The sequence below is a fragment of the Stakelama flava genome, assembly GCF_019351405.1.
In the GTDB taxonomy this organism is placed as follows: Bacteria; Pseudomonadota; Alphaproteobacteria; order Sphingomonadales; family Sphingomonadaceae; genus Sphingomonas; species Sphingomonas flava_A.
The window spans coordinates 1-57,671 of record NZ_JAHWZX010000015.1; the positions used below are offsets into that span (position 1 = coordinate 1).

Here is a 57,671-nt window from a genome sequence, read left to right on the forward strand (position 1 = left end):
TGGATCGGTGAGAACTGGCCGGCCATGGAAGCCGCGCGCCGCGAGTATGATGCGAGATCAGGACAGTGAGACGCTAGGCAGCTATCGTCCCGGTGTTTCCTAAAACCCGTCTGTCTCCAATCCACCCTAGTCGGACGTTCGGTGAGGTTGGCACTTGTCCACGCAGCCTAGGCGCGAGAGCGTAGCGCTGGATTGCTTCACCGCGTTCGCAATAACGGGGCATCAGCGCGCCCTGTCCCGTTCTGCCCGGACTGATCAGCCCTGCGTCAGCCGAAGCCGAGTGCGAGGAGCGCGAAAAAGAACAGCGCCATGACGATGGTGGTGCATATCAGCAGGATGACGGTGCGGATGACCGTGCCGACCGGGCCGAGGCGATAGGCGCCGCGCAGCTGGCGCGCGATGTGCCAGATGGCGACCGTGCCGCCGATCAGCGTCAGCGTGCCGCCGCCCACCCCCAGCGCGCCCGCAATGGTCAGCACGATGAACATCAGCGACATGAACGCGATCGAATAGGTCACGAACACGGCATGGTCGTAGATCGGAATATCGCGCCGCCAGAAGAACAGCAGCCACATGAAGGGCAGCGACAGCGGGATCAGCAGCCAGGAAAATTTATAGCCGCTCGATTGCAGCTTGTACGCCATAAGGCCGGGGTTTTTTTGCCATTTCTCGATCCCGTGATCAAGCCAGTGCGATCCCGTTTCCACCTTGTCGCCGGTAACCGCGCCCTGCAATGTTTCGGCATTGCCAAGCCCCGACAGTTCGGAATCCTGCTGCGCGATGCGGGCGTCCAGTTGCTGTGCGCGCTCGGTGCCGTCGGCGGTCCGCCCGCGTTCGACGCGAAGGTCGGCAAGCGAGCGTTCGAGCATGCCGCGCTGCTCCGTGATCCGAAGGTGCAGCCGGTTGTCGGTCAGCGCGGCCGGCGCGCCCAGATCGGCGGGCGGTTGCAGCCCGACGATCGAGAATACCGCGAACATCACGAATACCGAGAACAGGAACAATGCCATCGGCGACACGAACCGCGCGCGCTCGCCCGCAATATAGCGGCGGGTGAGGACGCCGGGACGCCAGGCGAGCAGCGGCAGGGTGCGCCAGAGCTTGCCTTCGAAATGAACGACCCCATGTAGTATCTCGTGACCGATAGCGCCGAGCGTACGATGGACATGGGCGTGCTGGCCGCAGCGATGGCAATGCGAACCGATCAGCGCGGTGCCGCAGTTGAGGCAAAGCCCGCTGCCCCCGTCCGCGCCGCCTTCGCCATGCGATGGTTCGAATACGCGCCCGATAAGCGCGCCGGTGGCGATATCGCCGGCTGCTTCCATTCCCCCGCTCATGGAGCGGATAAATATCACGCTTTGTCGCGTTGATCGAGCGAGCAGACAAAGCAGCACAATCAGCAGAGGAACCTTATGAACGCCACCGTGACGACCATGCCAATAACCGACGACCCCGAAGCGCTGATTGCCGATATGGGCAGGCGCGCCCGTGCCGCCGCCAAGACGCTGGTGACGATGTCGAGCGCGGAAAAGGCCAAGGGTCTGGCGGCGGCAGCCAATGCGATTCGCGCCGATGCCGACGCGATCAAGGCCGCCAATGCGAAGGACATGGAAAACGGCAAGGCGAAAGGGCTTTCTGCCGCCATGCTTGACCGGCTGAAGCTGGACGATGCGCGGATCGAAGGCACCGCCGCCGGGGTTGAGGCAGTGTCGAAATTGACCGATCCGGTTGGCGACGTCATCTCCGAACACACCCAGCCAAATGGATTGAAGATGCGCCGCGTGCGTATTCCGATCGGGGTGATCGGCATCATCTATGAAAGCCGTCCCAACGTCACCGCCGACGCCGGCGCTTTGTGCGTGATGAGCGGCAACGCGGCGATCCTGCGCGGTGGTTCGGAAGCGGTCGAAAGCAACCGCGCGGTGCATGCGGCGCTGGTCCGCGGCTTTCGCGAAGCAGGGCTTCCCGAAGATGCGGTTCAGCTAGTCCCCACCACCGATCGCGCGGCGGTGGGCGCGATGCTGAAAGCCGACGGGCTGATCGACATGATCGTGCCGCGCGGCGGCAAGAGCCTGGTCGCGCGCGTTCAGAACGAGGCGAAGGTGCCTGTTCTCGCGCATCTCGACGGCATGAATCACACCTATATCGATGCGAAGGCGGACCCGGCGATGGCGCGCGAAATCGCGGTCAATGCGAAGATGCGTCGCACCGGCGTGTGCGGTGCGATGGAAACACTGCTGATCGATCGTGGCTTTGCCGAGGCGAAGTCGGTGGTTCAGGGCCTTGCCGATGCGGGCTGCGAAATTCGCGGCGATGCCGATGCGGTGAAGCTGATCGACAATGCCAAACAGGCGAATGACGAGGATTGGGACACCGAATATCTGGAGCCCATCGTCGCGGTGAAATTCGTCGACGGCGTTGACGATGCACTGACTCATATCGAGGGCCATTCGTCGGGCCATACCGACGCGATCGTGACCGGCGACGAAGCGACCGCGCAGAAATTCATCAACCGCGTCGATTCGGCGATCGTAATGTGGAATGCCTCCAGCCAGTTCGCCGATGGCGGCGAATTCGGGCTGGGTGCCGAAATCGGCATTTCGACCGGCCGATTGCACGCACGCGGTCCCGTCGCGCTGGAAGGGCTGACCACGTATAAATGGGTGGTGCTGGGATCGGGGCAAACCCGCCCATAAGCACATCCCGCTCGGTTTTTCCGGCACGCGAACGACAGGCGGCAAGGGGCGATCCCTTGCCGCTTTCGTGTCCGGTCCCCATTTTGTGCGCGTGCGAGCAAGCCGCTTCGCCGCTTTCCCACGCCGTAATCCAAAGGAGCCATTCCATGCGCTACAACCAGCTCGGCCGTACCGGCCTTCTTGTTTCCGAGCTGTGCCTTGGCACCATGACCTTTGGCGGCAAGGGGTTCTTCAAGGCGGTGGGACAGGTCGGGCAGGACGATGCCGATGCGCTGATGCGCCGCGCGATCGATGCGGGCGTGAACTTCATCGACACCGCGAACGTCTATTCCGAAGGGCTGTCGGAGGAAATCACCGGCCAGTCGATCCGCAATCTCGGCCTGCGGCGCGAGGATGTGGTGCTCGCCACCAAGGTGCTGGGGCCGATGGGCGACGGCCCGAACGATCGCGGCGCATCGCGCGGGCACATCATGGATCAGGCCAAGGCGAGCCTGAAACGCCTGAACACCGATCATATCGACCTGTATCAGATTCACGGTTTCGATCCCCTGACCCCGATTGAGGAAACGCTGCGCGCGCTCGACGATCTCGTCCGGCAGGGGCATGTCCGCTATATCGGGGTATCGAACTGGGCGGCGTGGCAGATCATGAAGGCGCTGGGCATTTCCGATCGCGAAGGGCTGGCGCGCTTTGCCAGTGTGCAATCCTATTACACGCTTGTCGGCCGCGATCTGGAGCGTGAGGTTGTGCCGATGATGCGGTCCGAAAATGTCGGGCTGATGGTCTGGTCGCCACTCGCCGGGGGCTATCTGTCGGGCAAATATCGCGGCGATGCGAAGGACGGACGCCGCGCGCAATTCGATTTTCCGCCCGTCAATACGGCGCGCGGCGACAGCATTCTCGACGCGATGGAGCCGATCGCCAAGCGCCACGATGTTTCGATGGCGCGCGTCGCGCTTGGCTGGTTGCTCCACCAGCCGCATGTCAGCAGCGTGATCATGGGGGCCAAGCGGATCGACCAGCTTGAGGACAATCTTGCCGCCGCCGAGCTTCGCCTGTCGGACGACGAACTCGCAACGCTCGACAAGGTCAGCCGCCTGCCCGCCGAATATCCCGGCTGGATGATCGAACGGCAGGGCGGATATCGCAGCGGCGGACAGGCGGGTCAGCCGCCCGCCCCCGACGACGACTGAGGACCGGCGGCGCAATGGGGAGCAAAGCGCGAGGCGGACGGATCGGCCTGTTGGGCGGATCGTTCAACCCGGCGCATGACGCGCATCGGTCGATCTCGCTCGCCGCGATCGATTCGCTCGGCCTGGACGAGGTGTGGTGGCTGGTGTCACCCGGCAATCCGTTGAAGGACAGCGCGAACGATATGGCGCCCTTTGCCGCGCGCATGGCATCGGCGCGCGCGCTTGCCCGGCGCGCGCCAATCCGGGCAAGCGGAATCGAAAGGACGCTCGGCACCCGCTATACCGCCGATACGCTGGCCCGGCTGGTCCGCCGCTACCCCCGCTACCGGTTCGTATGGCTGATGGGGGGCGACAATCTCGACCAGTTCCATCGCTGGCGCGACTGGCGGAAAATTGCGCGCACGGTGCCGATTGCGGTTATCGCGCGTCCGGGGTATGATCGTTGTGCCCACGCAAATCCTGCGATGGGTTGGCTGCGGCGCTTCGTGCGGCCCGCAGGCCAGGCAAAGAACTGGACCAAGTGGAGATTGCCGGCCCTCGTGCGCTTGCGCTTTCGCCCCGATCCGACTTCGGCGACCGCCATTCGCGCCGCCAACCCTGCCTGGCACCGGCAATGTTCGCCGTCCCATGTCAAATGCACCGATTTAGCGAACCCCTAGGAGCAACCTTGGCCGCATCTCCCAATGTGACCCCGTCGCCCGGCACCGAGGATGCCGAGGCGCTGCACAAACTCGTTATCGATTCGCTCGACGCCGATCAGGCGGTGGAGACGGTTTCGATCCCGCTCGCGGGCAAAAGCAGCATCGCCGATCACATGGTGATCGCGTCAGGCCGGTCGAGCCGGCAAGTCGCATCGATGGCAAGCAAATTGTCCGAAAAGATCAAGGCCGAGTTCGGCCGCAGCCCGCGTGTCGAAGGGCTGCAGACCGCCGACTGGGTATTGATCGACGCGGGCGATGTCATCGTCCACCTGTTCCGCCCGGAAGTGCGCAGCTTCTATAATCTGGAACGGATGTGGTCGTTCGGTGAGGAATCGCCGACCGGTACCGCCTGACCCGCTCGCCGCGCGAACCGTCATGCGATTGCATATCGTCGCGCGCGGCAAGATCGGCCGCAGCCCGGAAAGCGATATCGTCCAGCGCTATGTAAAGCGCATCGCGTGGGACGTGCGGATCACCGAACTGCCCGATCAGGGGGGCAGGATACCGGCGATGGATACGCCCGGACGGCTGATCCTGCTCGACGAGACCGGGCGCGATATGCCTTCGATGGAATTTGCCGGAATATTGGGCCGCTGGCGCGACGATGGCATGCGCGAAGCGCGCTTCATGCTGGGCGCGGCCGATGGCTTCGATGACGAAGCGCGCAGCCGGGCCGACCTGCTGCTGTCGTTCGGCCGGCTGACCTGGCCGCATATGCTGGCGCGCGCGATGCTGGCCGAGCAATTGTGGCGCGCGACCAGCATCCTTGCCAACCACCCCTATCATCGCGAAGGCTGATGCGCATGAAGGGCGGCCGGATCATCATGGCGGCGGGCGCGGCGATTGCGCTGACCAGCGGCGCCGCGACGATGCTGCGCGCCCAGCCGAGCGCGCCCGACAATCAGCAGATGCGGCTGGCGACGGCCAAGCGCGATGCCGAGGCAGCGCGCAAACGCTCCACCGATCTTCAACGCGCGGCCGATGCCGAACGCGATCAGGCGGCCAGAGCGAAGGCCGAACAGGCCGCCGTCGCCGAGCGGATCAAGGCGGCCAAGCTCGACATCGCGGCGGCACGCGCACGAATCGCGATCATTCGCCAGCGGCTGGCGGCGCGGCGCGGCGAACTCGCCGAACGGCAGGGGCCGATCGCGCGACTGATCGCGGCGCTGCAAGCAATGGCGCGCCGCCCGCAATTCGTCGCGCTGGTGCAGCCCGGTTCGACGCGTGACATGGTGCATGTCCGCGCGATGCTGGGCACGATCATGCCGGTGGTGAAGGCGCGCACCGATGCCGTTCGACAGGAAATCGCCCATGTGCGCACGCTTCGCGGCCAGGCTGCGCTGGCGGTGGCCAGCCTGGACGAGAGCCGCGACGATCTGGAACAGCAACGGCTTGCCTTTACCAAGCTGGAGGCGCGGCACCGTGCGCGCTCGGCCGAGCTTGACCGCCGCGCGATGTTCGAATCGGACCATGCGATCGCGCTGGGCGAACGCGCGCGCGATCTGGTCGATCAGATGCAGATATCGCGCGACGAAGCCGATACGCGCGAAGCGCTGGCCGCGCTTCCCGGTCCACTGCCCCGGCCCGACGAAAGCGATGCCGGCCGCGACCCGCGTGAAGCGGACCGCTCGCCCTATCTGCTCGCGGTGGTCGGGCAGTTGAAGACCGGGTTGGGTGAGGTTTCGGCCAATGGCGTTCGGTCACGCGGCCTGACGCTGGCGACATGGCCGGGGGCAAAGGTGATCGCTCCCGCCGCGGGCACGGTGCGCTATGCCGGGCAATTCCGCTCGTTCGGAAATGTCGTCATCATCGATCATGGCAAGGGCTGGACGACGGCGATTACCGGGCTTGGAGCGATATCGGTGCATCGCGGCGACACCGTGCGGCAGGGCGCGGCCATCGGCGCCGCGCCGCAAACCGATGCGCCGCGCATCACCGTCGAACTGCGGCGCAAGGACGTGCCCGTCGACATGACCGGACTGATGGGATGAGTATTACGCAAACTGCGCTTTGATCCAGCCCGGGAAACAGGGTAACAGCCCATGATACAACCGTTCCGTTTCATTCTCGAAAGCGTATCCATGTACCGTCCGCTCCTGCAGGCTACCGCCATTGTCGGCGCGATGGCGCTGATTCCCGTTTCGACCAGCGCGATGGCCGAAGTGGACACCAACAGCTATCGCGACCTCGACTTGTTCATGGACGTCTTCAACCGGGTGAAGGCCGATTATGTCGATCCGGTCGACAACAAGACACTGGTTAAGGGCGCGATCGACGGGATGCTCGCCGCGCTCGATCCGCACAGCAGCTATGTCGACGAACTGGATTACGACAATCTGCAGATCCAGACGCAGGGCAATTACGGCGGGCTGGGCCTGACGGTGACTCAGGAAAACGGCGTGGTGAAGGTCATCGCGCCGACCGAGGACACCCCTGCCGATCGGGCGGGGATCAAGGCGGGCGATTACATCACCCATATCGACGGCAAGCTGATCTATGGCGACACGCTGGACGCGTCGATCGAGAAGATGCGCGGCGAACCGGGCACCGACATCACGCTGACCATCGTTCGCCCCGGCGCGGACAAGCCGCTGGAAAAGACGCTTACCCGCGAAATCATCACTCAGAAGCCGGTGAAGTGGGAAGTGAAGGACGGCGTCGGCGTCATAAACATCAATACCTTCTCCGCCACCACGGGCAAGGATACGCGCGCGGCGATCGTCGCGATCAACAAGTCGCTGGGCCATGCCCCGCTCGGCTATGTCGTGGACCTGCGCGAAAATGGCGGCGGGCTGCTGAGCCAGGCGATCGAGGTTTCGGACGTGTTCCTCGACCACGGAGAAATCGTATCGCAGCGCGGACGCGGCAACGATATCGAACGCTATTACGCCGAAAGCGCGGTTCCGGGCGATGTGACAAAGGGCGCGCCGGTCGTCGTGCTGGTCGATGCGGGCACCGCATCGGCTTCGGAAATCGTGGCGGGCGCGTTGCAGGATCATCACCGCGCGCTGGTGATGGGCGTGCGCAGCTTCGGCAAGGGATCGGTCCAGACGCTGTTGCCATTGGGGCCGAAGACCGCGCTCCGCCTGACCACCGCGCGCTATTACACCCCGTCCGGCCGGTCGGTGCAGGAAGGCGGGATCGAACCCGATCTGGCCGTGCCGCAGCTTTCGGACGATGATTATGACAGCCGCCCGGTCTTCCGCGAGGCGGACCTGCGCCGCCACCTGATCAACACGGCAAAGGCGGACAACGACCTTTTGGAAGATGACGAAAAGACCGATCCGGCGTTCGATACCGATGCCGAAGCGCTGAAGAAGAAGGGGATCGAGGACTTCCAGCTTCATTATGCGCTTCAGACGATCGCCCGGCTGGGCACGTCACGCGTGGCGAGCGCAAAGTAAGCCATGCGCGCAAGCGTCAATCGCTTCCGCGCGGCGCAGATACTGGCGCTGCTCCTCCCGCTCGCGCTGATGGCGGGGGCGTTGGGATCGCAATATATCGGCGGGCTGTATCCGTGCGAAATGTGCCACTGGCAGCGCTGGCCGCATTACGCCGCGATTATCTTCGCGGCGCTGTCGTTTCTCTTTGCCCCCCGGCGGCCGACGGCGGGCGTGCTGGTCCTGATCGCAGCGCTGTGCATCGCCGCGAGCGGCGCGATCGGCGTGTTTCACGCCGGGGTCGAATATGGCTGGTGGGACGGCATCACCGCATGCACCGCAACATTTGACGCGAGTGGCGATTTTCTGCGCGTCATCCATGCGCCGGTGGTCCGTTGCGACACGCCGCAATGGACGCTTTTCGGGATTTCGCTCGCTGGCTTCAACGCGATATTCTCGCTGGGCGGGGCGGCGGTGATCCTGATATTGCTGGGCCGAAGGAGAAGAGCATGAGTCGCTGGAAACCGGGCGACCGGCGTGAAGCCAGGGATGCGATGATCCGCGTCAATCAGGCGGGGGAGTTTGGCGCGACGCGAATCTATGGCGGTCAGCTTGCCATCATGGCCGACCGCGTGGGTCAGGCCCCCGCAATCGCCGGCATGGCGGAGCAGGAAGAGCGCCACCGCGAATTTTTCGATACGATGATCGCGCGTCGCGGCGTCCGCCCCACCGCGCTGCAACCCTTCTGGCATGTCGCCGGCTATGCGCTGGGCGCCGCGACGGCGGCGATGGGTCCCGAAGCGGCGATGGCGTGCACCGCGGCGGTCGAAACCGAAATCGACAAACATTATGCGCAGCAGCTGGAAACGCTGGGCGACGAGGACCCGGAGCTTTCCGAGGCGGTGGCCCGGTTTCGCGACGAAGAGCTGGAGCATCGCGACACCGCGCTGGACGCTGGCGCCGAAAACGCCCCCGCCTATCCGCTGCTGTCGGGGCTGATCCGCGCAGGGTGCCGGGTCGCAATCGGACTGTCCAAACGGATATGAGACAATTGGCCGCGCTCACGCGTTGATTGCGGATAAGGAGGTTTTGACATGGCAAAGTGGCTGATCCTGACGAGTCTGACCGCAGCTGTAGCCGCATTCGCGCCCCTGCCCGCCGGCGCCCAGTCGCAAAACGGCGTGCTGGTCATTTACGGGACCGATGTGTGCCCCACCGATGCCAACGGCAATGAAATCGTCGTGTGTACGCGGCGGCCGGAAAGCGAACGCTATCGCATTCCCAAGGAACTGCGCGACATCAAACCCGAAAACCAGAGCTGGGCGACGAAGGTCGACGATGTTCGCGATGCCGGGCGCACCGGTGTCGGCAGCTGTTCAGCGGTGGGCGCGGGCGGCTTTACCGGTTGCCTGGCCGATACGATCAACCGCGCCAAGGCGGAATCGCGCGCGCGGCGCGATGCGGACGATTCAGCCGGGCGCTGATCGCGCATCGCCAACGTCCGGCGTTGCATTGACAAGCCAGGGCGGCGCTGGGCTACGTACGATCTGCGTAATAGCCCAAAGCATTGCGAAGGCGCGTATCGCGGCCGCAACCGCAATTTCGCCATGGGTTGTGCTGGGACTGACGCCGTCCATCCCCGCGAACATCCAGAATTCCGCGAAATAGGCGGCAATATCGCTAAGCACGAAGAGGGCGAGCGGCGCCAGACGGGGGATGGTAAGCACCAATAGCGGGTAGAGCCAAAGGTCAAATTGCGGCGAATACACCTTGTTGGTGAGCAGGAACCACGCAAGCACTGCCGGAAACAGCGTCCACAAATGCTCGCGATGACGGCGCCAGCCAAGCGCGACAATGGTGGCGGCCCCCGCAAAGAAAATAAGCGCGGACCAGAAATTGCGCTCGGCCAGCGATGCGCTCCACAGATGATTGTCGCTCAATATCTGCCACACCGACGCGGCGGTCCCGACGCGCTCCCCCGAAAAGCGATAGAATTCGGACCAGTTTTCGAATGCGAAAAGCGCGACCGGCAGATTTACCGCCACCCAGGCTGCCACCGCCGCCAGCGTGACGATGGCCGCACGCGGAACCCCGCGCCGCAGCCATGCCCCTTTACCGAACAGCGCCTGCAACCCGATAAGCGGCAGCAGTAATAGAGGGTAGAGCTTCGCCGCAACGCCCAGTGCGGCGGCGGCCGCGGCGGCGACCAGCCGGTGCCGGCGCGCCAGCAACATCGCGGTGACGCTGAACGCCACGGCGAGCATGTCCCAATTATGCCCGACATACAGGATCAGCGGCGGCGCGAAGGCCCAGCACCATAATCGCGTCCTTGGCACGCCTTCGCGGATCATCAACCATAGGGTGAAAAAGGCGAGGCCGGCGTTGAACGCGGTGACGATGTGCAGAAAATCGCCCGCATTCGCGCTTCCCCCGAACAGCGCGCGGGTAAAGGTCCCGGCCAGCCAGATCAGTCCGCCGGTGAGCACGGGATATTCCATCCGCGCCTGAAAATAGGGTATTTGCCCGTCAGCTACCCCGCGTCCGCCCCAAAAGGGTACTGCATCGGAATAGCAGCCGCTGGTATATTGGATCGAATCGACCCAGCCGCCGCCAAGCACGCAATGCGCCTTGAACAGCCAGCCGAGCAGGCAGGTAAGCGCCAGTGCAAGGTAGAGCGGCAACGATCGTTGCCCCGCATTTTCGTTTCCCTGCATCCCCGCCCCTTTCAGCCTCACCGCCGATTCCCTGCACCTCGCACTCAGAGATTACAATTGTGTCTCGACAAGCGACGCGTCGGAACATAAAAAGAACATATGGCGCAACTCGATACCCGCGAAAAACTGGCTATTCTCGCCGACGCAGCGAAATATGACGCGTCATGCGCATCGTCGGGTACGTCGAAGCGCAATTCGGCGGGCGGCAAGGGGATCGGTTCGACCGAAGGGATGGGCATCTGTCATGCCTATGCGCCCGATGGCCGGTGCATCAGCCTGTTGAAGATATTGCTGACCAACAGCTGTATTTTCGACTGCCATTATTGCATCAACCGGAAAAGCTCGAATGTCCGGCGCGCGCGCTTCACCGCGCAGGAAGTGGTCACCCTCACCCTGTCCTTCTATCGGCGCAATTATATAGAGGGACTGTTTTTGTCGTCGGGGATCATCGGTTCGTCCGACTATACGATGGAGCAGATTGTAGAGGTCGCGCGCAGCCTGCGCGAAGACCATGATTTTCGCGGCTATATCCATCTGAAGACCATTCCGGACGCAGATTCCGATCTGGTTGAGGCGGCGGGCCGCCATGCCGACCGTGTGTCGATCAATGTCGAACTGCCCACCGAACAGGGGCTGAAACGCCTTGCGCCTGAAAAATCGCAGCGGCGGATCGAACGTGCGATGGGCGCGATGCATCGATCGATCGAGGATGGCGGCGATGCGGCGAAACGCTATCGCTCCGCCCCGCGCTTCGCCCCGGCGGGCCAGTCGACTCAGATGATCGTGGGCGCGGACGCGGCGACCGATGGCGATATAGTGCGCCGCGCGTCGCAGCTTTACGGCAGATTCGGGCTGCGCCGGGTTTATTATTCGGCGTTCAGCCCGATTCCGGAAGCAAGCACGGTGCTGCCGCTGCAACGCCCGCCATTGATGCGCGAACACCGGCTGTACCAGTCCGACTGGCTGATGCGGTTTTACGAGTATCGCCCCGATGAAGTGGCCGCCGCCGCCGATCCGGTGACGGGCATGCTGCCGCTCGATATCGATCCCAAGCTTGCCTGGGCGCTGCGCTTTCGCGACCGGTTTCCGGTCGATGTCAACCGCGCCCCGCGCGAAATGCTGCTTCGGGTGCCGGGGCTGGGGGTGAAGGCGGTGAACGCGATCCTCACCACCCGGCGCTGGCGGCAATTGCGGCTTGCCGATGTCGCTCGGCTCACCGTTTCGCTCACCAAATTACGCCCGTTTCTGATTACCGCCGACTGGCGCCCGGTCGCATTGACCGATCGCGCCGACCTGCGTTCGCTGGTGACAAAGCGCGCAAAGCAACTCGAACTGTTCGCGGCATAGGCGGCGACGCGTTGAACCTCTGACGCGTTCGCCGGTTGAAGCGCACGACGTGCAACAGGAGATAGTCGAATGGCCGAAGAACGCATTTTCCAGGATTTGAAAAACGATCATGACCGCCATCGCGATCTGCTCGCAAAAATCGCCGAAACCCATGGCGACAGCGAGGATCGCCGCGATCTGTTCGAAAAATTCCGGGTGGAGGTCTCGGCGCATGCCGCGGCGGAAGAGGAATCGCTCTACGCCACGATGCTCGCGAAACCCGACCTGCGCGACGATGCGCGCCATTCGGTGTCCGAACATAAGGAAGTCGACGATTTTCTGGGCGAACTTTCCGAAATGGATATGAGTTCGAGCGGGTGGCTGCCCAAGTTCAAGGAAATGCGCCACCGCTACGAACATCATATCGATGAGGAAGAAGAAGAAATGTTCCCCGCCGCCGCGAAGGATTTGTCGCAGGCCGAAGAGGATCGGCTGGCAAAGGTTTTCGAAACGCGCAAGCCACGCGAACTGGACCGCGCGAAAGACAGCGCTTCGGGCGACGAGCGCGAATAGCCGCGTCCCGGCGGACGCGATGCACACGGTCAGGCTGGCGGGCGAGGACGATTTCGAAGGGTGGCGCGATGCCGCCCGCTCACTCGCCGCCCTGGGTGCAGCGCCCGATACGGTTATCTGGCAGGTCGGCGGCGCGCGGGACGATTTGTTCGGTGAAGCCCCCCCGCCGCCCGCGTCGCCCAAAAGCGAAACCCGTGTGCCGCGCCGCTTCGTCGAACTGGTGCGCAGCGCCCTGCTCCACCGTGATCCAGAACGCTTCGCACTCGGTTATGCGCTGCTGGTCCGGCTTGCCGATCAACCGCGGCTGATCGACGATGCGGCCGATCCGCTGGTCCGCCGACTGGAGACGATGGCAAAAGCGGTGCGGCGCGACATTCACAAGATGCGGGCGTTTGTGCGCTTCCGTGCGATCGAGGATGAAGGCGGCGATCGCTATATCGCATGGTTCGAACCCGACCATCATATCGTTCACGCCAATGCCGCCTTTTTCGTCAATCGGTTTGCGTCGATGCGCTGGTCGATCCTGACGCCCGCGCTTTCGCTGCACTGGGACAGCGAAATGCTTCGCGAGGGACCGGGCGCGAGCAAGCGCGATGCGCCCGGCGACGACCCGGTCGAGGCGATCTGGAAAACCTATTACGCGTCGATCTTCAATCCCGCGCGGCTGAAAACCGGCGCGATGCTGAAGGAAATGCCGCGCAAATACTGGAAGAACATGCCCGAGACCGCGCTGGTCGGCGAACTGGTCGCGACGGCACGGCAACGGGAAAGCGCGATGATCGACACCGCACGCACCGCGACCGGCGGCAATATCGAAGCCGCGTGGCAGGCGTTGCGCGATGAGGCGGCGTCCTGCCGCCGCTGCTCGCTTTACAAAAATGCGACGCAGACCGTCTTTGGCGAGGGACCTCTCGACGCGGCGATGATGCTGATCGGCGAACAGCCGGGCGATCAGGAAGATTTGGCGGGCAGGCCCTTTGTGGGCCCGGCGGGACAGGTGCTCGACACCGCGCTGGGCGAGGCGGGGATCGACCGGGCGCGGCTGTACGTCACCAACGCCGTCAAGCATTTCAAATTCACGCCGCGGGGCAAACGGCGCATTCACGCAAAGCCCGACAGCGGTGAGATCGAAGCGTGCCGTTGGTGGGTCGAACAGGAAAAGATGCTGGTCAAACCGAAGGTCAGCGTCGCGCTGGGCGCGACGGCGGCCCGGTCGCTGCTCGGCAAAACGGTGACGATCGGGCGCGAACGCGGTCGGCCGATCGAGCTTGCGGGCGGCGGGGTGGGCTGGATCACGGTCCATCCCAGCTATCTGCTGCGCATCCCCGAAGCGGACCGCGCGGCGGAGGAAACCAACCGCTTCGTTGCGGATTTGAAAGCGGCCTATGCGCTCGCGGCGGGCTGATCGGCGGGGCGCTTCGCCGCGCGGAAGAACATCAGATGGACCAGCCGCGCGTTTTCGGGCCGGTCGCCAAAGCCGGGCGCGGAATTGTGGAACAGCCAGGGGCTGAACAGAATCAGCCGGTTGAAGCGCATCGGCACGCGCATGGTGCGCTCCCAGCAATCGGGCCGCAGCGTATCGGCGTTTACCACCTCTTCGATCAGGCGGTTCGCATCGGCATAGCCGCTGTCCGCCATCGCGCGCGGCGTACGCGGTACCGATTCCAGCCCCGTGCGACGGTGGCGGAAAAAGTCGGTACCGCCCTGGCAATGCTGCGGCAGCGACAGGTACAGGATGCCCGAATAGAAGCACGGATCGATATGCACGCCGCTTCGCCCCGCATCGTCGGCGCGCGTCATCCGGCAATGCTGGTGCATCGTGCCGGGCATGGCATCGACCCGAACGCCGATCCGCGCCGAAACCGCAGCGTCCAGATTGCCGATCGGCAGCGCGGTGCGCGACGGCAGGCCGGGATATTTCCCTTTTTTGAAAGCAGGGTCGTAATCGAGCGCGAGCGCGGCTTCCCGAAAGCCGTGCGGATCGGGAAGGAAGTCGTCGATGATCATCAGCGATGCGAGCATGGCGCAAAGGTGTGACAGATCACCGCACGCAAGGAAATATGGCACCGCGCGGAGGCGGTTCGCGTTGGTCCGCGATGGAAAACGATCTTAGCCGCTTCGTAGAGGCGCAGCAAAATGTCTGGCAGCAGGCGCTTGCCGAACTGAAAGCGGGCGACAAGCGCAGCCACTGGATGTGGTTTATCTTTCCCCAGATCGCCGGACTGGGCCAAAGCCCCACCGCGCGTTTCTATGCCATTGCCGGGCGGAGCGAGGCCGGGGCGTACATGGCGCACGCACTGCTCGGGCCACGCCTGATCGCGGCGAGCGAAGCGGTGCTCGACCATAAGGGCGAGCGAACAGCGTCGGCCATGCTGGGCGAAATCGACGCGATGAAGCTGAAATCGTCGATGACCCTGTTCGAAGCGGTCAGCGACGAACCGGTGTTCGGCGCGGTGCTCGACGCATTTTACGGGGGCGAACGCGATTCAGCCACGCTGAACCGGTTGTGACACCGCGCTGGCGGAGGTAACATTGCCGATATGGGTACAGGCGGAACGGTAAAGCTGGACGAAAGCTGGCGCGCGCCGCTCGCCGATGAATTCGAACAGCCTTATATGGCGGCGCTCAAACAGTTCCTGATCGACGAACGCGCCGCGGGCAAGCGTATCTTCCCGGCGGGCAGCGAATGGTTTCGCGCACTCGACCTTACCCCGCTCGAAGATGTGCGCGTCGTCATTCTGGGCCAGGACCCTTATCATGGGCCGGGACAGGCGCACGGCCTTTGCTTCTCGGTCCGTCCGGGCGTCCGCCCGCCGCCCAGCCTGGTCAATATCTACAAGGAGATGCGAAGCGACCTTGGCATCGAACCGCCGGGCCACGGGCATTTGGAACATTGGGCGCGGCAGGGGGTGCTGCTGCTCAATTCGGTGCTGACGGTGGAAATGGCGCGCGCCGCATCGCATCGCGGACGCGGATGGGAGCGCTTCACCGACGCCATCGTCCGGCTTGTGGCTGCACAGGAACGCCCGATCGTATTCATGCTCTGGGGCTCCTATGCCCAGAAAAAGGCGGGCTTCATCCCATCGGTCGAACGCGGCGGCCGGCATCTGATGTTGAAGGCGGCGCACCCTTCCCCGCTGTCGGCGCATTCGGGCTTTTTCGGCTGCGGCCATTTTTCGAAAGCCAATGCCTTTCTGGCCCAGCACGGGCGAACGCCGATCGACTGGACATTGCCCGAGGCCGCGGATGGATAGGCGACGGGGAAGCGGGCGGCGATGATCGCACAGCTCGCCATCGCCACCGCCATGGTGCTGCTGACCGTGGCGATCCACGGTGCCGGGATCATCGTGCTGGTGCGGCTGATGCGACTGGAAGCGGCGGAGGAACGCGCTGGCCATGTGGTTCACGCATCCTGGCGCGGCTTTGCCGTCACGCTGGCGCTGGTGCTTGGCCTGTTCCTGCTGCACGGGCTGGAAATCTGGCTCTACGCCGCGCTGTACGAACTTGGCGGCGCGCTGGGCGGGCTGGAACATGCCGTGTATTTCTCCACCATCACCTATGCCACGATCGGCTATGACGATCAGGGGCTGGACATAGCCTGGCGGTTGGTCGCAGCGATCGAGGGGATCAACGGAATCATCCTGCTGGGCTGGTCCACCGCGTTTTTCGTGACGGTGGTAAGTCGGCTGGGGCGGCGGTAGCGCTTCGGACCCGTCAGCGCTCCTCCAGCACCGCATCCACCCATGTCGGGACAAGCGCCCCCGCCGGACCCATGCGGCTTTCGTCGAACAGGAAGCTGCCCTCGCTAGGGTCGAGGTTGAGTTCCAGCGTGCGCGCATCGTAATGGCGCGCCGTGCGGACGAAGCCCGCCGCCGGGTACACCGCGCCCGATGTGCCGATCGACACGAACAGGTCGCACGCCGACAGCGCCGCCTCTATCCGTTCCATTTCGCGCGGGATTTCCCCGAAAAACACGATGTCGGGGCGCAGCATCGCCTGCCCGCACGCGCTGCATTCGGCCATCGGCGGCAGCGATTTGCGCCATATATGCTTTTTTCCGCATCCGGCGCACAGAGCGGAGAGCAACTCCCCATGCATGTGAAGCAGCCGGGTCGCGCCCGCACGTTCATGCAGGTCATCGACATTCTGTGTTACGATCAGCAACTCGCCCGGCCATTCATCGTCGAGCCGCGCAAGCGCGCGATGCGCTGCATTGGGCTCCACCCCGGCAAGCGCCGCGCGGCGCGCATCATAAAATCGATGGACGGTATCGGGATCGCGGGCCAGCGCCTCGGGCGTGCACACATCCTCGACCCGGTGCCCTTCCCACAGGCCGCCGGGGCCGCGAAAGGTGGCAACGCCGCTTTCCGCCGAAATTCCCGCGCCGGTAAGCACCAAGATATTTTCGATAGCCATGTCGGTGCAGCATAACGCGGGAAATCGGACGGGGAAGGCCTGTACGCCTTGCCTGATTTCTGTAACAGCCGCTGGCGAAGCACAAAGAGGCGACGGCATGACGAGCATCGGCATATTGGGCAACGAAGGGCGGATGGGCCGCGCGATCGCGGCGGCGATCAAAGAGGCGAAGGCGACCCATGCGGGCGGCATCGGTTCGGCGGGCGATCCGCGCGGGCTGGCCGAAAAATGCGATGTGCTGATCGATTTCACCGCACCCGCTGCGCTTCCCGCCAATCTCGCCGCAGCGCAGGACGCGGGCCGCGCCATCGTCATCGGCACCACCGGGCTGACGGCCGACGATCATGGGCGGATCGATGCTGCGGCGGAAAGAATCGCCGTGCTGCAAACCGGCAATACCTCGCTCGGCATCGTCATGCTGTGCGCGCTGGTCCGGCAGGCGGCGGCGTCGCTGGGTAGCGACTGGGATGTGGAGATCGCCGAAATGCACCACCGGATGAAGGTCGATGCGCCGTCGGGCACCGCACTGATGCTGGGCGAAGCGGCGGCGGCGGGGCATGGCGATACGCTCGATGCGGTGCGCACCCCGGCGCGTGAGGGGCATACCGGCGCGCGCAAAACGGGCACGATCGGTTTTTCGGCGCTGCGCGGCGGCACCGTGGCGGGCGATCATATGGTGGTGTTCGCGGGCGAGGGCGAACGGATCGAACTTGCCCACCGTGCCGAGGACCGCATGATCTTCGCGCGCGGGGCGGTGCGCGCCGCGCTTTGGCTAAGCCGACAGGCACCGGGCCGCTACACGATGAATCAGGTACTGGGGATGTGAAGAAAGCGGACATCATCGAATTTTATTCGCGGCTGGCCGAGGAAAATCCGCATCCTGAAACCGAGCTCGAATCGGTTAACGACTATACGCTGCTCGTCGCGGTGGTTCTGTCGGCACAGGCGACCGATGCGGGGGTGAACCGCGCAACCCGCGCGTTGTTCGCCGATGTCGATACGCCAGAAAAGATGGTCGCGCTGGGCGAAACCGGACTGAAAGAGCATATCAAGACGATCGGCCTGTTCAATTCGAAGGCGAAGAACGTCATCGCGCTATCGCAGGCGCTGATCGAAAATCATGGCAGCCGGGTTCCCGAAGATCACGAAGCGCTCAAGGCGCTGCCCGGCGTCGGACGCAAGACCGCGAATGTCGTAATGAACACCGCGTTTGGGCACGAAACCTTCGCGGTCGATACGCATATCTTTCGCGTCGGCAACCGCACCGGGCTTGCGCAGGGAAAAACGGTGCTGGCGGTGGAAAAGAAACTCGACAAGGCGACGCCGCAGCCGTTTCGCCTGCACGCGCATCACTGGCTGATCCTGCACGGCCGCTATGTCTGCAAGGCGCGCAAGCCCGAATGCTGGCGATGCATCGTGTCGGACCTGTGTGCGTACAAGCCCAAGACACCGCCGCCCGAAACGGCCAAGGTGGCGGCGCGGGCGCAATCAGCCGGGTAAAAGGGTCATGCGCACTCGCGCGAAAGCGCCTTTGGGGGGAATGGAATGCGAAAGCTGCTGGGCGTCCTGATCGGTGTCGGAATCGGGTTCGTCATCACCTTCATGCTCGAATCGCTGGGGCATCTGCTCTTCCCCATGCCGCCGGGAACCGACATTTCGGCCCCCGACCTGCTCGACCATATACCGCTGGGCGCGAAACTGATGGTGGTCGCCGCGTGGTTCACCGGCGCGCTGGCGGGCGCTTATGTGGGGCAGCGGGTCGGCGGCTGGCTCTGGTCCGGTTGGGTCGTGGTCGGCATTTTGATGCTTGCCGGTATCTCGACGCTGTTCATGATTCCGCATCCCTTGTGGATGCAGGCCGCTGCCCTCGTCGCGCCGATCCTGGGCGGGCTGGTCGCCGACCGCCTGCCCGGCGGGCGCGTGGCGCGCTGAAGCTTCAGGGCCGGACGGGCGTCCACAGATCGGGATCGCGCGGCTCGGCGGGTTCGCGCCTGGGCCGCAACGCTTCGATAAAGGCGCGGCCCACCGCCGCCAGTTTTTCACCGCGCGTCGTCGTCACGCGATGGTCCCAGGCATGCCCGCCCGCATCGGCGACCTTGCGCGCAATCCCGCCATAGATATGCGCGGCGGCCAGCACCGCCCATGCCTGACGAAAGGAAAGCGCCGCCGCGCCGATACGCGCGCTTTGTTCATATGCGCCCGCCATACGCGCCAGCCGCCCGGCGAGCACCGCCAGCCGCTGACGATACCAGGGACGGAAATGCTCGCCCGGCGCGATGTCCATTTCGACCAGCCATTCGACCGGCAGATAGCATCGCCCGACCCGGCCATCCTCCTCGATATCACGCGCGATATTGGCGAGCTGAAAGGCAAGGCCCAGATCGGTCGCGCGGGTCAGCGTCGCCTCGTCGGCGGGATCGACGCCCATGACCACCGCCATCATTTCGCCCACCACGCCCGCGACGTGATAGCAATAGGTCAGCAGATCAGCCTCGCTGCGCGGGCGCCAGTCGCGCGCGTCCATCGCGAACCCTTCGATCAGCGAATCGGTCATCCGACGGGGCAACCCGGTTTCGGCGGCGACAATGCGCAGCGCGTCGAAGGCGGGGTCGCCCACAACCTCGCCCGACAGCGCCTTGTCGGTTCGCGCGCGGATCAGCGCCAGCCGCGCCGCGCCGTCCTCCACCCGCGCCATGCCATGGCCCAGTTGCTGATCGTCGGCGATATCATCGCACGCGCGGCACCAGGCATAGAGCAGCCATGCCCGCTCACGCGTGCGCCGGTCGAACAGGCGGCTCGCCACGGCGAAGCTTTTCGATCCGCGCGCGATGGTCTCGCCCGCGGTGGCGACGATCGCCGCGCGCGATGGAAGGGCGCGATGCCCGGTCACAGATCGGCGCGCGTCATCCGAACGATCGGCGTCGCGGGTTCGTGCGCCGCCATCTCGGCCAGCAACCCGTCCAGCGTTTCATCGACGATCAGCAGCCCCTGATGCTGCGGACGCAGAAAGCCGACCTCCCCCATCTTCGCGACGAACGCGATCAGATGATCGTAATAGCCCGCCACGTTCAGCAGGCCGACCGGATCGGCGTGATAGCCAAGCTGCGCCCAGCTCATCGCTTCCCACAATTCATCCATCGTCCCGGTGCCGCCGGGAATCGTGACGAACCCGTCCGAAAGCTCGGTAAAGCGCGCCTTGCGCTCATGCATGGTTTCGACGACGTGGAGTTCGGTGAGCCCCTGATGCGCGACCTCTGCATCGACCAGCGCCTGCGGAATGATGCCGATCACCTCGCCCCCCGCTTCCAGCGCGGCATCGGCGACCGCCCCCATCAGGCCCAGCTTGCCGCCGCCGTACACGACGCCGATGCCCCGCTCGGCAAGTGTCGCGCCCACCTCGCGCGCGGTTTGGATATAGACGGGATCGGCGGGCGTGGCAGAGCCACAATAGACGGCAAGGCGCTTCATGCTCCGTTCGCTAGGCCAAACAGCCACATTGGGCAACGGCTTCGCCTACGAAACCCAATTTGTACGAGGTTTGCCGTCTTCAACCCAGACGCCGTCAGCATTCTTACGATAGCGAAACGTCAATCCCTGCCCACACAATCCTCGACATTCATACGTGACCGATATCGTCGCCAAGTTCGTTCCAGGCTTAATCTCGGGCGGAGCGATCTGGTACACGCCGATATGATCACCATCGAGCGATTGCGGCCCATGCTGCGAAGCCCTCGCCAGCGTTTCGGCATCGGCGATCTTCAACCCCTGGGGGAGGTTCTGGCGCAGGTCAGGACATCGATCGAACAGCGACGGGGTCGGGCGCTCGGGGTTCAGGAGAGCGGGGCCGTTCCCGCTGTCGGCCGGGATAGCGATATCGTGCAGCAGCGCCTTGCCAATGGCGCATACCGCATCGGCCCGCACCGGTGATGCAATGGCAGCCGGCGAAAACGTCACGATCGCGATGGCGGCGATCACTGTTGTTTCTCCAGCATCAACGCGGCGGTCGCCTTCGCGCTTCCCACTACGCCGGGAATCCCCGCACCGGGATGCGTGCCCGCCCCGACCAGATAGAAGTTCGGGATGTGGTCGTCGCGGTTATGCGCCCGGAAATAGGCGCTTTGCGTCAGGATCGGTTCCAGCGAGAAAGCGCTGCCCAGATGCGCGTTCAGATCAGCTGCGAAATCGGGCGGGGCATAGCTGAATTTGGTGACGATGCGGTCGTGAATGCCGGGGATCAGCCGGCGGCCGACCTCATCCAGGATGCGCTTTTCCAGGATCGGCGCGATCCGGTCCCAATCCGCGGGAAACTTGCCCATGTGCGGCACGGGGGCGAGCGCATAGAAGGTCGAACACCCCTCCGGCGCCATCGCCGGATCGGTCGCGGTGGGATGGTGCAGGTAGAGCGAGAAGTCCTCGGCCAGCACGCCATGATCGTAAATGTCGCTGAGCAGTCCCTTATACCGCGGACCGAACAGGATCATGTGATGCGGAATACCGGGCCAGCGCCCGCGTATCCCGAAATGCACAACGAACAGCGAAGGAGAAAATCGTTTCTTCTCAAGTCCTTTCAACGTCCGCTGCGCGCTGCGCGATCCGGTCAGCAGGTCGCGATAGCTGTGGACGATATCGGCATTCGACGCGACCGCGTCGACATCGATATGCAGCCCGCTTTTCGTCGTCACCCCCGTAACCCGGTCGCCCAGCGTGACGATATCGACCGCCGGGTCGTTCAGGCGCAGCGTGCCGCCCAGCCGTTCGAACAGCGCCACCATGCCCTTCACCAGCTGGTTGGTGCCGCCTTGCGCGAACCACACGCCGCCGTCGCGCTCCAGCTTGTGGATCAGCGCATAGATCGCGCTGGTCGTCATCGGGTTGCCGCCGACCAGCAGCGTGTGGAAACTGAGCGCCTGACGCAGTTTCTCGTTCTTCACGAATTTCGACACCATGGCATAGACCGAACGCCACGCCTGATATTTGGCCAGCGCGGGCGCCGCCTTCACCATGGAAGCGAAGTCGGGAAAGGCGACATGCCCCAGCTTTTCATAGCCTTCGCGATAAACCCCGGCCGAATAGTCGAGAAACTGGCGATATCCCTGAATATCGGCCGGATCCAGCGCGCCGATCTCCTTCATCAGAACGCTGTCGTCGTTGGTATAGTCGAAATTGGTGCCGTCGGGCCAGTTCAGCCGGTAAAAGGGATCGATCGGGAGCAGCGTGACATCGCGGTCCATGTCGTCGCCCGACAATTCCCACAATTCGCGCAGCGCCTCAGGCGCGGTGATGACGGTGGGTCCGGCATCGAAGGTGAAGCCTTCGCGCCGCCAGTGATAGGCGCGCCCGCCGGGCTGGTCGCGGCCTTCCAGCACGGTGGTGTCCACCCCCGCCGATTGCAGGCGGATGGCAAGTGCCAGACCACCGAACCCGGCCCCGATCACTGCTGCGCTGTTCATCGCCTGCTTCCCCTGATTGCATCGATCGCCTTGCCGATCGGCACCGGCGGCTTGCCCGTCAGCACCCGCGCCTGATCGAACAGCGTCGCCTGTCCGGCATAGAAGCGCGCGATGAGGTCCGCGTCCAGCCGGTAGAAGCGTTCGAGCACCCGATAGCGCTCGCCCGGCTCCGCCGCGCGGAACAGCATCCGCGCCAGGATGCGGTAAAAGCCGCGCGCTTTCCAGGTCCGTCTGGCAAGGCCGTACAGCGCATCGTGAAGCGCCCCCCCCGACAGGTCGGTCATCCCCGCCACCATCGCCGCCGCGCGAACCGCGTCGGGCAGCGAATAGCCGGTGAGCGGGTGGAACAGCCCCGCGCGCATCCCCGCCTTGGCCACCCGGTGCCCGCCGCTTTTCCAATATCCTTCGAAATCGCCGTCCATCGTCACTGGCAGCGCGCCCGCCTCTGTCCGGATCAGCTGCTGGTATGACCATCCCCGGCCCAGCGCATATTCGCCGATCCGCCTGCCGATCACGTTGCGATCGATATCTGGGGTGTCGGAATAATAGGTGTCTTCGATGAACATGCGTGTGGCGGCGAAGGGCAGGCAATATACGAAGCGGTATCCGTCATGCTGATCGACCGTCGCATCCATGATGACCGGGCGCGGCAGATCGTGCGCGTCCTCCAGCTCCAGTTCCAGCCCGACGAATTTCTGCCACCCGCAATCGAGCAGCGAAAGATCGCCCGCGCCGCGGCAATCGATCACGCCTTTCGCCTCGATTCGGTCGCCCTCGCCCAGCACCACGGTACGCGCGCTCGCCCCCAATACCTTGGCGTGGAACATGATTTCGTGCCGGTACAGCCGTTCGCGCACCACTTGGTCCAGCCGGTCGCTGTCGATCGAATAATATCCCTGTTTCAGGGTGCGCGAATGATTGGGGAAATGAACGTCATATCCTGTCCAGCCGTGACTGATCAGCGGCGCGACCAGCCAGCGATCGGCATCGCCGATATCGCTGGCGAAGAAGGACCACAAATGGTTGCCGCCGATGCGGCCGGTCGATTCGATCAGGCGAAGGTTGATGTCCGGCCGCTTCTTTTTCAGCGCAAGCGCGATCAGCGCGCCGGAAAGCCCCCCGCCGACGATCGCAACATCACAGGTATGGCGTTCGGGCATGGCGAAGCGCCTAGCCGATAGCGCGAGTCCCGGAAAGAGCGGAACGTCAACGGGTCAGCGCGCTTCTGACACGTGGCATCACGCGGCGGCTCACCGGCACGCTGTCGCCGTTTTCCAGCGCCAGCATTCCGGTGCCCGTTGCATCGCGCGTCAGCGACGACACCCGGCCGCTATGCACGATATGCGAACGGTGGACGCGCAGGAACGTCGCGGGAAGCGATCGTTCGAGCTGGTTCAGCGTGCCGCCGTGCAACAGCGTTGCCCCGCCGTCCAGCACCAGTTCGACATAATCCCCCGCCGCGCGGCAATGGACGATGCTTTCGGCGGGAACGAAATCGGCCCGCCCGGTCGCGATCACCGGGATACGCGTCGGCTCGGTTCGCTGGCACGCCTGGGCGAGCGCGGCTTCCAGCCGCTCGGCGCGCGCGGTCTGGCTGATCCGCAGATCTTCTTCGGCAACCAGCGCAAGCGCCTGGCGCACGAAAAGAAAGCCGAGCAGCGCGGCAACCGCGAAATAGAAATAGCGGTCGAGAAAGGCGAGCGGCCCCAATACGATCAGCGTCGCGAAAATCGCCAACGCCGCCAGATGTGCCGCAGCCCCCGGCCTGCGTTGCAACGTCCAGCGGGTCAGCGCGACGATTCCGGCCGCCACCGGCACCAGCACCGCCATGGCGGTCTTCCCGTCATATCCCGGCGTGATAATCGCGATGGCCAGCGTCGCCGCGATCGTGACCGCCACCGCAATTCGTGGCCTTGCGCCGTCGAACCGCCGCCACAGATAGGCGAAAAGCGCACCGCCGAACCCCAGCGAGCAAGCGAGGATGACGATCAGCCGGACATCGTGCAGCGGATAGGCATATCCGAAAAGGCCGCGCGACACCTCGGCCAGAAGCTGCCCGGCCGCGAAAACCGCCATCGCTGTCAGCAGCACCGAACCGCCTTTATCGCGGCCCCGCAGCGTCATCGCACCAAAATACAGCGCGGCGGCGACAAACGCGCCGAACGTGACGAGCGCGGGCCAGTATCCGGCCAGTGCCAGATGCCGGGGCGGTTCATACGGCGCGACGCCGATCCAGTGTACCGGCCGGTCGAGGTGCAGGAAACCGTGCATCCCGGACATGCGTATGGCGATCCGATTCTTCCCGGCATGCACGACCGATGGCGGCACGAAGAATACCGCATCCATCTGGCCCGCGCGCTCGGTCGTCGCGCTTACCCCCGGTTTGCCGTTATCGCCCAGCTTGCGACCATTCCACCACACGCTGCTCGCCATCTTGCCCGAAAGATACAGGCCGATCGGCCCGGAACGGGCTTCGCGCGGCAGGACAATGCTTCCCGTGATCCACAAGGCCCGCCCCTGCGGATCGATCGATTCGATGCGCGTGGCGCGGCACGTCTCTTGGTCGATGGCGGCTGGCGTTTCGGCTCGCGCATCGGCGCACAGGCGAAGCTGCGCTGCATCGACGGAAAAGGGCTGCGCCGCGGCGGGCGCGGCAAGACAGGCGAGCAACAGAATGATCAGCAGGCGCATCGGCATCGTGCATCGTCATAGCCGTTTCGCAGCGCAAATGCCCCGCCGTTCACGGAAGCGGCACGACCGTTCACCGGAAAGCGCGTGAATAGGTGGTGCGGGCGACACATCTCCGGCTGTCAGTCCCGGTTATGGAGATCGTTGAATGCCCCTTTTCCGTCGCTCGTTCCTTGTCGCGCTCGCGCTGATCCTCGCACCGGCCGGCGCGCGTGCGCAAGGGACGGACGAGCGTCCGATCACCTTCGAAACGATCGACCATCACAGCGTTGCGGCGTTTGAAGGCACATTCGCCGTTCCTGAAAATCGCGCCGATCCGGACAGCCGAACCCTCACGCTGCATTATGTCCGCTTTCCCGCGACCAGCGACAGGCCGGGCGCGCCCATCGTGTATCTGGCGGGCGGTCCCGGCGGATCGGGGATAAACACCGCAAAAGGCGACCGGTTCGCCCTGTTCATGGCGCTGCGCCGGTTCGGCGACGTCATCGCCCTTGATCAGCGCGGAACGGGCGCTTCGAACGATGTGCCCGAATGCGTGTCGCACATCGCCGTTCCCGACGACCATTCGGTGGGCGAGGCGGAACTGACCGGCTATTACCGCAAGGCAACGGCAGAGTGCGCCGCTTTCTGGCGAGACCGGGGTGTCGATCCGCTCGGCTACACCACCGCACAAAGCGTCGCGGACCTTGATGCGCTGCGCCGCCATCTCGGCGTAGACAGGATCACGCTCTGGGGCATTTCCTACGGCACGCATCTGGCGCTCGCCGCGATGCGGGAAATGGCCGGTCATCTCGACCGGGTAATCCTCGCCAGCGCCGAAGGGCTGTCGCAAACCGTGAAGCTGCCCGCGCGCACAGATGCCTATTTTTCCCGGCTTCAGGCGGCGATCAACACCGTGCCTGCGGCAAAAGCCCTTTATCCCGATATCGCGGCGCTGATCCGGCGGGTGAACGCCCGCCTGCGCGATCATCCGCAAACGCTTCATCTGTCGCAAAAGGATGGCGGCGTTTCCGACGTCGTTCTCAACGCCGATTCGATGCAGCGAATGGCCGCGGCGATGATCGCCGATCCGGGCAGCGCGGCGGCCATGCTCGCGCTGTACCGGTCGATCGATGCCGGCGAATTCGGCCCCGTCACCATGGTTGTGGCGCGCTATTTTCATTCGGGCGGCCCCATCCGCCTCGACGCGATGCCGCTCGTCATGGACATCGCTTCGGGCATTGACGACGACCGCCTTGCGCTGGTCGATGCGCAGGCCAGACACGCGCTTCTCGGCCGTTACCTAAATTTTCCGATGCCGCAGCTTAACGGCGCACTTCCCGGTGCCGATCTCGGCCCGGCCTTTCGCAAACCGCCCGAAAGCGACGTTCGGACGCTGCTCCTTACCGGCACGCTCGACGGACGCACCTATCCCGACGCGCATCGGGCGGCGACGTCGGGCCTTACCCATGTCGATCATGTCACCATCGTCAATGCCGGACACAATCTGTTCATGGTGTCGCCGGAAGTGACGAACACCATCACCGACTGGATGGCCGGGGGCGATGTCGACGGCCGTCGGATCACCATCGCGCTGCCCGATTTCGTGAACCCGATGCCGTAAATGCACGTTGTCGCGCTTTCCAGAAGAATGGGAGAGCGGGATGAAAACAGCCATCGTTACCGGCGGCGCTCAGGGAATCGGGCGCGGGATCGTCGATCACATGCTGGGCGAAGGGTGGCGTGTCGCGGCGCTCGATCTGGACGAAGAGGCGCTGGACGATCTCGCCGCGACCTATCTCGGTCAGCCGTTGCTGGCCCGCAAATGCAATGTGGGCGATGAAGCATCGGTGGCGGGCGCGTTCGAAGCGATTGACGCGTGGCAGGAAAAGGCCGGGGAGGACGGCATCGACCTGCTCGCCAGTAATGCCGGGATCGCGCAGGCGCATAGCGGGCCGATCGAGGACCTCTCGCTTGCCGACTGGCGCAAATGGCAGGACGCGCACCTGACGGGAGGATTCCTCATGACCCGCTCGGCGGTGCCGCTGCTACGCAGGCGCCGGGGCGCGATCGTCTTCACCGCCTCGACCCGCGCGGTGCAGTCCGAACCGGACAGCGAAGCCTATGCCGCGGCAAAGGGCGGGCTGCTCGCGCTTACCCATGCGCTCGCGATCAGCCTTGGCCCCGACATCCGCGTGAACGCCGTGCTTCCCGGCTGGATCGAAACGGGCCGTGGCAGAAGCCCGCTGCGCGCAGCCGCCCCGATCATCGCGATATCGACCGTGACCAGCACCCGGTGGGGCGCATCGGCATTCCCGAAGACATCGCCGCGACGGTCGCCTTTCTGGCGAGCGAAGCCGCCGGTTTCATCACCGGACAGCATATCGCGGTCGATGGCGGCATGACTCGAAAGATGATTTACGCAGGCTAAGGGCCTGGCTTGCGACAGCGCAGCTCCATCCCGACCCGCTGGATCAGATCAGACTAAAATGGCCGGTGTCACAGGACATGCCTTCCCGGCCATCGGACCTGTCAGGCTTTCGCAAGCGCCTCCGCGATCAGCTTGCGACTGTTTTCGATGCCGTACAGCGCGATGAAGCTGCCCATACGAGGACCGGCCGACGAGCCGAGCAGCGTTTCGTACAGCGCGCGGAACCAGTCGCGCAGCGTTTCGAAACCGCCGGTCTTGCCGATCTCGTACACCGCGTTCTGAATGTCCTCGGCAGCGGCGTCGGCGGGCATGTCGGCGAGCACCGCATCCAGCCGCCGCAGCGCATCGATTTCGACACCCTCGGGCGCGCGACGCTGTAGCGTTGGGGCAACGAAATCGCGATTATAGGCGAGCGCATAGCCGATCAGATCGTCAAGCGCGGGATAGTTTTCGGGCGTAGCGTTATCGACATAATTGCCGAGATAGCCCCAGACCTGATCCTTGTCGGTGTCAGCGCCCATCACGCCGACCAGATTGAGCAGCAGCCCGAAGGTGACGGGCAGTGTTTCGGACGGTGGCGGACCGTTATGGATGTGGTGAACGGGGTTGCCGAGCCGCTTGTCGACCGCCTGATCGGCGTAATTGCCGCGGAACTGCCAATATTCGTCGACCGCACGCGGGATGACGCCCATGTGCAGCGCCTTCGCCTTTTTGGGTTCGCGATAAATGTAGAAGGCGAGGCTCTCGTCCGGGCCATAGGTCAGCCATTCGTCGAGGCTGAGGCCATTGCCCTTCGACTTCGAGATTTTCTCGCCCTTTTCATCAAGGAACATCTCGTAATTAAAGCCCTCGGGCGGGCGGCCGCCCAGAACGCGCGCGATCTTGCTCGACTGCGTCACCGAATCGATCAGGTCCTTGCCCGCCATTTCGTAATCGACGCCAAGCGCGACCCAGCGCATCGCCCAGTCGACCTTCCATTGCAGCTTGGATTTACCGCCGAGCACGCTTTGTTCGATACGCTCACCCTCGTCCTGGAAGGCGATGATACCGGCATCGGCATCGACCACTTCAACCGGCACCTGAAGTACGATGCCGCTTTTCGGGCTGACGGGCAGGACTGGCGAATAGGTCGCCTGCCGTTCCTTGCGCAGCGTCGGCAGCATGACGTCCATGATCCCATCGAAATTGCGCAGCACGTTTTTCAGTGCATCGTCGAACCGGCCGCTTTCATAATAGTCGGTCGAGGAGGCGAATTCATATTCGAAGCCGAAACGATCGAGAAATTCGCGCAGGCGCGCATTATTGTGCGCGGCGAAGGAATCGTATTTTTCGAACGGATCGGGGATGCGGGTGAGCGGCTTGCCCAGATGTTCGGCCAGCATGTCCTTGTTGGGCACATTGTCGGGCACCTTGCGAAGCCCATCCATATCGTCGCTGAACGCGATCAGGCGCGTGGGAATGTCCGACAGCGTTTCAAAGGCGCGGCGGACCATGGTGGTGCGCAATACTTCGTTGAACGTGCCGATATGCGGCAGGCCCGACGGACCATAGCCGGTTTCGAACAGGACATGCCCTTTTTCCGGCGCACCGCCGCGATAGCGTTTGAGGAGCTTGCGCGCCTCTTCATAGGGCCAGGCCTTGGCGGTGAGCGCCGCGTTTCGCAGTTCGGTCGTGCTGTTCATGATGCGACAGCCTGTGCCGTGTGTGCGGCGCAAGCGCAATGCCCGGCGCGCCTGTCAGGCGAAATGGATCGGTGGGACCGGCCAGCGATTCAGTGCCTGCCGGCCCCGCCCCTCTCCTACCAGTCGAGGCCGGCCTTTACGTAAAGGCGGCGGCCGTTGAAGCCGAACGGCGAATAGAAGGGGAAGGATACCACGCCGGTCGAGCTGTACCCGGCGGGCGAAGCGTCGGGATAAACATCGAAGATATTGTCCGCACCCAGGCCGAAATGGAACTGGTCGGCGACGGTGAAACGCGCTTCGATATCGGTCACGAATTTCTTGCCGGTGTGAAGGTCGCTCGCCTCGGTCGAACCCGGTTCGTTGACATCGCCATAATAGACACCGCGCACGGTCAGGCCGAAATCGCCGAGCGTCCAGTCGACGCTTCCGGTGATCTTCGTGGCGGGCGTACCGTCTTCGATCGATACGATGCGCTGGCGGCTGACCAGCGTCGGCGCGGGATCGAGCGTCGAAGTGGTTTCGGGTATGCTGCGCACATCCAGATCGTTGTAATTGCCCGCCAGCGTGAAAGCGAACGCACCGAAATTGTCGGTCGGCAGCCGGTAATTGGCGACGACATCGATGCCGCGGGTGCGAAGCTTCACCCCGTTGAGGAAGAAGCGCGCGCGCTGAACCCCCTGCGCGGTGAGCGTGTTGTAGATATCGGGATAATCGTCGGCGAGCGCCGAGACGGTGATGTTTTCCGACAAAGCCAGGCCGTTGCGCAGATCGATTTCATAGGCATCGGTGGTCAGGTTGAAATTGCCGCTGCGGAAAACGAAACCCGCCGAATAGTTGGTTGATTTTTCGGGTTCGAGCGCTTCGCCGCCCAGTGCCTGCGCCGTGGCGCTGACCGACGGGAAGGTGCCGGTAAGAACGACATTGCCGTCATCGATGATCGACGCGATTGAGGTATAATATTGCTGTTGCAGCGAAGGCGCGCGAAAGCCCGTCTGAATCCCGCCGCGCAGCGCGAAGCTGGGCGACAGGTCCCAGCGCGCCGACAGCTTTCCGTTCGCGGTCGTGCCGAAATCGGAATAATGTTCGACACGGCCCGCCGCGCCGACGCTGACCGGGCCGAAGCGCCCTTCCAGATCGAGATAGCCGCTGACATTGTCGCGATGCACATCAACTTCGTTGTCGGGGCTGAACCCGCCGAACCCCTGCGCGCCCGCCGAGGCATCAAGCGGCCCTTGCGCATAGGAAAGATATTCGCCCGCGCGAATCTGATACCCCTCACGCCGATATTCGGCGCCCGCGGCGACTGTCACATCGCCGCCGCCAAACGCATAGTCATGGCTGAGGTCGAGATTGGCGACGAACTGGTCATAGATATTCGCGCCGTCGTAAAAACTGGTCGGCGAATCGGCGCCGAAGCTGGCATTGATGCTGTGGATCGTCGAAAAATCGATCTTGTTGCGGCCATAAGAGGCGGTGAGGCTTGCGTCCCAGCCGCCGACCGCGCCCTTCACCCCGCCGGTGATCGTGTAATCTTTCGAAACCGACTGAATCAGCGGAAGGAAGCCGTCGGGATAGACCGACAGGACATTGCCCGAATTGCTCGGGTTGCGCGGGAAGGCCGCCGATTGCGTGCGGCGATATTGATAGCCGCCCCAGCCGACCAGTTCCCAGCCGCTGTCGCCCAGCGGAACCCCCAGATTGGCGTAGGTCGTGTGCTGGCGCACATCGGGATCGCCATAGCGCGAACGCACCTTCGCCGGAGCATCGCGGGTATCGAGATCGCCGCGGCTGGTGGGTTCGCGGTTCATCCATTCGGTGGTGAGATCAAGATAGCCTTCATCGCCGATCGGCAGGTTCTGCCACAGCGACGCGGTGAGCGTGCCGCCATCGGTTTCGTCGCGCGGATCAAGCTGCGCCGGAACATGGGTGGCATAACCGCCAAAGTTGACCGACGCGCCGCCGCCGGTGCGCTCCTGTCGCAGGCGAAGGTTCACAACGCCCGCGATCGCGTCCGATCCGTAGAGCGCAGAGGCGCCGTCGCGAAGCACTTCGATGCTTTGCAGCGCGCTGGTCGGAATGGTGTTGAGATCGACCGCGGCCGCACCGCGCCCCACCGATCCGTTGACGTTGAGCAGCGCCGAGGGATGCGCGCGAACCCCGTTGATCAGTACCAGCGTCTGATCGGGCGAAAGGCCGCGCAGCGTCGCCGGACGGATCGCGTCGGTCGCGTCGGTGACGGCGGGGCGCGGAAAGTCGATCGAAGGCGCAACGGTGGCAAGCGCCGCGGCGGTTTCGGTCGTCCCCTGCCGTTGCAGCGCTTCGTTCGACAGCACATCGACGGGCGAAATCGCGTCGAGCCGGGTGCGCCCCTCTGCACGGGTGCCGGTGACGATGATGTCCTGCCCCGCCTGATCCGATTGGGTCTGATCGGCCGGGGCCTGATCGCTGTCCTGCGCGAATGCCGGTTGCGCGATCATCGCGGCCATGGCGCAGCCGCCGAGCAGTACAGTCATCAAACGCATCGTCACTTCCCCTGAACGTAGAAGGGGCGAGCATCGCCCGCCCCCCGGACGGCAACCCGTCCATGCAAAAATGCACCTTCTCCCGCGCCCCGTATCTTCGTACGGTTGCAGGACAGATTATTTCGTAAATTGCGCCGAGATGACAGGGATAAGTCGGCAGCGAGTCGGTTCTGTTACCGAATATGGCAATTATGCCACGCTTCGCCGTAGCGAAAGCGGGGCGGAGCGCGACGAAGGCGACCGGCGGCGGTTGCCAATCTGTTCCGGGTCCGCGACAAGGGCCGGGTGACCGCCGCCCTTCCCCATCCCGCGCTGCATGCAAGCTATTCGGGCGTGTGGCTCGCGACGCCTGGCGGGGAGACGCGGGCGCTGTCGCGCGGCGAGGCGATCCGCATGGCCGCCGATACGCCGCTGATCCTGATGAACGCGCCACTGATCGCGCAGCGGCTGGGCTATGGCGAGTTGTCGGGGCTGGACATCCTCGAACTGTTCGCCTTCCTTCACCCCGCGCAATTCATGGTGCCAACGCCCAAGGGGCTGGCGCGGGTGACCGGGCTGGACACGCCGCAAAGCGAGGCCGATGTGGCGGGCTTCCTGCGCGAAGCGACGGCAAGGCTGCTGGCGACGCCCGACGATCCCGACTGGGCCGAACGCGAGGGGGCGTGGACATGCGCGCAATCGTTGGCGCGGCTGCGCTGGCCTTGGGCGCCGCTGGTCGCGCCGCGCCTGATAAGGCCGGAGCGCGCCGAGCGCTGGCTGTTTTCGAAATTGCCCGAATGGGAGGAAGGCGCAGCGCGGCCTTCACCCCGAACGGTGACGATCACCGGCGCCGATGTCGAGGCGCGGCTCGACCGGCTGACCGGGGCGGGTGCGGAACGGCGCACTGGTCAGCGCGGCTATGCGGTCGCCGCGGGCCACGCATTTGCGCCGCGCGACATGCGCGATTCGCCCAATCTGGTGCTGGCCGAGGCGGGGACCGGGATCGGCAAGACGCTGGGCTATCTCGCCCCCGCTTCGCTGTGGTCCGACGCCGCCGGGGGCGCGGTATGGGTGTCGACCTTCACCAAGGCGCTGCAACGCCAGCTGGGACATGAGACCCGGCGACTGTTCCCCGACGCCGCGGAACGCAAGCGGCGGGTGGTGACTCGCAAGGGCCGCGAAAACTATCTCTGCCTGCTGAATCTGGAGGATGCGCTACAAGGCGGATTTGCCGGTCGCGCGGCGATCCTGGCGCAACTTGTCGCGCGCTGGGCCGCGTATAGCAGCGATGGCGACATGGTCGGCGGCGACCTGCCCGGATGGCTGCCGACGCTGTTCCGCCGCAACGGATCGACCGCGCTGACCGACCGGCGCGGCGAGTGCATCTATGCCGGGTGCCCGCATTACCGCAAATGCTTCATCGAACGCGCAGCGCGGGCAAGTGCCGAGGCCGATATCGTCATCGCCAATCACGCGCTGGTAATGGTCAATGCCGCGCGCGGGCGCGAAAGCGACAGCCGCCCGACACGCTATGTCTTTGACGAAGGCCATCACCTGTTCGACGCGGCCGATGCGATGTTCGCCGCCGCGCTGACCGGGCAGGAGGGAATCGAACTTCGCCGCTGGGTGACCGGACCCGAACGCGGCAGCCGGGGACGCCGACGGGGCCTTGCCGCGCGATTGTCCGATGTCGCCAGCTATGACGAACAGGGCGGACGCGCGATCAGCCAGGCGGTGGACGCGGCCATGGCGCTGCCTTCCGACGGCTGGCTGCAACGGCTGGCCGAGGGCGAACCGTTCGGGCCGATCGAAACGCTGCTCGCCGCCGTGCGGGGCCTGACCTATGCACGTGATACCAAGGGCAGCGATGCGGGATACGGGCTGGAGACCGAGCTGGCCGAACCGTCGGCCGAACTGGTCGAGGCGGCGGGACCGGCGGGCGAAGCGCTCGACTCGCTGGTCCGCCCCATGGTCGCACTGGGACGGCGGCTGGAGGCGGTGCTCGCCGAAGCGCCCGACTGGATGGACGGCCCGGCGCGCGCACGGATCGAGGGCGCGATCGCCTCGCTTGGCTGGCGTACCGAAACGGTTGGGGCGTGGCTGGCGCTGATCGCCCGGATCGGGGGACCGGCAGACCCCGATTTCGTCGACTGGCTGGCGGTCGGCCGGATGGAGGGGCGCGAATATGATATCGGGCTGCACCGCCACTGGCTGGACCCCAGCCGCCCCTTTGCCAAAACGGTGCTGGAACCCGCGCACGGCGCGCTCGTCACCTCCGCCACACTGCGCGCGGGCGGCGACTGGGCGGTGGCCGAAGCGCGCAGCGGCGCGAACCACCTGATGCGCGGTCCCAGCCATTTCGAGGCGGTCAGCCCGTTCGATTACGCCAACCAGGCCGAAGTGGTGATCGTAACCGATGTGAAGCGCGGGGATTTGTCCGCGCTCGCCAATGCCTATGGCCGGCTGATCGTGGCAAGCGAGGGCGGCGCGCTGGGCCTGTTCACCGCGATCCGTCGGCTGCGCGGAGTGCATGCGCGGATCGCCGACCGGCTGGCGCGCGAAGGGTTGCCGCTATACGCGCAGCATGTCGATCCGATCGACACCGGCACGCTGGTCGACATCTTCCGCGACGATCCGCGCGCATCGTTGATGGGCACCGACGCGCTTCGCGACGGGGTGGACGTGCCGGGCGATTCGCTGCGCATGGTGGTGATGGAGGGCGTGCCCTGGCCCAAGCCGACGGTGCTGCACGCCGCGCGCCGTGTTGCCGAGGGCGGGCGCGAATATGACGATCGTATAGTGCGCGCGAAACTCGCCCAGGCATTTGGCAGGCTGATCCGCCGCGCCGACGATCGCGGGCTGTTCATCCTGCTGAGTGCGGCGATGCCGTCACGACTGCTGACCGCCTTTCCCGAAGGCACACCGGTAACGCGAATGACTCTGGACGAAGCGGTGGCGCGCGCGCAACGTCTTCCATCGCGAGCGCCCTTGTTGCATGAGGCACGCGAACAAGCCTGACGGAGCGCCATGAAGACGCTGATCCTGCTGCGCCACGCCAAATCGAGCTGGGACGATACCGTCTCACGCGATTTCGATCGCCCGCTGAACGCCAAGGGAGAGCGTGCCGCCGCGACGATGGGGCGCAAGCTTAAATCGCTGGGGCTGTCGTTCGACCTGCTGGTCGCGTCACCCGCGCGCCGCGTCGAACAGACGCTCGATCATTTCGCGCGCGGGCTTGGCCGCACCATCGCGCCGCAATGGGACCGCCGCCTGTACCTCGCATCCGAAGCGACGCTGATCGATGTGGCGCGCGAACTGTCCGATGCGCACGATTGTGTGCTGATGGCAGGGCATAATCCGGGGCTGGAGGAACTGGTGTTGGCGCTGGTGCCCGATAGCCCGGATAATCCGCTGCGCGAGGCGGTAGAGATCAAATATCCCACCGCCAGCATCGTCGCGCTACGGTTCGATGTCGCGCGCTGGGCGGACATTGGCGAGGGGCAGGCGCGGCTGCTGCATTTTGTACGTCCGCGCGATGTCGATCCCGCGCTTGGGCCGGATCGCGACTGAGCGCGGCGGCTCTTGCCGTCACCGGAAATATCCGTCGGCCGTCCCGGCGGATCGGATCCGTTTTACCGCGAATCAGCAGCCAGCGCGTCAGCAAGCGCATCGCGTATCGCGCGCAACGACTGGCCGGGCATATCCTGATCGGCGGGCGTTTCTCGGCGCGCGGACGCCTTTGCCTTGCCCTCCTGCGCAAACAGGCGCTGGACGCCCGCAATGGTATAGCCTTCGCGGTTGAGCAGCGAATCGATGCGGCGGACCAGCGCGACATCCTCCGCACGGTAATAGCGGCGCTGACCGGCGCGCTTCACCGGCCGCAATTGCGGAAAACGGCTTTCCCAATAGCGCAGGCGGTGCTGCGGCAGATCAAGCTCGCGCGATACTTCGCCGATGGTGCGAAAGGCGCCGCTCGCTTTTTCGCCCGGCGGCTGCGCCACAATCAGTCGGCTTCAACGATCCGGTCGCGCAGCATCTGGCTGGCGCGGAAGGTGAGCACACGGCGCGGCGCGATCGGCACCTCAACGCCCGTTTTCGGGTTGCGGCCGATGCGTTCGCCCTTGTCACGCAGGATGAAGCTGCCGAAACCGGAAATCTTCACGTTATCGCCGCGGGAAAGCGATTCGCACATATGGGTAAGAATATCTTCGACGAATCGCGCCGAATCCGCACGCGATAGACCGACCTTTGTATGGATCGATTCGGCCAGATCGGCCCGTGTCAGTGTCTCGCCAGCCGCCATGCGTCTTTTCTCCCAGACATTCGCCCCGCCCGGTCCCATTAACATATTGTCCGAGTGGCGCAATCCCGGGCTTTTGCGGGAAGTCCCGAAGCGGGTCAGTAGCGGACCACCGCCGCACCCCATGTAAAGCCGCCGCCCATCGCTTCAAGCACTAGGATGTTGCCGCGCTGTATCCGCCCGTCGCGAACCGCGACGTCCAGCGCGAGCGGCACCGAAGCGGCGGAGGTGTTCGCGTGCTGATCAACGGTGACGATCACGCGTTCGCCCTCCAGTTCCAGCTTGCGCGCCGTGGCGTCCAGAATACGGGCATTCGCCTGATGCGGGACGACCCAGTCGACATCGCCGGACGAAAGCCCCGCCATGTCGAGCGTTTCGCGCATCACCGCGGAAAGGTTCGTGACCGCATGGCGGAACACCTCGCGCCCGCGCATGCGCAACTTGCCCACCGTGCCGGTGGTCGACGGACCGCCATCGACATAGAGCAATTCGTTGTGCCGTCCATCGGCATGAAGGCGGCTGGCAAGGATCCCCGCCTCCCCTTCACGCGCTTCGAGCACCACCGCGCCTGCGCCGTCACCGAACAGGACGCAGGTCGCGCGATCCTCCCAGTCGAGGATGCGGCTGAACGTTTCGGCGCCGATCACCAGCGCGCGGTTCGCCGCGCCGCTGGAAAGCATGCTGTCGGCGACGTGAAGCGCGTACAGAAATCCCGAACACACCGCCGCGACGTCGAACGCGACGCAATCGTCGATGCCGAGCGCGGCCTGAACCCGCGTCGCGGTGGCGGGGAAGGTCTGATCCGGCGTTGCGGTAGCAAGCACGATCAGGTCGATGTTTTCGGCGGCGATCCCGGCCGAGGCGATCGCCGCCTTTGCCGCATCGGTGGCAAGCGTGCCAGTGGTTTCGTCCGGCCCGGCGATATGGCGAAAGCGGATGCCGGTGCGTTCGACGATCCATTCGTCGCTGGTGTCGACGCTTTGCGCCAGTTCGGCGTTGGACACGCGGCGCGCGGGCAGCGCCGAGCCGGTTCCGGCGATTACCGAACGGCGGGTCACGCGGCCTCCGCTTCGAAATTTTCAAGGTCGTCGGTGATCCGGCGGGTGAGATCGTCGCGCACCATCTTTGCGGCAAGGCCGATCGCGGTCGAAACCCCGATTTCGTTCGCGCCGCCGTGGCTTTTGACCACCAGCCCGTTCAGGCCCAGAAACACCGCGCCATTATGGTTGTTGGGATCGAGATGGTCGCGAAGCAGTTCGGTCGCCGGTCGAGAGATCAGGAAACCCAGCTTCGAACGGACCGAACTGGAAAAGGCGCGCTTGAGCAGATCGGCGACGAAGCGCGCGGTCCCCTCGGCGGTCTTGAGCGCGATATTGCCCGAAAAGCCGTCGCACACCACGACATCGACTTCGCCGCGCGATATCCGGTCGCCCTCGATATAGCCGCTGAAATCGAGCGGCAAATGGCTTGCCGCACGCAGTTGCGCCGCCGCGTCGCGCACCTTGTCGGTGCCCTTTTGCTCTTCGGTCCCGATGTTGAGCAGCGCGACACGCGGCGCGGCAAGATCGAGCGCGGTTCGCGCATAGGCCGCGCCCATCACCGCGAACTGCACCAGATTGCGCGTGTCGCATTCGGCATTGGCGCCAAGGTCGAGCATCACCAGATCGGTTCCAAGGCTGGGCAGCAGCGCGGCGAGTGCCGGCCTGTCGATCCCCGGCATCGTGCGCAGCGACAGCTTCGACATCGCCATCAGCGCGCCGGTATTGCCCGATGAAACCGCCGCCGCCGCCCTGCCCTGCTTCACCAGATCGATGGCGATCCCCATCGACGTGGTGCGCGCGCGGCGGATCGCCTGGCTGGGCCTGGCGTCGGAGGAAACGATTTCGGGCGCATGCACCACTTCGGACGCGGCAGACAGGCCGGGATGACGGTCCAGCCCGGCGCGAATCGCGGCCTCGTCACCGACAAGGAAAAATTCAGTACCTTCGAACCGGCGGCGCGCACGCGCCACTCCGGCGAGCATCACGGCCAGTCCCTCGTCGCCGCCCATCGCATCGACGGCGATTCGGGAGCTGGAAGTCATGCGGTACCTGTCCAGTATCCTGTCGGGCTTTTAGCCTTCGATGGCCACGATCTCACGGCCGTTATAAAAGCCGCAAGCGTTGCACATGTGATGCGGGCGCTTCAGTTCGCCACAATTGGGGCATTCCTGAAACGATTCGACCTTCAGCGAATCGTGGGAACGGCGCATGCCGCGCTTGGACGGCGACGTTTTTCTTTTAGGGACGGCCATTTCGGCACCTTCTAGCAAATCAATTCATGAACGATCGGGGTCGCGATACGCCCCGCGCGCGGATGAGGCAAGCGGCGGACGGTCCAGCCGCTCGGCAGCCGGCGGCCGGGCAAGTCACGAAGCGAGCGAGCGCCTATAGCGATTTTCGCCCGCGTTGCAAGCGCGTGCGCGCCGTGGCAGGGCGAACGCGCCACGCATTGCATCGGGCGATGCGCAGGGCAACTGCCTTACCGGGGATATTAGATGGGAATGACGATCAGCCTTGTCACCGCCGGCGCCTGTGCGCTGATCAATCTGTGGCTTGCCTTTCGCATCGGCCGAATTCGCCGCGCGCACGGCATCTATGTCGGCGATGGCGGCAATGACGTGCTGGCGCGCCGGATGCGGTCGCAGGCCAATTTCGTCGAATATGCGCCCTTCGTGCTGATCCTCATCGCGCTGATCGAATATGTCTCCGGATCGAGCGTGCTGTTGTGGATCGCCGCGGCGGCGTTCATCGCGGCGCGCATTGCCCATCCGTTCGGAATGGACGGATGGATCCCCGGCCGGATGGCGGGCACGCTGGTAACGTTCCTGTTGCTGCTCGCGCTGGGACTCTACGCGGTCAGCCTGCCGTTCACGCATGGCAATCCGATTCCCGCCGATGGCGTGACCAGTCCGCCGCCCAGCGCCTGATCGCGCAATCGCTACAGGCGCTGTAAGAAGTCGGTCGCGGCGGCGATGTCCAGCGTATCGCTGCGCCAGGCGACATAGCCATCGGGGCGAACAAGAATGGTCGCCCGACCATCGCCCGCTGCAACGCCGTACCGATCGAACACCTCGCCGCTCTCGATACGGTCAACGCCCTCGCGCAGGCCACCGGCCTGACGTGTGAGGAGATGGGGTTCGACACCCGTCCCGCGCAGCGTGGAAAACCGGTCGAGCATTGCGCGCGCTTCGTTCGCCGCAAGCGGTTCGCGCGAAAGCACAAGCAGGTGAAAGCGATAGCCGCACAGAAGGTCGAACAGGTCGCGATGCCGCGAAAGCTGTGCGTCGGGCGCGCGCATTCCCGCCCCCGCCGCCACCGTGCGACCGGCCGGATAGGCGATATCGATCTGCGCGAATTTTCGGAACGCCGCGCTCTGCACCGCGGCAAGACCAGAAGCGGGGCCGAGAATCGCCGGGGCCAGAAGATCGCGCAACTGCGCGCGCCATCCGCTCTGCCCCGCTGCAACGGCGAATAGTCGGTCGGTAAAGCGCAGCACCTCCCGCGCGACCGGCAGGCGTTCGCTCTCATAGCTGTCGAGCAGCGCATCGTCGGCGTTCCCGCGCAAAACCGCCGCCAGTTTCCATGCAAGGTTCGCCGCGTCCTGAAGTCCGGTATTCATCCCCTGCCCGCCAGCGGGCGAATGGATATGCGCGGCGTCGCCCGCTACGAAAACGCGCCCGGCACGATAGCGATCGACCGCGCGATGATGAGTGCGAAAACGGGTCAGCCAGACGGGATCATGCAGGCGCACCGGCTGGCACGTCGCTTCGGCAAAGGCCGCCTGCAATTCGTCCAGCGGCAGCGGTTCGGGTCGCACCGGATCACCGCCACCACCAGCGCGCAAATCGGTCGTCATTACCCGCGACAGCCCCGTGCCGTGCAACGGAAAGAACAGCCCGATCCGTTCGCCGTGCATGAAAATCCGGAAACGCCCGTGATCGAGCGGCCAGTCGAGTTGAACGTCGCCGAGCAGGAAGGTCTGCGGATAGCGCGCGCCGTCGAAATCGAGGTTTAGCGATTCGCGTACGATGCTGTGCGCGCCGTCCGCACCGAGCACATAGCGGGCGGCAATGCGCACCGCTGATCCGTCCGCGCGCTTGCCGGTGGCAAGCACTCCGTCCTCGTCCTGCGCCAAACCTGTGATTTCTATCCCGCGATCGATGGCGAGGCCGGTTTCGCCGAGCGAATCGATCAGCACCGATTCGGTTTCCGACTGCGGAACCATCAGGATGAAGCGATACGGCGTGTCGCGCGCCTCCACCCGGTCATAGTCCAGTCCCCCGACCCACTTTCCCGACACGAAGAAATCGATACCGCTGGTGATCGCGCCGCGTTCGATCAGCCGATCGACAAGCCCCAGCGCGGCGAACAGTTCTAGCGAGCGAGCCGACACCGCGAAGGCACGCGATTCGCGCGATTGTTCGGCACGCAGATCGACAATGCGAACATCGACCCCGCATCGGTTCAGCAGGTTCGCCGCCATAAGGCCGGTGGGACCGGCGCCGATGACGAGCACTTCGCAATTGATATCCGCATGATCCATCGAATCGTTCCTTTCCTTCACTCGAACTAAAATGACCCGTTGGTCACTTTAGTCAACTGAAAGGTGACCGGCGGGTCATGTTTGCGTAAGGCTGGCATCATGACCGATCCCGCCACCGCCAAAGGCCGCCGTGCGCGTGGGCCTAGCCCCGCGAAAACCGCGGCGACGCGACGCGCGCTGCTCGATGCGGCGCTGCACACATTCCTTGAATACGGCTTTGCCGATACGCGGATGAGTGACGTTGCAAAGCGCGCCGGACTGGCCAAAGGCACAATATACCGCCATTTTGACGACAAGACTGCGCTGTTCGGCGAGGTGCTGCGCACCATCATGGCGGGCGCGGCGGCCGGTAGCGCGCTACCGCGACCACGCGCGGAGGAGCATACCGGCGATTTTCTGCGCCGCGCGGTCCTGCCGATGCTGGCGCAATTACAGGCGAGCGGCATGATCGCAGTCCCGCGCCTTGTCGCCGCCGAAGGGCCGCGCTTCCCCGAACTGGCCGCCGTCTACCGCCGCGTGGCGATAGAACCGGTGCTGCGGATCATCCGGGTATATGCGCGGCGCGCCGAGCGCAGGGGGGAACTTCGCAGCGAAGGGCTGTCGCAAATGCCGATCCTGCTCGCCGCGCCCGTGGTCGTCGCGACGCTGTGGAACGGGCTGTTCGCTTCGGACGGGCAATTGGAAGTGACGGCGGTTTTCAGTGCCTGGATCGACCTGGTGTTCGGCAACAGCACGGCGCGATAAAGCATTGACAGTAACGGCGCGCGCGCGTTTACAAAAAAGAATTATTAAACCATTTTATTACAAGCGTGCGGCATCGAGGCGCCCGGGCATCGGGACTTCACCCTCCGCACTCGAAAGATCGCGTCCATGAAATTCACTGCGCCCGCCGACCCGGAAAGGCGTTCGAGCAACACCGGGGCCGATACCCGCGATGCGCGGCTGCGGCTGAGCCTGAGCGGCACCAATCTGGAACGCGCGGGTGATTACAACCAGCGTATCGTGCTTCAGGCAATTCGTCTGACGGGGGAGACCACGCGGACCGCGCTTGCTCGCCTTACCGGGCTGACCGCGCCGACCATCGCGAACATCACCGGCCGGTTGATGGAGCTTGGCTTCCTGAAACCCGCCGGGCGGTTGCAGGGAAAGCGCGGCCAGCCCGCGATGCGAATCGTCATCGATCCGGATGCCGCATTTGCAATCGGGCTGAACATTGATCGCGATCACATCACGATCCTTACCCTCGACCTGGCGGGCAGGGTGCGCAGCCGCCAGTCGCTGGAGATCGCCTTTGCCCTGCCCGCTACAGTGACCGACTATCTTCGCGACGTGCTGCCGGGATTGCTGGAGGCGGGCGGGATCGATCGCGATCGCATATTGGGCGTCGGGGTGGCGCTGCCCGACGATCTGGGCCGGATCACCCTGCCGCACCGGCCGCGGGAATATGATGCGTGGGAGGGAATCGACCTGGATGAATTGCTGGGCGACGTTCTACCCTGGCCGATCCATGCCGACAACGATGCGGCGACCGCCGCGCTGGGCGAGGCAAATCTGGGCAAGGGGATAGCGCTGCCCAATTTCTTCTACCTGCTGATCAGCGCGGGACTGGGCAGCGGGCTGGTCATCGACCGCAGCTATGTGCGCGGCGCCGATTCGCGATCGGGCGAGATATGGGCGATGCCCGATGCCACCGGCCCGCGCGGCACGAATATTCAGGATACGGTATCGCTGTCGGCGCTTTATGCCCGGCTGGAAGCGGCGGGGCACGAAGCGCGTCGGCCCGAAGAACTGTTAAACGCATCGCAGGAGAAACATGCGGTGATCGAACACTGGCTGGACGATGCCGCGCGCGTGCTGGTCCAGCCGCTGATCGCGGTCAACTGTCTGATCAATCCGTCGACCATCCTGATCGGCGGGCGGCTTCCCGCCCCGCTTGCCGACGCGCTGGTCGAGCGGTTGAACAAAAAGATGACCGATCTGCAATTGCCTGCCGTGGCGCCGGTGCGCCGCGCGGAAACGGCCAGCGATGCCTCTGCGATCGGCGCGGCGTTCATGCCGTTTCTCGACAGCCTGCTGCCGTCGGAATCGATCCTGATGCAGGCAGGGCGCTGATCCGGCGGGCAGCGTTTGCACGTTGCAGCCATTACGACTTCCAGCACGTTCCGGCGCAGCACGCGGCATCGCGCCCACCGACACCCAGTACCTGCGAAGCTAATTGACAAACAATTTGGAGTATTTAATTCTGATCGCCGACGCTGACACAGAATCAGCGCGTTAAAACAGGTTCCATGGGGGGAGCGAAACTGGATGAAACGCAGTGACCAGTGCGGGCGCAGGTCGCCCCGGCACGCAACGCCGTCTTTCCTGTCAGCTTCATTGGCGGTCATGTCGCTATGTCTGTCGACGCAAGCGCTTGCGCAGAAACGCGTTCGGGCCGATGACTCACCGGTAACGCTGGCGGACCCGCTGACCGGCACCGCGCCGCTCGATCGCCAGGCACTGATCGGAAATGCGCCGCCGCCCGGGGAACCGGTCTATTCGGGCCAGACATCCCCCGGCGCGCGCCTGCCCCATGCATCCGTCGCGGCATCGCCGGTCAACAACAATATCGAACTCAGCTATCCCAACGGCGTCCCGGTTCCCTATTACTACACCAATCCGACGATGATCGGCTTCACCGGCGGCGGCGGCTCCACCTATGGCGGCCATGCCGAACCGATGATCGCGCCGGTCGTCGGCGACTGGTCCCCGGCCCCTGCCAACCGGCAATCCTATTACGACAAATCACGCGAACATGCGGAACCGGGATATTATTCGGCGTATCTCGACAGTTTCGATACCAAGGCGGAAATGACCGCAACGCGGTGGGCGAGCATCATGCGCTTCACCTTTCCGCAAAGCGAACGGTCGAACGTCACCATCAATTTCCCGCGCCATGGGGGCGAGGTCGAAGTGATGAACGATACCATGATCCGGGGAAAGGCGCAGGATGGCGGCGGCACCGACGGCGCATATTTCGTCGCGAAATTCTCTCGCCCCTTTGTTGCATCGGGCACGTTCCGAAAGTCGCCGGGCGACAATGAAGGATGGGGCATCGGCGTCAGCGACATCGATCCGGGCGAACATCAGGTGGCGGGCAGCTATGCCGGTGCCTATGTGACGTTCGCCACCCGCGCTGGAGATCAGGTGCTAGTGAAGATGGCGCACGGCACCAGCTACGAACAGGCCGAGCAGCGGCTGAACGCCGAAATTCCCGGCTGGAATTTCGACGCGGTGCATGATGCGGCGCGTGACCAATGGGCGACGCTCCTGAACCGGGTGCGCGTGTCCGGCGGGACGGAGAAACAGCGAAGGCTGTTTTATTCCACACTGTTCCAGTCGTTCGCCAGTCCGCGCCTGATCGCCCAGAAGGGAGAGAAATTCACCGACGCCAACGGCAAGGTTCAGGTCGCTGCCCATGACCGCTACGGTCCGGTGCCCTTCTGGGACACGGGTCGCAACCAGATCGTCCTGCTGGAACTGATGGAGCCGCAGGTGGTGCGCGATATCATGGCGTCCGAACTCGACATGGCGCGCGAAAAGGGCTTCATGAACACCTCCTTCCACGGCGACAATGCGGTGTTCCTCTATCTGGGCGCGTGGGAACGCGGCATCGATTTCGATTATGCCGCAGCCTATCCCTATCTGCGCAAGAACGCGCTCGATCCGTCTGGACCGCGTGGATATCTCGACGAATATATGCGGCAAGGCTGGATTTCGGACATCGTGCCCGATCACAATCCCAGCCCGCCCTATGCCGGCGGCAAGGCGGGCGTCGCGACGACGCTGGAATATGCATGGGACGATTACGCGCTCGCCCGGTTCGCCCGAAAGCTGGGCAAGAACGATGATTATCGGCTATTCGCAAAGCGGGCCGGCAATTATGCGAACGTTTTCGACAAATCGATAGGCTTCATGCGCGGGCGCACTGCCGATGGCGCGTGGATTTCGCCGTTCGATCCGGCCGAGCCCTATTATAATTTCATGATGAAAGAGGCATCGGGCTGGTCGACGCTGTGGCTGGTCCCGCATGATGTTCAGGGGCTGATCAACCTGCTGGGTGGCCGCGACGCCTTCAACGCCAAACTCGACGCTTTCTTCAGCAAACCCTATCGCCCGACCGGCATCTGCCGCGACTGCACCGGCGTGATCGGGCAATATGTGCAGGGCAATCAGCCCGATCAGCAAGCGCCCTATTATTACGACTGGAGCGGCCAGCCCTGGAAGACGCAGGCGCTGGTGCGCAAGGTGCTCGATCTCACCTATGGCAGCGACGCCGCCGGGTACGGCTATCCCGGCATGGACGATCAGGGGGCGACCTCCTCCTGGTACGTGCTCAGCGCCATGGGGTTCTACCCCGTCGATCCGTCGAGCCAGACCTATATTATCGGCAGCCCCGTCTTCGATCACGTCGCGCTCGACATGGGCAATGGAAAGACGCTGGAGATCGAGGCGAAGAACAACTCCGCCGACAATGTCTATATCCAGTCGGCGACGCTGAACGGCCGCTCCTGGAACAAGCCGTGGTTTACCCATGACGATATCCGCAACGGCGCGAAGCTGGAGTTCGTCATGGGGCCTGAGCCGAACCGGCAATGGGGCGCCGCGCGCGATGCCGCGCCCCCGTCGATGACGTCCGTGAGCCACTGAGCACCCTGTTTTTGCGACCCGCTGGCCCCCTGCAAGCGGCAAACTGGAGCACGAAGGGGCAACCCTTCTTCCCGCACCCTTCGTGCTCCCATCTTCATCGCAAGGCGCCCGCTGATAATAGCCGCAAGGAGAGACGAACCGTGCTGAAACTATATGCTGCGCTTTCATTGCTGCTTGTCGCGCCCGTCGCCGCTGCGCAAACGCGGCAGCCCGATGCGGTCTATACCAGTGACCTCACCACCCAATGGGGCGCCAGGGTCACGCCCGACAATGTCTGGCAAAGCTATCCGCGTCCGCAGATGAAGCGCGAACGCTGGAAAAACCTGAACGGCCTTTGGGACTATGCGATCACGTCCGAAGCCACGCCGCAGCCCGCGAAGATGGATGGCGAAATCCTGGTGCCGTTTCCGGTCGAATCGAAACTGTCGCGCGTGGCGCGCGCGCTAAACCCCGACCAGCGGCTCTGGTATCGGCGCAGCTTCACCGTCCCCGCCGACTGGTCGGGACAACATATCATGTTGAATTTCGGGGCGGTAGATTACAGCGCGACCGTGCTGGTCAACGGGTCGGTGGTCGGCAGCCACAAAGGCGGTTTCGGGACCTTTGGCTTCGACATCACCGCCTATCTGAAACCCGGCGAAAACGAGCTGGTGGTTCAGGTGACCGACCCCACCAGTGCCGGGACGCAGCCGCGCGGCAAGCAGATCCTCGATCCGTCGGGAATCTGGTACACGGCGGTCAGTGGCATCTGGCAGACGGTGTGGCTGGAACCCGTGCCCGCGCTGCACATCGCCAATGTTCGCGCGACCCCCGATATCGACCGTGGCGTAATCGACGTCGCGGTGGCGTTGAGCGGCTGGGCGAGCGATACCGACGCGGTGCGCCTGACCGCGAGCGCCGACGGCAAACCGGTGGCATCGACTATCATCCGCGCCAACCGCCGGGCGACGCTTGCCATTCCCGATGCGCACCTATGGTCGCCCGACCATCCCTATCTTTATGATCTGAAGGCGGAACTGGTCAGCATCCGCGACCCCTATGCCGGGGAAAAGGATCGCGACCGCGCGGCATATGATGCGCGCTTCACCGAAGATGAGACACAGCGTTATGCCGACGCGACGATTGCCGGCGCGCCGCGTGACAGCGTCGATGCCTATTTCGCGATGCGCAAGATTTCCGTTGGACCGGGCCCGGTGCGCGGCCAGCCTGCGATCCTGCTGAACAACAAAGCCGTTTTCCAGAACGGTACGCTCGATCAGGGCTGGTGGCCCGACGGGCTTTATACCCCGCCGTCGGAAACGGCGATGAAGAGCGATTTGCTTTTCCTGAAAAAGGCCGGGTTCAACATGGTGCGAAAGCATATCAAGGTGGAGCCGGCCCGCTATTATTACGATGCCGACCGGCTGGGCATGCTGATCTGGCAGGATATGCCTTCGGGCGGGGGCGAGGACCAGTTTCTTGCCGGGACGAGCAAGTATCAGGCGGTCTTTTCGGATGATGCCATGGCACAGCAGCAAAAGGAACTGGCCGATATGGTCGGCGATCTGCGCGCCTTCCCCTCGATCGTGCTGTGGGTGATCAACAATGAAGGCTGGGGCGAATATAATTCGGCGGCGCTCGCCCGCTTCGTGAAGGGAATCGACCCGAGCCGACTGATCGACGCCGATTCGGGCTGGGTCGACACCGCGCCGGACGTGTCCGACGTGTATGACATCCACACCTATGAAGACGTTCCCAAGACCCCACCGCATATGGCGAACCGCGCAATCGTGCTGGGCGAATATGGCGGGATCGGGCTTCCTGTCGAAGGGCATATCTGGCGGCCGGGCAAGCGAAACTGGGGCTATCAGACCGCAACAAGCGAGGACGATTATGTCGCGCGCTTTTCGCGCAAGATGGCCGAGGTGATCCGCCAGGCGAAGGAAGCGGGGCTGAGCGCCGCTGTCTATACGCAGACCAGCGATGTCGAGGACGAAATCAACGGTCTGCTGACCTATGATCGCGCTCGCGCGAAAGCGCCCGCCGAAACGCTTTCGGACATCGCAGCGCCATTATGGGCGGAAAGCCCAAAAGATGACTGATTCGCGAACCTGAGGGAGCGCGGCAGAAGGCTCATGTCATAAGCATCAAATAAATTTCGCTTTATCAATGGTTTGCAGGCGTGTGAGGCGTGTAACAAATGTCACAAACATTCATTTGACAAATTGTTTGTTTTATCATGAAGTGATGGCGAACTGATCGGGCGGAAAGACCCGACAGCTAGTGTTACCGGGGGAGCGACCCGCTTTCCCGAACAACGGGAGGGAAGCGATAATGACCACAGGAAACTATCTGTTGAAGATGAGCGGGCGGCAGCGGGTGCTGCACCTGCTGATGCTGAGCGCCGGCATGGTCGTCGGCCTTTCCGGGACGGCGCGGGCGCAGGACAGTGATGGCGCAGCGCAGGCTGCCACCCCCGCGCAGAGCACGCCGACCCCGCCGCAAACCGGCGCTGCACAATCCACCGCTCCGCAATCGGCCAGCCCTGCTGATCAGGCAGGCGACATCGTCGTCACCGGCTATCGCCAGTCGATCGAAGCCAGCCTTGAACAGAAGCGCAACGCGAACGCCTTTGTCGATGTCATCACGGCGGAAGATGTCGGCAAATTTCCCGACAAGAACGTCGCCGATTCCTTGCAGCGCGTGCCGGGCGTCATCATCGACCGCGATGGCGGCGAGGGCAGCCGGGTCAGCATCCGCGGCCTCGGCTCCGATCTGGTGCTGACCGAACTGAACGGCAATTTCATCGCTTCGGCCGATAATGGCGGGCCGTCGCGTTCGTTCAACTATGTGTTGTTGCCGTCGAACCTGATCGGCAGCGTCGAGGTGTTCAAATCTCCCGAAGCGCGGCTGGACGAAGGCGGCGTCGGTGGCATCATCATCAACCATACGCGCCGTCCGTTCGACCTTGACCCCTGGTCGGGCAGCGTTTCGGCAGAGGGCACCTATTCGGACGTCACCGAAAAGTTCGAACCCAATGTTTCGGGGCTGCTGTCCTGGCATAATGAAGACAAGACGCTCGGCTTTCTGGTGGGCGCGACCTATCAGGTGCGCACCAACCGGACGCTCAGCAGCTATGCAAATTCATGGCACTGGTGGACCGACGACAAGAACGCGCAGCCGGCGGTCGACGTCAATGGCAATGTCCTGCCCAATCAGGATGCGGTATCCTATTGGAACAGCGGCGAAAACGCCGGAACGACGACTCAGGACGGAACGCATTACAGCGGCTATTGGGCGCCGCAGTCGGTCGGCGAAACCATTCTCGATCAAAAGCGCAAGCGGCTCGGCATTCAGGCCACGGCGCAGATGCGCCCCACCGACGATCTGCTGATCACCGCGAATTATTTCCGTTTTCAGCTGAACGGCAACTATACGTCGAGCACCATCAAGCTTCCCGAATGGGGCTATGGCAATTTCTTCACCGGCGCGACGCTGGACCCCAGCGGCACCATTTTCCAGAGCGCGGCATTCCAGGTGCCGGCCGAAGGAACCGGGTGCCGCGTGGAAGGCAATCTGTGCACGATGGAAACGCCCGCGCCGCAGGATACCTATACCCGCGAAAAGACCGTTTCAAACACCTATGACGTAACGGGCGAATGGACGCACGACCGGCTGCAGGTCAATTTCACGCTGGGCAAGACCTGGGCAAAGGGCGGACCGTCGTTCAACTTCTATGCGCAGGCCAAGCCGCGCAACGGTTCAGTGAACGGCAATATGTACAGCGCCTGGAACTTCACCGACCAGTCGCTGGCAATGGAATTTTCACCCGACGTTCTGCAAAACATGCTGAACGGCGTGGCGCAGATCGACCTTGGCTCAACCGGATCGGGCTTCACCAATACGAAGATTTCGCAGCGCTATGCGCAGGTCGACGTTACCCGGCATTTCGACAGCTTCATCGATTCGATTCAGGTCGGGGCGAAATGGCGCGACGGCAACATCAATCGCAAGACCGGCCGCTTCGAATGGTATTCGGACGATGCCAATACCCTGCGGTTCCAGGACACGCCCGGCGGCGCGCTGGCGCTGCCCGAATTCTTCTACGATCATTCGCTCGGCAATATCGCGGGCGGGTTCACCACCAACGTGTTCCCGGCGATCAATATCAAGAATTACATCGATTATCTGAACGACACGTATAACGGCCCCGTGCTGGTTCCCGAACCGCAGAACCTCTACAATATCGGCGAGCGGATATGGGCCGGTTACGCGCAGCTCAATTACAAGACCGATACCATTCGCGGCAATATCGGCGTTCGCATCGTCAATACCAAGCAGACGGGAACGTCGACCGACATCCTGTACTACGAAAACGATTACTGCGTCGACGGTCCCGACGGGCCGTTCGATCCGAACAAGCCGGTCGGCGAGGACGGCAACTGTCTGGTAATTCCGCAGGACCAGCGCGAAGTACGCGTGTACAGCCCGAACAGCGAATCAAAAACCTATACCGACATCCTGCCAAGCTTTAACATCGCATGGAACGTGACCCCGGACCTGCTGGTTCGCGGCGAAGTTTCAAAGGTGATTTCGCGCCCCGGCTATGGCGACCTTGCCGGGTCGCGCTCGCTGACCTTCAACGCCGATCCGTTTGTTTACGACCGCGCGCAGTTCGGCGCGCTGCCGGGCTGGTTCGGCGGTGGCGGCAATTTCGACCTGAAGCCGTTCAATGCATGGCAGTATGATGTCGGCGTCGAATGGTATTTCCACCCCGGTTCGGTGGTCGGCATGACGCTGTTCCGCAAGGATGTGCATGATTTCATCGTGCCGCTGGTACTCGATCTGCAACAGGAGGTCGCGGGCGAGACGGTGACGGTGCAGCAATATTCGACTCAGGCGAACGGTTCGTCGGCGGTGTCGCAGGGTGTCGAACTCTACGCCCAGCATACGCTGGACTTCGGCCTCGGCGCACAGGTGAACTTCACCTATAACGACACATCGACCGCGGACATCAGTCTGGATGGCGAAAAGGTCGGTTCCTCACCGCTGGTCAACAGTTCGAAGACGCAGGTCAACGCCTCGATCTTTTACGAACATGGCCCGGTCCTGCTGCGCGCGTCATACAACCGGCGCGGCGAGGTGGTGCGCGGCCTGTCGTCGGGTCTGAACGTGTATGACGATCCGTATGAGCAGGTCGATCTCAATGCATCCTACGACATCTTCAAGAATCTTCAGCTGACCGCCTCTGTCATCAACCTGACCAAGTCGGAACAGCGTTCGCATCTGGGCAACGACACGAAGGACCGGTTCATTTCGAACGTCTATTCGGGTCGCCGCGCCTATGTGGGACTGTCGTTCAAATTCTGACGGCTGCCCGCGTAAGAATGCCGGGGCGGGGCGTCTTGCCGACAGGTAAGCCGCCCTCCCCTCCCTTTTCGAGCATAGCCGTGGGGAAGATGCGCGATATGAGGACGATGTTCAGGATATTGACGGCCGGGGCGGCACTTGTCGCCGCTGCGCTGCCCGCAAGCGCAAAGAACCCGATCGTGAACGGATGGTACGCCGATCCTGAAATTCGCATTTTCAACCATCGCTACTGGATTTACCCGACCTATTCCGACGATTATCGCGCGCCCGACCGGTCACCGCATTTCACCGACGCGCAAAAAACGTTGCGTGAAAACAAGATGGTCCGGCCATCCTATGGCATTCAGACCTTTTTCAATGCCTTTTCCTCGCCCGACCTGGTGCACTGGACCAGGCACGAGCATGTTCTCGACATCGCTAATGTTTCATGGGCGGCCTACGCCGTATGGGCACCCTCGGCGATCGAGCACGACGGCAAATATTATCTCTTCTTCGGCGCCAACGATATTCAGACGGATGGCGAGAAGGGCGGCATTGGCGTCGCGGTGTCGGACAGCCCAGGCGGCCCGTTTCGGGACGCACTCGGCCATCCGCTGATCGACGCGTTCCACAACGGGGCGCAGCCGATCGATCCGTTCGTATTTCGCGACGATGACGGGCAATTCTACCTATATTATGGCGGCTGGCAGCATTGCAATGTGGTACGCCTTTCCGACGATCTGCGCTCGGTCGAACCGTTCCCCGATGGCAGCACGTACCGGGAAATCACCCCGCCCGGCTATGTCGAGGGTTCGTTCGTCATCAAGCGCAAGGGCGTCTATTATCTGATGTGGTCTGAAGGCGGCTGGACGGGACCCGATTACAGCGTCGCCTATGCCATGGGCCCCTCACCCACCGGCCCGTTTCGGCCGATGGGCAAGATTCTGGAACAGGATTTCAAAATCGCGCGCGGCGCGGGCCATCATTCGGTGGTCAATATTCCGGGCACCGATGACTGGTACATCGCCTATCACCGGCGTCCGCTGGACGAAACGAAGGGCGAGCATCGCCAGCTCGCGATCGACCGGATGGAATTCAATGCCGACGGCACGATCCGGCCGGTGCGAATGACGAACCGGGGCGTCGCGCCGCGCCCGCTGCCACGCGGCGTGGAAAAGGGAGAAAGCAAGTGAGAATGATCAGCCGAGCCGCCCTGAAAACTGCGACGGCGGCACTCGCCCTGACCGGCACGTCGATATCCGCCGGTCCGGCACTGGCGCAGGACGCGCAACCGCAAACAGCGCTGGTCGATCTGATCAACCCGCTGATGGGCACCGATTCCAGCTATCGCCTGTCCTATGGCAACACCTATCCGGCGGTCGCGGTGCCGTTTGGCATGAACAGCTGGACGCCAGTAACGGGCAAGCCGGGCAGCGGCTGGGGCTACACCTATGATGACGAGAAGATCAACGGCATCAAGCAGACGCATCAGCCCAGCCCATGGATGAACGATTACGCCGCCTTTTCGCTGATGGCCGAAACGGGCGAACTGAAGATCGGGCAGGAAGAACGCGGAAGCTGGTTCAGCCACAAGGCGGAAGAAGCGCATCCTTATTCCTACAAGGTGTTCCTCGCCGATTACGACGTGACCGCCGAAGTCGCGCCGACCGCGCGCGCGGCGCAATTCTGTTTCACCTTTCCCAAGGCGGACGACGCGCACATCCTGCTCGACGCGCTTGCCGGCGGGTCGATGGTCAGAATTGACGCGAAGAACCGGCGCATCACCGGCTATGTCCGCAACAATCACGGCGGCGTTCCCGACAATTTCCACAATTATTTCGTCGCCCAGTTCGACCATGATTTCACCGTTACACGGACCTGGGACGATAACGGCCAGTTGACCGCCGATACCGATCGCGAGGGCGATCATGTCGGCGCGGTGGTGAGTTTCAAGACGCGGGCGGGCGAGCAGGTGCATGTGAAGGTCGCCTCTTCCTTCATCAGCCCCGAACAGGCGCAGCGCAACCTTGACAACGAAATCGGCGGCGACAGTTTCGAAACGACAAAGGCCAAGGCGAAGGCCGCGTGGGAAACGGAACTGTCACGGGTCCGGGTGAACGATCCCGATCAGCAGAACCGGCGCACCTTCTATTCGGCGCTGTACCGCATGCTGCAATTTCCGCGCGAATTCTTTGAAAAGGACGCGGACGGCAAGATCATCCACTACAGCCCGTATGACGGAAAGGTGCATGACGGGTATCTTTATACCGATAACGGCTTCTGGGACACCTGGCGCGCGGTCTTCCCCTTCTTCGCGCTGATGTACCCCGAACGCGACAGCCAGATCATGCAAGGGCTGGTCAATACGTACAAGGAAGGCGGCTGGCTGCCCGAATGGGCGAGTCCGGGCTATCGCGACGTCATGATCGGGTCCAATTCGGCGAACCTGATCGCCGATGCCTATATCAACGGCGTGCGCGGCTTCGATGCCGAAACGCTGTACCAGGCGATGATCAAGAACGCGACGACCAGCGAGGGGCGCCCGACCGACAAGCGCGGCCGTGTCGTCGAGGCGGTGGGCCGCGAAGGCGTCGAATATTACAACCGGCTCGGCTATGTCCCCTATGATGTCGGCATCAACGAAAATGCCGCACGCACGCTGGAATACGCCACCGCCGATTTTTCCATCTCGCAAATGGCCAAAGCGTTGGGCAAGGATGCCGATGCCCGCGAATATGCGCGAAAGGCGCTGAATTATCGCAAGCTGTACGATCCGCAGAGCGGCTGGATCCGCGGCCGCAACCGCGACGGATCGTGGGAGACGCCGTTCAATCCGTACAAATGGGGCGATGCCTTCACCGAAGGCAATGCGCTGCATTACAGCTGGGCGGTGATGCAGGACCCGCAGGGCCTGATCGACCTGATGGGCGGACGCCGGAAATTCGTCGACCGGCTCGATTCGATCTTCACCACGCCGCCGATCTTCGACGACAGCTATTATGGTCAGACGATCCATGAAATCCGCGAGATGCAGATCGTCGATATGGGCCAGTACGCCCATGGCAACCAGCCTATCCAGCACATGCCCTATCTGTACGATTGGGCAGGCGCGCCATGGAAGACGCAATATCATGTCCGCGACATCATGGCGAAGCTGTATGCGCCCACGCCCGACGGCTATCCGGGCGATGAGGATAATGGCCAGACATCGGCCTGGTATGTCTTTTCGGCGCTGGGATTCTATCCCGTCGCATCGGCGACCGGCCAATATGCGATCGGCAGCCCGCTGTTCCGCGACAGCGTACTGCGCATGCCGTCGGGCAAGACGCTGCGCATCACCGCGCAGAATAACAGCCCGCAAAATGTCTATGTCCAGTCGGTGACGTTCAACGGCAAACCGCATGACAAGACGTTCCTGACGCACGACGCGCTGGAACAGGGCGGCACGCTGACCTTTGTCATGGGATCACAGCCCAACAAGCAATGGGGCACGGCCCCCGCCGATGTGCCCTTTTCACTGAGTGCGCCCGCCACGACATCGGGGGAGCGGCCATGACCCCCAGCCGTCGCGAAATCCTTGGCGGTGCGGGCGCGCTCGCGCTTGCCGCCGCACTGCCGCGAACCGCGCGCGCCGCGACGTTCGTCAGCAAGCGGCCGGCCCCTGCGAAACGCAATTTCACCAGTCCGGCGATTGAGGCCGAAATCGCGCGGGTAAAGCGCATGATCGCGGATCCCGAACTCGCCTGGATGTTCGAAAATTGCTATCCCAACACGCTCGACACCACGGTGCAGACGGGGACGATCGACGGCCGACCCGACACGTTCGTCATCACCGGCGATATCGAGGCGATGTGGCTGCGCGACAGTTCGGCGCAGGTTCAGCCCTATATCCACCTTGTCGGCAGGGACGCGAAGCTGAAGGCGCTGTTCCAGGGACTGATCCAGCGTCAGGCGCGGTGCATCCTGATCGATCCGTACGCCAATGCGTTTGACAAGGACCCGACCGCGCCATCGAAACTGGAATGGTCGCAAACCGATCAGACCGACATGAAGCCGGGCGTTGCCGAGCGGAAGTGGGAAATCGATTCGCTGTGTTATCCGATGCGGCTCAGCCACGAATATTGGAAACGCACGCGCGACAAGACACCGTTCGACGACCGGTGGAGCGAGGCGATGAAGCTGGCCGTCCACACGTTCCGGGTGCAGCAGCGAAAGGAGGGTCGCGGGCCGTATCATTTCCAGCGAAAGGCGCTGGCGCCCACCGATACGCTGATGCTGGGCGGCTATGGCCGACCGACGAAGAAGATCGGCCTGATCCATTCGATGTTCCGACCGTCCGACGATGCGTGCCTGTACCCCTTTCTGATCCCGTCGAACCTGTTCGCGGTTTCGGTGCTGCGCAAAATCGCGCAGGTCCATCGTGAAGCGCGTGGCGACGATGCTGCGGCACGCGATGCCGAAGCGCTCGCCGATGAGGTCGAAGGTGTGCTGAAACGGCACGCGCTCATCCCCGACGGCAAGGGCGGCCAGGTCTGGGCATATGAAATCGACGGTTTCGGCAATTACATCTTCATGGACGATGCCAATGTGCCCAGCCTGTCGGGGCTTGCGATGCTGGGCGTGGTGAGCCACGACGACCCGCTGTTCCGCCGCACCGCCGATCTCGCCTGGTCGACACGCAACCCGTATTTCTTCCAGGGCAAGGCGGCCGAGGGGATTGGCGGGCCGCATATCGGCATGGACATGATCTGGCCGATGTCGATCATCACCCATGCGATGAACGCCGATGACGATGCGACCATCCGGCAGTGCCTGCACTGGCTGAAGACCAGCCATGCCGGAACCGGGTTCATGCACGAAAGCTTCAACAAGGACGATCCGTCCGATTTCACGCGATCCTGGTTCGCATGGGCCAACGCGTTGTTCGGGCAGTTGATCGTCGAATTGGCCGAACGCAAACCTGCGATCCTGGCCGGGAGCATCGGAGCATGAGCGCCGACAAATCGCCGGCGATCCTGCCCACAAGCCGCCGCCGCCTGCTTGCCGGAAGCGGGCTTGCCGCAATCGGCGCGGCGATCCCGGCCGCCGGCTGGGCGCAAGCGCCGAGCAGCGGCAAACCCGACCTGTTCATCGGGACGGGCGGTCATGGCCATACGTTTCCCGGCGCTTCGCTACCCTTCGGCATGGCGCAATTGAGCCCCGACACCAACACCCATGGCTGGGACGCCTGTTCGGGCTATCATCAGGACGATGGCTCGATCATGGGGTTCAGCCACACCCATTTGTCGGGAACGGGCATCGGCGACATGCTCGACATATTGGTGGTGCCGACGCGGCAGCCGCTGGCGCTGCGTCCCGGCCCCGCCGATGATCCCGACAAGGGCTATCGTCAGCGCTTTTCGGACGAATTCGCAGAGCCGGGCTATTATCGCGTCGCGCTGGAATCCGGCGTGCAGGCAGAACTGACCGTTACCGAGCGGTGCGGACTGCATCGCTATCGCTTCGCTTCCGGGCCAGGTCATATCCTGATCGACTTCGCCCATGCGATCGAGGACGATTGGGACAAGGGGGTCGTCGTCGAAGACGCAACCCTGACGCTTGATCCGGACGGGATGCTGACCGGCGGACGACAGGTCAATCGCTGGGCCAAGGGGCGGCACATCTATTTCGCGATGGCGCTGTCGCGAAAGCCCGACCGGGTGCAGTTTTTCGGTGACGACGGCCAGCCCGCCCCTGATGGCGCGACACGGATCAGCGGCAATCGGATAAAGGCGGCCTTCTTCTTCGACGATGCGGGCGGCGATCCGATCCTGATAAAGACCGGACTGTCGGCGGTCGACATACAGGGCGCGCACGATGCGCTGTCCGGCGAAGCCCCCGGATGGGATTTCGACGGCGCGGTCCGCGCGGCGCGGGGCGTCTGGGCCACGCAGCTCAACAAGCTGCGCGTAACGGGCGGTAGCGCCGGTCAGCGCACGATCATGGCGAGCGCGCTGTATCATACATTGCTTGCACCGACGCTCTTCACCGATCGGGACGGACGCTATATCGGGCTGGACCGCAAGGTTCATCAGGCACCCAAGGGTGAGGAAGCCTACAGCACCTATTCGCTGTGGGACACCTATCGCGCGCTGCATCCGCTGCTGACACTGATCGCGCCCGACCGGGCGGCTTTGCTGACCCGCGATCTATGCCGGCAGACGGCGCAAAGTCCCGATGGGCCGCCGGTCTGGCCCTTACAGGGGGTGGAAACCGGCACGATGATCGGCTGGCACGCCGTATCGGTGCTCGCCGAAGCGCATGCCAAGGGGATCGAGGCGGATTACGCCGCGGCATGGCCACATATCCGCCGCCGCGCCTTCGATCGTGATTTTCAGGATATCGACAGCACGCTGGGCCGCGGTTTCTATTACGATCTGGGCTATATCCCCTGTGACAAGGTGTGGGAATCGGTCAGCCGGACGCAGGAATATGCCTATGACGACTGGGCGATGGCGCATATCGCCGATGCCGTCGGCGCAAAGGACGATGCAGCCGCGCTGCGCACGCGATCGCGCAACTATCGCAACGTCATCGATCCCGATATCGGCTTTGCCCGTCCGCGCTTCAGCGACGGCAGCTGGTGGCACGACTATGACCCGATCCAGATCGGTCACGATGTCGATACATGGCGCGATTATACCGAAGCCAATGGCTGGCAGGCGACGTTTCTCAACCAGCATGACATTTACGGCCTGATCGACCATTTCGGCGGCGACGCGAAGTTCGAGGCGAAACTCGACGCGCTGTTCAACGGTCCGTCGACGTTGCCCGATAACGCACCGCCCGATATTTCGGGACTGGTCGGCCAATATGCGCATGGCAACGAACCCGATCAGCACGTCGCCTATCTGTACGCCTATTGCGGCGCGCCGTGGAAGACGCAGGCGATGGTCCGCCGGCTGCTGACCGAAATGTACAAGGCCGACCCCGACGGGGTGATCGGCAACGACGATTGCGGGCAGATGAGCGCATGGTTCATCCTGTCGTCGCTGGGTTTCTAT

At 63.7% G+C, this 57,671-nt stretch carries 51 protein-coding genes and 1 pseudogene (1 of these 52 running past the window's edge); 34 read left to right on the forward strand and 18 right to left on the reverse strand.

All coding sequences use genetic code 11. From position 1 onward, the window contains the following. Positions 1–266 precede the first annotated feature (266 nt). Positions 267–1,322, reverse strand: coding sequence for a DUF3667 domain-containing protein (locus tag KY084_RS13645; protein ID WP_246587154.1), 1,056 nt, complete (start codon positions 1,320–1,322; stop codon positions 267–269). A gap of 87 nt (positions 1,323–1,409) precedes the next feature. Between KY084_RS13645 and KY084_RS13650 the strand changes: the two genes are divergently transcribed. The 10 genes from KY084_RS13650 (at position 1,410) to KY084_RS13695 (ending at position 9,451) form a co-directional block, all read left to right on the forward strand. Then, positions 1,410–2,693 (forward strand): glutamate-5-semialdehyde dehydrogenase, encoded by a 1,284-nt coding sequence (locus KY084_RS13650; RefSeq protein WP_219239038.1) that lies wholly within the window; start codon positions 1,410–1,412, stop codon positions 2,691–2,693. A gap of 146 nt (positions 2,694–2,839) precedes the next feature. Continuing rightward, complete coding sequence (locus KY084_RS13655; protein ID WP_219239039.1) at positions 2,840–3,886, forward strand: aldo/keto reductase; 1,047 nt, start codon at positions 2,840–2,842, stop codon at positions 3,884–3,886. 14 nt (positions 3,887–3,900) lie between these two features. After that, positions 3,901–4,545: a nicotinate-nucleotide adenylyltransferase gene (locus KY084_RS13660; protein WP_219239040.1), complete on the forward strand. Its 645-nt coding sequence runs from the start codon at positions 3,901–3,903 to the stop codon at positions 4,543–4,545. After that, a complete protein-coding gene (gene rsfS, locus KY084_RS13665; RefSeq protein ID WP_219239041.1) occupies positions 4,521–4,940 on the forward strand; it encodes a ribosome silencing factor in 420 nt (139 codons plus the stop codon). The genes KY084_RS13660 and rsfS overlap by 25 nt, the downstream gene beginning before the upstream one ends. A 22-nt stretch (positions 4,941–4,962) precedes the next feature. Further along, entirely contained in the window at positions 4,963–5,385 is a 423-nt protein-coding gene (locus tag KY084_RS13670; protein WP_219239042.1) for a 23S rRNA (pseudouridine(1915)-N(3))-methyltransferase RlmH, read from the forward strand. Next, positions 5,385–6,578 carry a murein hydrolase activator EnvC family protein gene (locus KY084_RS13675; protein ID WP_246587158.1) on the forward strand — a complete coding sequence of 398 codons (1,194 nt, stop codon included), beginning with the start codon at positions 5,385–5,387 and terminating at the stop codon, positions 6,576–6,578. Before KY084_RS13670 ends, KY084_RS13675 begins: the two co-directional genes overlap by 1 nt. A 90-nt stretch (positions 6,579–6,668) precedes the next feature. Beyond that, complete coding sequence (locus tag KY084_RS13680) at positions 6,669–7,991, forward strand: S41 family peptidase (RefSeq protein ID WP_219239043.1); 1,323 nt, start codon at positions 6,669–6,671, stop codon at positions 7,989–7,991. Positions 7,992–7,994: 3 nt separating this feature from the next. Beyond that, entirely contained in the window at positions 7,995–8,480 is a 486-nt protein-coding gene (locus KY084_RS13685; RefSeq protein WP_219239044.1) for a disulfide bond formation protein B, read from the forward strand. Next, the gene (locus KY084_RS13690; RefSeq protein ID WP_219239045.1) at positions 8,477–9,013 is read left to right on the forward strand and encodes a demethoxyubiquinone hydroxylase family protein; all 537 of its coding nucleotides are present in this window, start codon (positions 8,477–8,479) and stop codon (positions 9,011–9,013) included. The genes KY084_RS13685 and KY084_RS13690 overlap by 4 nt, the downstream gene beginning before the upstream one ends. Before the next feature lie 48 nt (positions 9,014–9,061). Further along, positions 9,062–9,451 carry a hypothetical protein gene (locus KY084_RS13695; protein WP_219239046.1) on the forward strand — a complete coding sequence of 130 codons (390 nt, stop codon included), beginning with the start codon at positions 9,062–9,064 and terminating at the stop codon, positions 9,449–9,451. Here the strand turns inward: KY084_RS13695 and KY084_RS13700 are convergent. Beyond that, positions 9,437–10,681, reverse strand: coding sequence for a hypothetical protein (locus tag KY084_RS13700; protein WP_219239047.1), 1,245 nt, complete (start codon positions 10,679–10,681; stop codon positions 9,437–9,439). The two genes, KY084_RS13695 and KY084_RS13700, sit on opposite strands and share 15 nt — an antisense overlap. A gap of 99 nt (positions 10,682–10,780) precedes the next feature. On the opposite strand from KY084_RS13700, the gene KY084_RS13705 reads away from it, so the two are divergent. The 3 genes from KY084_RS13705 to KY084_RS13715 all read left to right on the forward strand — a co-directional run bounded on the left by KY084_RS13705 (position 10,781) and on the right by KY084_RS13715 (position 13,985). Continuing rightward, positions 10,781–12,028, forward strand: coding sequence for a putative DNA modification/repair radical SAM protein (locus KY084_RS13705; protein ID WP_219239048.1), 1,248 nt, complete (start codon positions 10,781–10,783; stop codon positions 12,026–12,028). A gap of 69 nt (positions 12,029–12,097) precedes the next feature. Next, complete coding sequence (locus tag KY084_RS13710; protein ID WP_219239049.1) at positions 12,098–12,580, forward strand: hemerythrin domain-containing protein; 483 nt, start codon at positions 12,098–12,100, stop codon at positions 12,578–12,580. 19 nt (positions 12,581–12,599) lie between these two features. Next, positions 12,600–13,985 (forward strand): UdgX family uracil-DNA binding protein, encoded by a 1,386-nt coding sequence (locus tag KY084_RS13715; RefSeq protein WP_219239050.1) that lies wholly within the window; start codon positions 12,600–12,602, stop codon positions 13,983–13,985. Here the strand turns inward: KY084_RS13715 and KY084_RS13720 are convergent. Next, entirely contained in the window at positions 13,964–14,587 is a 624-nt protein-coding gene (locus KY084_RS13720; RefSeq protein WP_246587159.1) for a DUF6445 family protein, read from the reverse strand. The two genes, KY084_RS13715 and KY084_RS13720, sit on opposite strands and share 22 nt — an antisense overlap. Positions 14,588–14,640: 53 nt before the next feature. Between KY084_RS13720 and KY084_RS13725 the strand changes: the two genes are divergently transcribed. From KY084_RS13725 to KY084_RS13735, 3 genes are read left to right on the forward strand one after another with little or no spacing between them, the layout of a single operon-like run. Continuing rightward, on the forward strand, positions 14,641–15,090 hold the full coding sequence (locus KY084_RS13725; RefSeq protein ID WP_246587160.1) for a DUF1810 domain-containing protein: 450 nt from the start codon (positions 14,641–14,643) through the stop codon (positions 15,088–15,090). Between the two features lie 30 nt (positions 15,091–15,120). Further along, positions 15,121–15,834 (forward strand): uracil-DNA glycosylase, encoded by a 714-nt coding sequence (gene ung / locus KY084_RS13730; RefSeq protein WP_219239052.1) that lies wholly within the window; start codon positions 15,121–15,123, stop codon positions 15,832–15,834. A 21-nt stretch (positions 15,835–15,855) separates the two neighbouring features. Next, positions 15,856–16,281, forward strand: a complete 426-nt coding sequence (locus KY084_RS13735; protein ID WP_219239053.1) for an ion channel — start codon at positions 15,856–15,858, stop codon at positions 16,279–16,281. A gap of 13 nt (positions 16,282–16,294) precedes the next feature. On the opposite strand, the gene KY084_RS13740 is transcribed toward KY084_RS13735, so the two are convergent. Next, positions 16,295–16,996 (reverse strand): NAD-dependent deacylase, encoded by a 702-nt coding sequence (locus tag KY084_RS13740; RefSeq protein WP_219239054.1) that lies wholly within the window; start codon positions 16,994–16,996, stop codon positions 16,295–16,297. Between the two features lie 97 nt (positions 16,997–17,093). Here KY084_RS13740 and dapB point away from each other — a divergent pair, with 97 nt between their 5' ends. From dapB to KY084_RS13755, 3 genes are read left to right on the forward strand one after another with little or no spacing between them, the layout of a single operon-like run. Next, positions 17,094–17,822, forward strand: a complete 729-nt coding sequence (gene dapB / locus KY084_RS13745; RefSeq protein ID WP_219239055.1) for a 4-hydroxy-tetrahydrodipicolinate reductase — start codon at positions 17,094–17,096, stop codon at positions 17,820–17,822. Further along, positions 17,819–18,496: an endonuclease III gene (gene nth / locus KY084_RS13750; protein ID WP_219239056.1), complete on the forward strand. Its 678-nt coding sequence runs from the start codon at positions 17,819–17,821 to the stop codon at positions 18,494–18,496. The genes dapB and nth overlap by 4 nt, the downstream gene beginning before the upstream one ends. Before the next feature lie 45 nt (positions 18,497–18,541). After that, positions 18,542–18,928 carry a hypothetical protein gene (locus KY084_RS13755; protein ID WP_219239057.1) on the forward strand — a complete coding sequence of 129 codons (387 nt, stop codon included), beginning with the start codon at positions 18,542–18,544 and terminating at the stop codon, positions 18,926–18,928. A gap of 4 nt (positions 18,929–18,932) precedes the next feature. Here the strand turns inward: KY084_RS13755 and KY084_RS13760 are convergent, their stop codons facing one another. The 6 genes from KY084_RS13760 to KY084_RS13785 are packed head-to-tail and all read right to left on the reverse strand — an operon-like array spanning position 18,933 to position 25,143. After that, positions 18,933–19,886: a phytoene/squalene synthase family protein gene (locus KY084_RS13760; RefSeq protein WP_219239058.1), complete on the reverse strand. Its 954-nt coding sequence runs from the start codon at positions 19,884–19,886 to the stop codon at positions 18,933–18,935. Then, complete coding sequence (locus tag KY084_RS13765) at positions 19,883–20,464, reverse strand: LOG family protein (protein ID WP_219239059.1); 582 nt, start codon at positions 20,462–20,464, stop codon at positions 19,883–19,885. Before KY084_RS13765 ends, KY084_RS13760 begins: the two co-directional genes overlap by 4 nt. Positions 20,465–20,509: 45 nt before the next feature. Next, positions 20,510–20,971, reverse strand: a complete 462-nt coding sequence (locus KY084_RS13770; RefSeq protein ID WP_219239060.1) for a hypothetical protein — start codon at positions 20,969–20,971, stop codon at positions 20,510–20,512. Continuing rightward, positions 20,968–22,446 (reverse strand): phytoene desaturase, encoded by a 1,479-nt coding sequence (locus KY084_RS13775; protein ID WP_219239061.1) that lies wholly within the window; start codon positions 22,444–22,446, stop codon positions 20,968–20,970. The genes KY084_RS13770 and KY084_RS13775 overlap by 4 nt, the downstream gene beginning before the upstream one ends. Further along, on the reverse strand, positions 22,443–23,606 hold the full coding sequence (gene crtY / locus KY084_RS13780; protein WP_219239062.1) for a lycopene beta-cyclase CrtY: 1,164 nt from the start codon (positions 23,604–23,606) through the stop codon (positions 22,443–22,445). The genes KY084_RS13775 and crtY overlap by 4 nt, the downstream gene beginning before the upstream one ends. Before the next feature lie 46 nt (positions 23,607–23,652). Further along, positions 23,653–25,143, reverse strand: coding sequence for a LytTR family DNA-binding domain-containing protein (locus KY084_RS13785; RefSeq protein ID WP_219239063.1), 1,491 nt, complete (start codon positions 25,141–25,143; stop codon positions 23,653–23,655). Positions 25,144–25,282: 139 nt separating this feature from the next. Here KY084_RS13785 and KY084_RS13790 point away from each other — a divergent pair, with 139 nt between their 5' ends. From KY084_RS13790 to KY084_RS16715, 3 genes and pseudogenes are all read left to right on the forward strand, one after another. Further along, the gene (locus KY084_RS13790) at positions 25,283–26,737 is read left to right on the forward strand and encodes an alpha/beta fold hydrolase (protein WP_219239064.1); all 1,455 of its coding nucleotides are present in this window, start codon (positions 25,283–25,285) and stop codon (positions 26,735–26,737) included. A 100-nt stretch (positions 26,738–26,837) separates the two neighbouring features. Beyond that, positions 26,838–27,284 (forward strand): annotated as a pseudogene (locus KY084_RS16615) (SDR family NAD(P)-dependent oxidoreductase); the annotation flags it as partial. A gap of 125 nt (positions 27,285–27,409) precedes the next feature. Beyond that, a complete protein-coding gene (locus KY084_RS16715; RefSeq protein ID WP_343228027.1) occupies positions 27,410–27,544 on the forward strand; it encodes an SDR family oxidoreductase in 135 nt (44 codons plus the stop codon). A 101-nt stretch (positions 27,545–27,645) separates the two neighbouring features. On the opposite strand, the gene KY084_RS13800 is transcribed toward KY084_RS16715, so the two are convergent. Beyond that, positions 27,646–29,226 (reverse strand): lysine--tRNA ligase, encoded by a 1,581-nt coding sequence (locus tag KY084_RS13800; protein ID WP_219239065.1) that lies wholly within the window; start codon positions 29,224–29,226, stop codon positions 27,646–27,648. A gap of 116 nt (positions 29,227–29,342) precedes the next feature. Then, positions 29,343–31,748: a TonB-dependent receptor plug domain-containing protein gene (locus tag KY084_RS13805; protein ID WP_246587161.1), complete on the reverse strand. Its 2,406-nt coding sequence runs from the start codon at positions 31,746–31,748 to the stop codon at positions 29,343–29,345. Positions 31,749–32,033: 285 nt separating this feature from the next. On the opposite strand from KY084_RS13805, the gene KY084_RS13810 reads away from it, so the two are divergent. Together KY084_RS13810 and KY084_RS13815 are read left to right on the forward strand one after the other, a co-directional pair. Beyond that, the gene (locus KY084_RS13810) at positions 32,034–34,745 is read left to right on the forward strand and encodes an ATP-dependent DNA helicase (protein ID WP_219239066.1); all 2,712 of its coding nucleotides are present in this window, start codon (positions 32,034–32,036) and stop codon (positions 34,743–34,745) included. Between the two features lie 9 nt (positions 34,746–34,754). Beyond that, on the forward strand, positions 34,755–35,297 hold the full coding sequence (locus KY084_RS13815) for a SixA phosphatase family protein (protein ID WP_219239067.1): 543 nt from the start codon (positions 34,755–34,757) through the stop codon (positions 35,295–35,297). A gap of 62 nt (positions 35,298–35,359) precedes the next feature. On the opposite strand, the gene KY084_RS13820 is transcribed toward KY084_RS13815, so the two are convergent. From KY084_RS13820 to rpmF, 5 genes are all read right to left on the reverse strand, one after another. After that, positions 35,360–35,728 carry a MerR family transcriptional regulator gene (locus KY084_RS13820; protein WP_425516742.1) on the reverse strand — a complete coding sequence of 123 codons (369 nt, stop codon included), beginning with the start codon at positions 35,726–35,728 and terminating at the stop codon, positions 35,360–35,362. Between the two features lie 2 nt (positions 35,729–35,730). Further along, the gene (locus KY084_RS13825; RefSeq protein ID WP_219239068.1) at positions 35,731–36,030 is read right to left on the reverse strand and encodes an integration host factor subunit alpha; all 300 of its coding nucleotides are present in this window, start codon (positions 36,028–36,030) and stop codon (positions 35,731–35,733) included. Positions 36,031–36,125: 95 nt separating this feature from the next. After that, positions 36,126–37,085: a beta-ketoacyl-ACP synthase III gene (locus KY084_RS13830; protein ID WP_219239069.1), complete on the reverse strand. Its 960-nt coding sequence runs from the start codon at positions 37,083–37,085 to the stop codon at positions 36,126–36,128. After that, positions 37,082–38,110, reverse strand: coding sequence for a phosphate acyltransferase PlsX (gene plsX, locus KY084_RS13835; RefSeq protein ID WP_219239070.1), 1,029 nt, complete (start codon positions 38,108–38,110; stop codon positions 37,082–37,084). The genes KY084_RS13830 and plsX overlap by 4 nt, the downstream gene beginning before the upstream one ends. A 30-nt stretch (positions 38,111–38,140) precedes the next feature. Further along, positions 38,141–38,320 (reverse strand): 50S ribosomal protein L32, encoded by a 180-nt coding sequence (rpmF, locus tag KY084_RS13840; RefSeq protein WP_219239071.1) that lies wholly within the window; start codon positions 38,318–38,320, stop codon positions 38,141–38,143. A 249-nt stretch (positions 38,321–38,569) separates the two neighbouring features. Between rpmF and KY084_RS13845 the strand changes: the two genes are divergently transcribed. Next, complete coding sequence (locus tag KY084_RS13845; protein ID WP_219239072.1) at positions 38,570–38,995, forward strand: MAPEG family protein; 426 nt, start codon at positions 38,570–38,572, stop codon at positions 38,993–38,995. A gap of 11 nt (positions 38,996–39,006) precedes the next feature. On the opposite strand, the gene KY084_RS13850 is transcribed toward KY084_RS13845, so the two are convergent. Then, entirely contained in the window at positions 39,007–40,611 is a 1,605-nt protein-coding gene (locus tag KY084_RS13850; protein ID WP_219239073.1) for an FAD-dependent monooxygenase, read from the reverse strand. A gap of 99 nt (positions 40,612–40,710) precedes the next feature. Here KY084_RS13850 and KY084_RS13855 point away from each other — a divergent pair, with 99 nt between their 5' ends. The 9 genes from KY084_RS13855 to KY084_RS13895 form a co-directional block, all read left to right on the forward strand. Continuing rightward, complete coding sequence (locus tag KY084_RS13855) at positions 40,711–41,355, forward strand: TetR/AcrR family transcriptional regulator (protein WP_219239074.1); 645 nt, start codon at positions 40,711–40,713, stop codon at positions 41,353–41,355. Positions 41,356–41,481: 126 nt separating this feature from the next. Further along, positions 41,482–42,723, forward strand: a complete 1,242-nt coding sequence (locus KY084_RS13860) for an ROK family protein (protein ID WP_219239075.1) — start codon at positions 41,482–41,484, stop codon at positions 42,721–42,723. 195 nt (positions 42,724–42,918) lie between these two features. After that, the gene (locus tag KY084_RS13865) at positions 42,919–45,300 is read left to right on the forward strand and encodes a GH92 family glycosyl hydrolase (RefSeq protein WP_219239076.1); all 2,382 of its coding nucleotides are present in this window, start codon (positions 42,919–42,921) and stop codon (positions 45,298–45,300) included. Between the two features lie 140 nt (positions 45,301–45,440). Beyond that, complete coding sequence (locus tag KY084_RS13870; protein WP_343228028.1) at positions 45,441–47,381, forward strand: glycoside hydrolase family 2 protein; 1,941 nt, start codon at positions 45,441–45,443, stop codon at positions 47,379–47,381. Between the two features lie 232 nt (positions 47,382–47,613). Continuing rightward, positions 47,614–50,649, forward strand: a complete 3,036-nt coding sequence (locus KY084_RS13875) for a TonB-dependent receptor (protein ID WP_246587163.1) — start codon at positions 47,614–47,616, stop codon at positions 50,647–50,649. 98 nt (positions 50,650–50,747) lie between these two features. Next, entirely contained in the window at positions 50,748–51,821 is a 1,074-nt protein-coding gene (locus tag KY084_RS13880) for a glycoside hydrolase family 43 protein (RefSeq protein ID WP_246587164.1), read from the forward strand. 2 nt (positions 51,822–51,823) lie between these two features. Further along, a complete protein-coding gene (locus tag KY084_RS13885) occupies positions 51,824–54,184 on the forward strand; it encodes a GH92 family glycosyl hydrolase (protein WP_219239078.1) in 2,361 nt (786 codons plus the stop codon). Continuing rightward, positions 54,181–55,620 (forward strand): glycoside hydrolase family 125 protein, encoded by a 1,440-nt coding sequence (locus tag KY084_RS13890; RefSeq protein ID WP_219239079.1) that lies wholly within the window; start codon positions 54,181–54,183, stop codon positions 55,618–55,620. Before KY084_RS13885 ends, KY084_RS13890 begins: the two co-directional genes overlap by 4 nt. Continuing rightward, positions 55,617–57,671, forward strand: the 5' portion of a protein-coding gene (locus KY084_RS13895) for a GH92 family glycosyl hydrolase (RefSeq protein WP_219239080.1). The gene runs 291 nt beyond the window's last position; only the first 2,055 of its 2,346 coding nucleotides appear in the window; its start codon is at positions 55,617–55,619; its stop codon lies off the right edge, out of view. The genes KY084_RS13890 and KY084_RS13895 overlap by 4 nt, the downstream gene beginning before the upstream one ends.

Excerpts from the sequence above, each read along its gene's own strand:
- KY084_RS13650 (WP_219239038.1), top strand. The coding sequence starts at position 1,410 with ATGAACGCCACCGTGACGACCATGCCAATAACCGACGACCCCGAAGCG.
- KY084_RS13670 (WP_219239042.1), top strand. The coding sequence starts at position 4,963 with ATGCGATTGCATATCGTCGCGCGCGGCAAGATCGGCCGCAGCCCGGAA.
- KY084_RS13710 (WP_219239049.1), top strand. The coding sequence starts at position 12,098 with ATGGCCGAAGAACGCATTTTCCAGGATTTGAAAAACGATCATGACCGC.
- KY084_RS13850 (WP_219239073.1), bottom strand. The coding sequence starts at position 40,611 with ATGGATCATGCGGATATCAATTGCGAAGTGCTCGTCATCGGCGCCGGT.
- KY084_RS13725 (WP_246587160.1), top strand. The coding sequence starts at position 14,641 with ATGGCACCGCGCGGAGGCGGTTCGCGTTGGTCCGCGATGGAAAACGAT.
- KY084_RS13800 (WP_219239065.1), bottom strand. The coding sequence starts at position 29,226 with ATGAACAGCACGACCGAACTGCGAAACGCGGCGCTCACCGCCAAGGCC.
- KY084_RS13645 (WP_246587154.1), bottom strand. The coding sequence starts at position 1,322 with ATGGAAGCAGCCGGCGATATCGCCACCGGCGCGCTTATCGGGCGCGTA.
- KY084_RS13825 (WP_219239068.1), bottom strand. The coding sequence starts at position 36,030 with ATGGCGGCTGGCGAGACACTGACACGGGCCGATCTGGCCGAATCGATC.
- KY084_RS13875 (WP_246587163.1), top strand. The coding sequence starts at position 47,614 with ATGACCACAGGAAACTATCTGTTGAAGATGAGCGGGCGGCAGCGGGTG.
- KY084_RS13765 (WP_219239059.1), bottom strand. The coding sequence starts at position 20,464 with ATGAAGCGCCTTGCCGTCTATTGTGGCTCTGCCACGCCCGCCGATCCC.
- KY084_RS13775 (WP_219239061.1), bottom strand. The coding sequence starts at position 22,446 with ATGAACAGCGCAGCAGTGATCGGGGCCGGGTTCGGTGGTCTGGCACTT.
- KY084_RS13715 (WP_219239050.1), top strand. The coding sequence starts at position 12,600 with ATGCACACGGTCAGGCTGGCGGGCGAGGACGATTTCGAAGGGTGGCGC.
- KY084_RS13720 (WP_246587159.1), bottom strand. The coding sequence starts at position 14,587 with ATGATCATCGACGACTTCCTTCCCGATCCGCACGGCTTTCGGGAAGCC.
- KY084_RS13885 (WP_219239078.1), top strand. The coding sequence starts at position 51,824 with ATGATCAGCCGAGCCGCCCTGAAAACTGCGACGGCGGCACTCGCCCTG.
- KY084_RS13655 (WP_219239039.1), top strand. The coding sequence starts at position 2,840 with ATGCGCTACAACCAGCTCGGCCGTACCGGCCTTCTTGTTTCCGAGCTG.
- KY084_RS13845 (WP_219239072.1), top strand. The coding sequence starts at position 38,570 with ATGACGATCAGCCTTGTCACCGCCGGCGCCTGTGCGCTGATCAATCTG.
- KY084_RS13705 (WP_219239048.1), top strand. The coding sequence starts at position 10,781 with ATGGCGCAACTCGATACCCGCGAAAAACTGGCTATTCTCGCCGACGCA.
- KY084_RS13860 (WP_219239075.1), top strand. The coding sequence starts at position 41,482 with ATGAAATTCACTGCGCCCGCCGACCCGGAAAGGCGTTCGAGCAACACC.
- KY084_RS13675 (WP_246587158.1), top strand. The coding sequence starts at position 5,385 with ATGCGCATGAAGGGCGGCCGGATCATCATGGCGGCGGGCGCGGCGATT.
- KY084_RS13685 (WP_219239044.1), top strand. The coding sequence starts at position 7,995 with ATGCGCGCAAGCGTCAATCGCTTCCGCGCGGCGCAGATACTGGCGCTG.
- KY084_RS13740 (WP_219239054.1), bottom strand. The coding sequence starts at position 16,996 with ATGGCTATCGAAAATATCTTGGTGCTTACCGGCGCGGGAATTTCGGCG.
- KY084_RS13805 (WP_246587161.1), bottom strand. The coding sequence starts at position 31,748 with ATGCGTTTGATGACTGTACTGCTCGGCGGCTGCGCCATGGCCGCGATG.
- KY084_RS13735 (WP_219239053.1), top strand. The coding sequence starts at position 15,856 with ATGATCGCACAGCTCGCCATCGCCACCGCCATGGTGCTGCTGACCGTG.
- KY084_RS13700 (WP_219239047.1), bottom strand. The coding sequence starts at position 10,681 with ATGCAGGGAAACGAAAATGCGGGGCAACGATCGTTGCCGCTCTACCTT.
- rpmF (WP_219239071.1), bottom strand. The coding sequence starts at position 38,320 with ATGGCCGTCCCTAAAAGAAAAACGTCGCCGTCCAAGCGCGGCATGCGC.
- KY084_RS13865 (WP_219239076.1), top strand. The coding sequence starts at position 42,919 with ATGAAACGCAGTGACCAGTGCGGGCGCAGGTCGCCCCGGCACGCAACG.
- KY084_RS13855 (WP_219239074.1), top strand. The coding sequence starts at position 40,711 with ATGACCGATCCCGCCACCGCCAAAGGCCGCCGTGCGCGTGGGCCTAGC.
- KY084_RS13755 (WP_219239057.1), top strand. The coding sequence starts at position 18,542 with ATGCGAAAGCTGCTGGGCGTCCTGATCGGTGTCGGAATCGGGTTCGTC.
- KY084_RS13690 (WP_219239045.1), top strand. The coding sequence starts at position 8,477 with ATGAGTCGCTGGAAACCGGGCGACCGGCGTGAAGCCAGGGATGCGATG.
- KY084_RS13695 (WP_219239046.1), top strand. The coding sequence starts at position 9,062 with ATGGCAAAGTGGCTGATCCTGACGAGTCTGACCGCAGCTGTAGCCGCA.
- crtY (WP_219239062.1), bottom strand. The coding sequence starts at position 23,606 with ATGCCCGAACGCCATACCTGTGATGTTGCGATCGTCGGCGGGGGGCTT.
- KY084_RS13880 (WP_246587164.1), top strand. The coding sequence starts at position 50,748 with ATGAGGACGATGTTCAGGATATTGACGGCCGGGGCGGCACTTGTCGCC.
- KY084_RS13890 (WP_219239079.1), top strand. The coding sequence starts at position 54,181 with ATGACCCCCAGCCGTCGCGAAATCCTTGGCGGTGCGGGCGCGCTCGCG.
- KY084_RS13680 (WP_219239043.1), top strand. The coding sequence starts at position 6,669 with ATGTACCGTCCGCTCCTGCAGGCTACCGCCATTGTCGGCGCGATGGCG.
- KY084_RS13815 (WP_219239067.1), top strand. The coding sequence starts at position 34,755 with ATGAAGACGCTGATCCTGCTGCGCCACGCCAAATCGAGCTGGGACGAT.
- KY084_RS13785 (WP_219239063.1), bottom strand. The coding sequence starts at position 25,143 with ATGCCGATGCGCCTGCTGATCATTCTGTTGCTCGCCTGTCTTGCCGCG.
- KY084_RS13790 (WP_219239064.1), top strand. The coding sequence starts at position 25,283 with ATGCCCCTTTTCCGTCGCTCGTTCCTTGTCGCGCTCGCGCTGATCCTC.
- ung (WP_219239052.1), top strand. The coding sequence starts at position 15,121 with ATGGGTACAGGCGGAACGGTAAAGCTGGACGAAAGCTGGCGCGCGCCG.
- dapB (WP_219239055.1), top strand. The coding sequence starts at position 17,094 with ATGACGAGCATCGGCATATTGGGCAACGAAGGGCGGATGGGCCGCGCG.
- rsfS (WP_219239041.1), top strand. The coding sequence starts at position 4,521 with ATGCACCGATTTAGCGAACCCCTAGGAGCAACCTTGGCCGCATCTCCC.
- KY084_RS13660 (WP_219239040.1), top strand. The coding sequence starts at position 3,901 with ATGGGGAGCAAAGCGCGAGGCGGACGGATCGGCCTGTTGGGCGGATCG.
- plsX (WP_219239070.1), bottom strand. The coding sequence starts at position 38,110 with ATGACTTCCAGCTCCCGAATCGCCGTCGATGCGATGGGCGGCGACGAG.